This is a genomic window from Ramlibacter lithotrophicus, from assembly GCF_012184415.1.
GTDB classification, from domain to species: Bacteria; Pseudomonadota; Gammaproteobacteria; order Burkholderiales; family Burkholderiaceae_C; genus Ramlibacter; species Ramlibacter lithotrophicus.
Map to the genome: position 1 here is coordinate 389645 of NZ_VTOX01000001.1, position 55669 is coordinate 445313.

Below are 55669 nucleotides of genomic sequence, written 5' to 3' on the forward strand. Positions count from 1 at the left end.
CGTCGGTGTCTGGGGACGCAAGTCGGGGCTGGATACGGTCCTGCGCGAGGGTGATCGCGTCGAGATCTACCGGCCGCTGCAGGTCGATCCCAAGCTGGCGCGGCGCGAGCGTTTCGCGCGTCAGGGCGCGCGCGCGGCCGGACTGTTCGCGAAAACGCAGGTGCGCGGGCCGCGCCGGTAGGGCGGGGCCAACCGCCGGTCAGCCCCCGCCGGGCTTGCAGTCGCGGGCGATCAGGGCCTCGAGGCGCTTGACTTCGGCGGCACGCTGGGCGTCGTCGAGCACTTCGCGCTCGCCCTTGTCGTTCATTCGGGTGATCCGCACGCCGGAATCGAAGGAAGCCTTCGAGCGCTTGGCGCGCGTGCAGTTGTCGGCGCGCAGCCTTGCCGTCTCTTCTTCCTGCGCTTTCCTCTTCTCTTCCTCGGCGGCTTCGGCCTGCTTCTTTTTCTCCAGCAGGTCCTTGTCCTTGCCGATCGGCTTCGCCGCGCTGGCGCCGACCCGCAAGGGCACGGCCGCCCGCGATGCCGGCTGCGCCGGGGCGGCCGCCGCGTCGGCCTGCGGTCTGGCCTTGGCGCCGGGTTGCGCCAGGATCCTGGCGGCCGGCGTGTCCGGCGGCGGCGGCTGGTCGCTGAAAACCGTTTGCCCGTTCCTGTCGATCCAGCGCCACTGGGCCTGGCACACGGCCGGAACCGCAAGGGCAAGGGCGAGCACGAGCGGGCGGGAGACATTCATTGCTCCAGTGTAGCTCTGCCTTGGGCGCCCGCGCCATGCGTGGTTGCCGCAGTGGCATCCATTCGCAACGTGGTGCCGCGCGCCGGGGCGCGCGAGCCCCGCGGAGGGCGCGGGTACAATCCCTCTTTTGGAGCTTTCACCAGATGCAGAGCCCCCGCGCCGCTGTCCAGCGTCGTCCAGTGCCCGGTCCCCGGACCCCCTCATCCCCCCAGCGTTTCCAAGGAAACTGAGCATGCGACTGCTCGGAAAAGCACTCACTTTCGACGATGTGTTGCTGGTGCCGGCCTTTTCGCCGGTGCTGCCCAAGGACACGTCGCTCGCCACGCGGCTGTCGCGCAACATCAGCCTCAACCTGCCACTGGTGTCGGCGGCGATGGACACCGTCACCGAGGCCCGGCTGGCGATCGCGATCGCCCAGGAAGGCGGCATCGGCATCGTCCACAAGAATCTCACCGCGAAGCAGCAGGCGGCGGAAGTGGCCCGCGTCAAGCGCTACGAGTCGGGCGTGCTGCGCGACCCGGTCATCATCACGCCGGCCCACACGGTGCGCGAAGTCCTGGCGATGCAGGAGCAACTGGGGATATCCGGCTTCCCGGTACTGGACGCGGGCAAGGTCGTCGGCATCGTGACCGGGCGCGACCTGCGATTCGAGACACGGTTCGACGTCCCCGTGAGCCAGATCATGACGCCGCGCGACAAGCTGATCACCGTGCGCGAAGGCACCACGCCCGCCGAGGCCAAGGCCCTGCTGAACAAGTACAAGCTCGAGCGGCTGCTGGTGATCAACGACGACTTCGAGCTCAAGGGCCTGATCACCGTCAAGGACATCACCAAGCAGACCAGCTTCCCCAACGCGGCGCGGGATCCTTCCGGGCGCTTGCGCGTCGGCGCGGCCGTCGGCGTGGGAGAGGGGACCGAGGAGCGGGTCGAGGCGCTGGTGAAGGCCGGCGTGGACGTCATCGTGGTCGACACCGCCCACGGCCACAGCAAGGGCGTCATCGAGCGCGTGCGCTGGGTCAAGCAGAACTACCCCCAGGTGGACGTGGTCGGCGGCAACATCGCCACCGGGGCCGCGGCGCGCGCGCTGGCGGAGGTCGGTGCCGACGCCGTGAAGGTGGGCATCGGACCAGGCTCGATCTGCACCACCCGGATCGTGGCCGGGGTCGGCGTGCCGCAGATCACCGCCATCGACAACGTGGCCACCGCCCTGCGCGGCAGCGGCGTGCCCCTGATCGCCGACGGCGGCATCCGGTACTCGGGCGACATCGCCAAGGCGCTCGCGGCCGGTGCCAGCACCGTCATGATGGGCAGCATGTTCGCCGGCACCGAGGAAGCGCCCGGCGAGATCGTGCTGTACCAGGGCCGCAGCTACAAGAGCTATCGCGGCATGGGATCGATCGGCGCCATGCAGCAGGGCAGCGCCGACCGCTACTTCCAGGAGGCGACCACCGGCAATCCCAACGCCGACAAGCTCGTGCCCGAAGGCATCGAGGGCCGCGTGCCTTACAAGGGATCGATGGTTTCGATCGTCTTCCAGATGGGCGGCGGCGTGCGTGCGGCGATGGGCTACTGCGGCTGCGCCACGGTCGATGAGCTGCACGAACGCGCCGAGTTCGTGCAGATCACGGCCGCCGGGATGCGCGAGAGCCACGTCCACGACGTGCAGATCACCAAGGAAGCCCCCAATTACCGTGCGGAGTGACGCCAGCTTGGCCCACCAGAAGATCCTCATTCTCGATTTCGGCTCCCAGGTCACCCAGCTGATCGCGCGTCGCGTGCGCGAGGCCCATGTGTTCTGCGAGGTTCATCCCTGCGACGTGGGCGACGACTGGGTGCGCCAGTACGCCGCCGACGGCACGCTGAAGGGCGTCATCCTCTCGGGCAGCCATGCGAGCGTCTACGAGGAAACCACGGACAAGGCGCCGCAGGCCGTGTTCGAGCTCGGCGTGCCGGTGCTCGGCATCTGCTACGGCATGCAGACGATGGCGCACCAGCTGGGCGGCAAGGTCGAGGGCGGCCACCTGCGCGAATTCGGCTTCGCCAGCGTGCGCGCCCGCGGGCACACCCGCCTGCTGGCGGACATCGCCGACTTCACCACGCCTGAAGGCCACGGCATGCTCAACGTCTGGATGAGCCATGGCGACAAGGTGACCGAGCTGCCGGCAGGCTTTCGCCTGATGGCCTCGACCGAGAGCTGTCCGATCGCGGGCATGGCCGACGACGACCGGCGCTTCTATGGCGTGCAGTTCCACCCCGAGGTGACCCACACCCAGCAGGGCCGTGCCATCCTGGAGCGGTTCGTCCTGGAGATCTGCGGGGCCCGGCCGGACTGGATCATGCGCGACCACATCGCGGAAGCCGTCGCGGCGATCCGGCGCCAGGTCGGCGACGAGGAGGTGATCCTCGGGCTGTCAGGGGGCGTCGATTCGTCGGTTGCCGCGGCGCTGATCCACCGCGCGATCGGCGACCAGCTGACCTGCGTCTTCGTCGACCACGGGCTGCTGCGCCTGAACGAAGGCGACATGGTCATGGACATGTTCGCAGGCAAGCTGCACGCGAAGGTGATCCGCGTCGACGCGAGCGAGGCCTTCCTCGGCCAACTGGCTGGCGTCGGCGATCCCGAGGCCAAGCGCAAGATCATTGGGCGCGAATTCGTCGAGGTGTTCAAGGCCGAGGCGGCGCGCCTGAAGGCGGGGCTCGATGGCGCCCACCAGGGCGCGAAGTGGCTGGCCCAGGGCACGATCTACCCGGACGTCATCGAATCGGGCGGTGCCAAGAGCAAGAAGGCGGTCTCGATCAAGAGCCACCACAACGTCGGCGGACTGCCCGAGCAACTGGGACTCAAGCTGCTCGAGCCGCTGCGCGACCTGTTCAAGGACGAGGTGCGCGAACTCGGCGTGGCCCTGGGGTTGCCGCCGGAGATGGTGTACCGCCATCCGTTCCCCGGGCCGGGCCTGGGCGTGCGGATCCTGGGCGAGGTGAAGAAGGAATACGCGGACCTGCTGCGGCGCGCGGATGCCATCTTCATCGAGGAACTGCGCAACTTCATCGACCCCGCCACCGGCAAGAGCTGGTATGACCTCACCAGCCAGGCCTTTGCCGTGTTCCTGCCGGTCAAGAGCGTCGGCGTGATGGGCGACGGCCGCACCTACGACTACGTCGTGGCGCTGCGGGCGGTGCAGACCAGCGACTTCATGACGGCGGACTGGGCGGAACTGCCGTACGCGCTGCTCAAGAAGGTCTCGGGGCGCATCATCAACGAGGTGCGCGGCATCAACCGGGTCACCTACGACGTGAGCAGCAAGCCGCCGGCCACGATCGAGTGGGAGTGAGGCGCCCGCCGGCGGTCACTCCTTCTGCCCGCCCAGCGGGCTCGGCCTTGACCGCAGGCCCTGCGGCAGCATCGCCCGGAACATGTCGCTGACCGGATCCAGCAGCTCGCGGGCTCCGGCTTCGCCGTGGCGGCTCGCCAGCACCGCCATCAGGTCGCCGCGCAGGTACCACAGGGCGAGCACGTCGACGGCATAGCGGATGCGCCGTTCGACGAGCACGACCTGGCGGTCGTCCATCCCCTCGATCAGGGCCAGCATCGCGACCCGGATGTCGTCGATCCCGAGGTCCAGGAGCGTGGTTTCGTCTTCCGGGTGAGGGTGGCCGCCGAAGAGGGCATGGATGCTCTTGAGGTTGGGCTTGAACCAGCGCATGGTTGTCTCTTTCCTGGATCAGATCGGTTGCTGATCGATCGTTCGCTCGCGACGGCCTTCTGTGCCCGCGATGTCGACGATCTCGGTGATGGGGAGGCCGGCGAGGTCGCGCCACTGGTCGGCCACGGCATCGGGCGCGGCAAGGCGCTCGATGGTGGAAAAGACGGCGGGCACGAACACGTCGTGCCCCTGCTGGTCGCGCCGGTGGACGCCCCACTTCAGCCGCTGCCGCTCCTGCGGTGCCAGTCTGGCCAGCACGTTCTTGGTGGCCCAGATGGCGCCACCGCGGGCAAAGCCGGAAATGCCTGTGGCGCGGGCGAGCGTCTCCCCGTACATCGTGAATTCCGCTCCCGCGCCGGACTGCAGCGTCCCGACCCACTGCTGCCCTTCGTCGACGCCAGTGTCCATGCACAGCTCGGTGGTCCAGCCCTTGCGCAACTGCCATTCCTTGCTCAGCCGGCGCATCGCCTCGCGCATTTCATGGGCGGCGAGCAGGGCATTCCAGGCATGGCTGCCGTCGCGCTGGCGCAGGAAGTAGCAGGCCAGGCCGTCGCGGGGATGCTTGCCCTGGGTGCCACGGTGCCGCCGCACGATCGGGTCCGCGGCCAGCCAGATCTGGTTGATCAGCTCGAAATACTCTTCGGCCGGCAGGGCCGACCAGATGCGCGGCGCGTGCTGCAGGTCCATCACCACCACCGCCACGTCGCTGAGCACCGGCAGGCGCCTGCGACGCGGATCCCCGACCACGACCTCCCGCGCTTCGAGCAGCGACGCGAGCTCGTCGGCCGCCGGCCCGCGCGGCACGTGCGCGAACAGGATGCCCTCGCGGAATCGGATCGCGTAGACGCACGCGCTGGCGCCGGACCCCAGATGCGAAACGAAGCCGGCGGCGGGCGCCGTCGCATCCCGCGCCAGGCGATCGAGCTCCGCGTGCTGCTCCGCCGGCAGGTCATGTGCAAGCCGGTCCACCGTCGCCCCGTGCTGCAGCGCGACGGCGAGGTGGAACCGGAGGATCTCGTCACGCGACGGCGTGGCCGGGGCGCGCAGCAGGTGCTTGAGCACGTTCTCGCCGCCAGGCGTGGGGCCCAGCACCTGCGCACTGGCGGCGTTGAACCACAGGACGCCGAAGTCCGCCCCCACGAGATAGGCCGGGTGGGCGATTTCGTCGATCGACAGGCGAGGCATGTCCCGGCGCGGGGGCGCCAGCGCTGCGCTGTCGCGCAAGGCCGTTGCGCGGCTGTCCGCCGCCGGCCGGGTCTCGGGCAACGGCAGGGGCAGGGCGGCGCCGAAGTGCGCCGCGATCCGGCTCATGCTCCAGCCCTCGTGCTTCAGGCGCTGGATTTCGGCGATGCGCTGAGCGGTCTCCTCGGGGAAGTAGCCGATCCGCGGCGCCGCCCCGTCCTGCGGCTCCGGCGGCAGCACCTCGGGGCGCGGGACGATCCCGAGGGCGATGTAGTTGTTGAGCGTCGCCCGCGAGATGCCCGTCTTTTCCAGGAGCTCTTTGCTGTTCAACAAGGAAAGAACCTCGAATCTGTCCAATACAGATACGCAATGTAGTTGTACTGTCAAGCTTTGTCCACGGTGTTGATTTGTACCGTGAACTAATTGGCGAAAAAGCAACGACAGCCTCTGAATCAGAGCGACCGCATGGAGGTTCAGGGATTCGGAGCGCCCAGGGCGCACTGTCTAAGTGTCTAGACAGTCTTTGTTAACTTAGACAGTTACATAGACAGACTGCCTCGTCTAATTGGACAGTGTGACGCGATCGGAGTCGACCTCGGGGTCCGGTGCGCGACCCGGCTCGAGAAAGGTCGAGCTGCGCTCATAATGGACACGCTCCTGCGGCCGATGGCGCGGCCATCCGGGCCGGGAGCACGTCCAGGCGTTGCCATGGCCGGCTTCGGCGGCGGGCGGCGGGATAAAGGAATGAGCTCGAGTACGACGGTCGTTTTTGCGGACCTGGCGGGCAGCACCGGCCTCTACGAGGCGCTGGGCAATGCCCGTGCGGCCGAAGCCATCACCCAGCTCACGCAGTGGGTCGGCCGGGTGTGCGAGTCGCATGGCGGCCGGGTGGTCAAGATGCTCGGCGACGGCGTGCTGTGCGTGTTCCCCGAGGGCCGGAGGGCGCTGGCGGCCGTTCTCGAACTGCAGCGGTCGCACCAGGACCGCACCGCCGACTGGCCCGCCGAGGCGCCGATGCGCCTGCAGATAGGGATCGCCGCGGGCGAGGTGATCGAGGTCGACGGCGACTGCTACGGCGATGCCGTCAACGTGGCGTCGCGCCTGTCCGACCTGTCGGGGCCGGACCAGATCTGGGCGACCAGGACGGTGGTGTCACAGCTGCGTTCCACGGACCGCGAACTGCGCTATCGCAGCCTGGGCAACTTCCCGCTGCGCGGGCGGCAGCAGCCTACCGAGATCTTCCAGGTCGACTGGGAAGACGAAGACGCGAGCGGCCGCCTGACGCGGCCGGCATTGCTGTCGGGGCGGGCCGCACCGCGGCCGCCCAGCGGCGGCGGCGTCAGGCTGGCCTGGTTCGACCAGCAGCGGCGGTTCCGGATCGCGGACCTGCCGCTGCACGTGGGCCGCTCGGCCGAGGCGGAGTTTCCGGTCGACGACCAGCGGGTCTCGCGCCTGCATGCGCGGATCGAATGGCGCAACGGCAGCCTGATGCTGACGGACATCAGCAGTTACGGCACCTGGGTACGCTTTGCCGGCGGCGACGCGGAACTGGCGCTGCGGCGGCAGGACTGCATCCTCATCGGCTCGGGGGAGATCGCGCTCGGGGCGCCGTTCGACGACTTCAGCGTGCCGGTGGTGTCCTTCGAGGTCCTGACTGCCGGCCAGTAGCACAATCGCCGCATGTACCTGCCACCGCAGTTCCAGTCCGATGACCCACGGATCGCCGCCGACCTGATGCGCGAGCATCCGTTGGCCAGCCTCATTTCCGTCGACGCCGACGGCCTGCCGTTCGTGACGCACCTCCCCCTGCACCTGGAGCAGCGCGAGGGACGACTCTGGCTGCTCGGCCACTGCGCCAAGCCCAATCCGCACTGGCGCTACCTGCAGGAGCGGCCGACGGCGCTGGTCACGTTCCTGGGGCCGCACGCGTACCTGTCGCCGTCGGTGTACCCGGACGTCGCGCGCGTGCCGAGCTGGAACTACCTGGCCGTCCATTGCACGGTCCGGGCCGTCCTGGTCGACGATCCGGCGGCCAAGGATGCGCTGCTGAAGAAACTGATCTCCGATCACGAGCCCGCTTACGCGGCGCAGTGGCGCGGCCTGGGCGAGGACTTCGCCCGCAAGATGCTGGCCGGCGTCGTCGGCTTCGAACTGGAAGTACTCCAGTTCCAGTGCAAATTGAAGGTCAACCAGCACCGGCCGGAGTCGCACGGCGCCTTGCGGGCGCGCTATGCCGCGGGCAGCGAGCGCGAACGCGAACTGGCGCGCTGGATGGAACGGCTGGGACTGGGAGGATAGGCCGATGCGTGGAATCTTCAGTGTGGTGGGACTGCTGCTGGTGGTCGCCGTCGTGGCGCTGCTGGCCAGGAAGCAGCTGACGTCGGTCGCCGCACCGCCGGCCAGCGCCGGGTCGTCCGAAGCTGCGGCGGTCGCGCCGGCCGGCACGCCCCGGCAGCAGGTGCAGCAGTTCCAGCAGGCGGTGCAGGAAAGCATGCAGGCTCCGCGTCCGGAGCCCGACACCAAGTGAGCGATGCCCGCTTCATGGGCCTGGCCCTGGAGCAGGCCCGGCTCGCGTGCGCGGCCGGCGAAGTGCCCGTGGGAGCCGTCGTGGTGCACGACGGCGAAGTGGTCGGCACCGGGCGCAACGCACCGGTGGGCAGTGCCGACCCGACTGCGCATGCCGAGATCGTGGCGTTGCGCGACGCGGCCCAGACCCTGGGCAATTACCGGCTGGAGGGCTGCGACCTGTACGTCACGCTGGAGCCCTGCGCCATGTGCAGCGGGGCCATGCTGCACGCCCGGCTGCGGCGGGTCGTCTATGGCGCTGCCGACCCGAAGACCGGCGCGGCCGGCTCGGTCGTCGACCTGTTCGCGCAGCGGCGGTTGAACCATCACACGCAGGTCGTTCCCGGCGTCCTGGCGGAGGAATGCGGCAGCCTGCTCGGCGAATTCTTTCGTGGCCGCCGCCTCCAGGCGCGCGCCGTCGCCCAGCCGCTGCGCGAGGACGCGCTGCGCACCCCGGACGAGCGCTTCGCCACGCTGCCAGGCTATCCCTGGCAGCCCCGCTACCTGGCCGACCTGCCGTCGCTGGCCGGCCTGCGGCTGCACTACCTCGACGAAGGGCCGCCCGGTGCGCCGCGGACCTGGCTGTGCCTGCACGGAAATCCCAGCTGGAGCTACCTGTACCGGAAGATGATTCCGCTGTTCCTCGCCGCCGGGGACCGGGTGGTCGCGCCCGACCTGATCGGGTTCGGCCGCAGCGACAAGCCCAAGCGCGAGGCGGCGCACGGTTTCCGTTGGCACCGCGAGGTGCTGCTGGAGCTGGTCGAGCGGCTGGACCTGCGCGAGGTGGTCCTGGTGGTGCAGGACTGGGGCGGGCTGCTGGGGCTGACGCTGCCCATGGCCGACGAACATCGCTATGCCGGGCTGCTGGTGATGAACACGATGCTGGGCACCGGCGACCAGCCGCTTGGCGCAGGCTTTCTCGCCTGGCGCGAGATGTGCGCGAGGAACCCCGACTTCAGCGTGGGCCGGCTGTTCGCCCGCGGCGACCCGGGCCTGAGCGCGGGCGAGTGCGCCGCTTACGATGCGCCGTTTCCCGATCGCGGCCATCGCGCGGCGCTGCGCGCCTTCCCGGTGATGGTGCCGGATCATCCCGACGCCGACGGCGCCGCCGTGTCGCGCCAGGCACGCGACTTCTGGACTCACCGCTGGAGCGGCCAGACCATGATGGCCGTCGGCGCGCAGGATCCGGTGCTCGGACCGCGCGTGATGCAGGGCCTGCGAGCAGCGATCCGCGGCTGCCCGCAACCCATCGTCCTGGAACAGGCGGGGCATTTCGTGCCGGAGCACGGTGCGCCGGTCGCGCAAGTGGCGGTGGGATACTTCCGCCGGTGAAGAAACACATCTACATCTTTTCCCCCTCCAGCGCGATCCGCGACCGGTCCGTGGTCCGCCGCGGCGTCGCGAGGCTCAAGGCCTTGGGGCACGAGGTCGAACTGGACGAAGCGGTGTTCGCGAGGCACATGCGTTTTGCCGGCGACGACGAGACCCGGCTCGCGGCCATAGCCCGGGCCGCCGCGAGCGGCGCCGACGTCGCGCTGATCACCCGCGGCGGCTACGGCCTGACGCGCCTGCTGCCGGCCATCCGGTACAAGGCGGTGGCCAAGGCCGTGGAACGAGGGACGAGGTTCGTCGGGTTGAGCGACTTCACCGCGTTCCAGTCAGCCGTGCTCGCCGAGACCGGCGCCGTCACGTGGTCGGGCCCGGCCCTTGGCGAGGACTTCGGTGTCGAGGGCGAGCCCGACGAGATCATGCAGGCGTGCTTCGAGGACCTGGTGAGCGGGCAGGGCGAGGGGACCGGCTGGCAGTTGCCCAAGGCGGAGGCTGCGGCCGCGCCGCTGCAGGTGAAGGGAACGCTGTGGGGCGGCAATCTCTCGGTGCTCGCGAGCATGGTGGGGACGCCCTGGCTGCCGCCGGTGAAAGGCGGGATCCTGTTCCTGGAAGACGTGCACGAACACCCGTATCGCGTCGAGCGGATGCTGACGCAGCTGCTGCATGCGGGCATCCTCGGACGGCAGAAGGCCGTGCTGCTGGGGCACTTCACGAATTACAAGCCGGTGCCGCACGACCGCGGGTTCCGGCTCGAGACGGTCGTCGACTGGCTGCGCCGCCAGATCAAGGCGCCGGTGTTCACGGGCTTGCCGTTCGGCCACGTGCCCACCAAGGTGGCCCTGCCGGTCGGCGCGAAAGTGGACCTGGCCGTCGAGGGCCGCGATGCGTTCGTGCTCTGGGGACACCGCCACTAGGGCGGCAGGAAGGGCGCGGCCGTTCAGCCGACCAGGGGGCTCGGGCGGGAGTGCAGGCTGCCGGGAACCAGGCCCTTGAACATCTCGGTCACGCCGGCGAGTTGCTCGCGGGCGGTGCGCTCACCGTGCATGGCCGCCAGTGCGCCCATCAGGTCGCCGCGCAGGTACCACAGCGCCTGGATGTCGGCCGCATAGCGCAAGCGCCGCGTGAGGGCCGGGAATTTCTTGAGGCCCGCCTCGCCGAGCAGGGCCAGCATGGTTTCGCGCACGTCCTCGACACCGTTCTCCATCGCCGAATCGGACGGTGGCACCGAAGCGCCGAGCAGCCCGTAGATGCTGCTTCTGAGATTCGGTTTGAGCCAACGCATGGTGTGGGGGGACTTACGGACAACATTCCAAAGGTAGTCCCGGCGCCGCGCCGTGGCTCGTACATATTTCACGAAAGCCGCAGTCCCGAGCCGACCCGATGTAACAAACCGTGAAGATGCGGGGTCGCGGGGCCCCGCATCCGGACAAACCCTTACTCCGCGCCGGCCGGGACAACTTTCCGGGCCGTCGGTGCCGCTGCCTGTGCGGCGCGCCGGTCGCGCCGGATCTCCCACTGCTTGACGAGGGCGTACAGCGCCGGAATGACCGCGAGGGTGAGCACCGTCGAGGAAATCATGCCGCCGACCATCGGCGCCGCGATGCGGCTCATGACTTCCGAGCCGGTCCCGCTGCCCCACATGATTGGCAGCAGGCCGGCCATGATGGCCACCACGGTCATCATCTTGGGACGCACGCGCTCCACGGCGCCCTCCATCACGGCGCCGTAGAGGTCGGCCACGCCGGCCGCCCGCCGCTCGAGATGGCACCGTTCCTTCGCTTCCCGCCATGCCTGGTCCAGGTAGATCAGCATCACGACGCCGGTCTCCGCCGCCACGCCCGCCAGCGCGATGAAACCGACCGCCACGGCCACCGACAGGTTGTAGCCGAGCCACCACATCAGCCAGATCCCGCCGATGAGCGCGAACGGCACCGACAGCATGACGATGACCGTCTCCGCGATCCGCCGGAAGTTGAGGTACAGCAGCAGGAAGATCGTCAGCAGGGTGACGGGAATCACGATCTTCATCTTCCCGATCGCGCGCTCCATGTACTCGAACTGGCCGCTCCAGGTGATGTAGTAGCCGGGCGGGAACTTGACCTGGTCGACGACCGCCTGGCGGGCGGCCTTGACGTAGGAGCCGATGTCGCGGTCGCGGATGTCGACGAAGATGTACGCCGAGAGCAGTGCGTTCTCGGTCCGGATGCCGGGCGTGCCGCGCACGATCTTCACGCGGGCCAGCTGCCCGAGCGGGATGTGGGCGCCGCCCATGGTGGGCACCAGCACCTCGCGCTCGATCTGCGCCGGGTTGCTGCGCAGTTCGCGCGGATAGCGCACCGTGACGCCGAACCGCTCGCGCCCTTCCACGGTGGTGGTGACCATCTCGCCGCCGAGCGCGGTGCCGATCACCTCCTGCAGTTCCCCGACCGACAGGCCGTAGCGGGCGAGTTGCTCCCGGTCGGGTTCGATGTCGAAGTAGCTGCCGCCGGTGATGCGCTCGGCGAAGGCCGACGTGGTGCCGGGAACGGCCTTGACCACGCCTTCGATCTCCTTGGCCAGCCGCTCCATCTCGGCCAGGTCCTTGCCGAAGACCTTGATGCCGATGGGCGTGCGGATGCCGGTGGACAGCATGTCGGTGCGGGCCTTGATCGGCATGGTCCAGGCATTCGAGATGCCAGGGAACTGCAGCGCCTGGTCCATCTCGCCGATGAGCTTGTCCATCGTCATTCCGGGCCGCCACTGGTCGCGCGGCTTCAGGTTGATCACGGTCTCGAACATCTCCACCGGCGCCGGGTCGGTGGCGGTGTTGGCCCGTCCCGCCTTGCCGAAGACCGATTCGACCTCGGGGAAGCTCCTGATGATCTTGTCCTGGGTCTGCATCACCTCGGCCGCCTTGGTGATCGACATGCCAGGCAGCGAGGCCGGCATGTACAGCAGCGTGCCCTCGTCGAGGGTCGGCATGAACTCGGTGCCGAGCTTGGACGCCGGATAGATCGACGCGGCCATGGCGACCACCGCCAGCGCGATCGTCAGTTTCTTCCAGCGCATGACCCACGCGATGATCGGCCGGTAGGTCCAGATCAGGAACCGGTTCACCGGGTTCTTCGCCTCGGGCATGACGCGGCCGCGGATGAACAGCATCATCAGCACCGGCACCAGCGTGACGGACAGCAGCGCGGCGCCCGCCATCGAAAAGGTCTTGGTGTACGCGAGCGGGGAGAAGAGGCGCCCCTCCTGCGACTCCAGCGTGAACACCGGCAGGAACGAGACGGTGATGATCAGCAGCGAGAAGAAGAGGGCAGGACCCACCTCCTTGCACGCGGCGATCATGGCGTCGGCCCGCTCCTTGAGCGAGTGGCTTGGCGGCAGCCGCTCCAGGTGCTTGTGCGCGTTCTCGATCATCACGATCGCCGCGTCCACCATGGCCCCGATGGCGATGGCGATGCCTCCGAGGCTCATGATGTTCGAGTTCATCCCCAGCAGCCGCATGGCGATGAAGGCGATCAGGACACCAACCGGGAGCATCAGGATGGCCACCAGCGCCGAGCGGACGTGCATCAGGAAGACCACGCAGACCGCCGCGACGATCAGGCTCTCCTCGATGAGGGTCCGGGTGAGGGTGTCGATCGCGCGCTTGATCAGCTCCGACCGGTCGTACACCGCCTGGATCGTCACGCCTTCGGGCAACCCGCCGGAGATCTCGGCGACCTTGGCCTTGAGGTTCCCGATCACCTCGAGCGCGTTCTGGCCATACCGCGCCATCGCGATGCCCGAGACCACTTCGCCTTCGCCGTTCAGCTCGGTGAGACCGCGCCGCTCGTCCGGGGCCAGCTCGACGCGGGCCACGTCCCGGATCAGCACCGGCGTGCCGCCCTCGCTCTTGACGACCAGCAGCTCGATGTCGCTGCGGCCCCGCAGGTAGCCCTTGCCCCGGACCATGTACTCGGTTTCGGCCATCTCCACGACCCGGCCGCCGACGTCGCGGTTGGAGTCGCGAATCACCTGCGCAACTTTCATGAGCGAAATGCCGTAACTGCGCAGCTTCACCGGATCCACGGTCACCTGGTAGGTCTGCACGAAGCCGCCGACCGAGGCCACCTCGGCCACCCCGTGCGCCTTCGTCAGCTGGTAGCGCACGTACCAGTCCTGGATCGCCCGCAGCTCGGCCAGCGTCCTGTCCTTGGCCAGCAGCACGTACTGGTAGACCCAGCCCACGCCGGTGGCATCCGGGCCCAGGGTCGGCGTCACGCCCTTGGGCAGCCGCCCCGACGCGAAATTCAGGTACTCCAGCACGCGGGTGCGAGCCCAGTAGATGTCGGTGCCGTCTTCGAAGATGACGTAGACGAAGGAGGCGCCGAAGAAGGAGAAGCCGCGCACGACCTTGGACTTGGGCACCGCGAGCATCGCCGTCGTCAGCGGATAGGTCACCTGGTCTTCGACCACCTGAGGTGCCTGGCCGGGGTACTCGGTGTAGACGATCACCTGGACGTCCGACAGGTCGGGCAGGGCGTCCAGGGGCGTCCTCGCGACGGCGACGACGCCGGCGATCACGATGAACAGCGTGGCCAGCAGAACCAGGAACGGGTTCCGGCCCGACCACTCGATGATTTTGGTCAGCATGTTCGCCTTCGCTTTACTGGGCGGGACGGCTCTTCGCGGCCGCGGGCGCGATCGAGGTGACGACCCATTCGCCCGGCTGGCGCTCGACGAATTCGAACGACACCGACGTGCCCGGCCTGAGGTCCTTCAGCAGCGACGGGTTGGCCGCCTTGAATTCCATGGTCATCGCGGGCCACTTCAGCGACGCGATGGCACCATGGTTCAGGCTGACCGTGCCGCTCCTGAGGTCGACGCTGTCCACCGAGCCTTCACCCCGGTGGCCAACGGGGCCCTGGGCGGAAGGTGCCGGGGACGCCACGGCCGGCGCGGCGCTCGCCAGTCCGCCGATGGCGGCCTTCAGGTTGCTTTCGGCATCGATCAGGAAGTTGGCGGCGACCACCACGCGCTCGCCTTCCTTCACGCCTTTGCGTACTTCGACGTAGTTCTCGCTGCGCGCGCCGAGCTTGATTTCTCGCGGCTCGAACCGGCCTTCGCCGGCCTGCACCAGCACGATCTGCCGCGTCCCGCTGTCGATGACGGCCGAATCCGGGACCGCGATCACCGGGGTCTTGCCGCCGACCTGCACTTCCACCTGGGTGAACATCGCCGGCTTGAGCAGGTGGCCGGGATTCGCCAGTTCGACCCGCACCGGCACCGTCCGCGTGTCCGCCTTCATCGTCGGATAGACGTAGGTGATGCGGCCGCGGAACGTCCTGTCCGGATAGGCGTTGATCTGGACCGTGGCCTGCGACCCGTTTCGCACCAGGCCGATGTCCTGCTCGAACACGTCGGCGATCACCCAGACCGAGGACAGGTCCGTGACCTGGTACAGCATCTCCCCGGGCATGAAGCGCATGCCTTGCACGGCCTTCTTTTCGGTGACGATGCCCGACACCGGCGAGCGGAACGTCACCGTGCGCCGCGCTTCGCCGGTCTTGACCAGCGCGGCCACCTGCTCGGCGGACAGGTCCCAGTTGCGCAGCCGCGCCAGGCTGGACTCGGCCAGCTGCTTCATGCCTGACTGCGCCTCGCTGGCGGCCGAGGCCATGGCCTGCACGCCTTGCGCGGCGATGGCGTACTCGCGTTGCGCGGACACCAGTTCGGGGCTGTAGACCTCGAACAGCGGCTGTCCCTTGGCCACCGGCTGGCCGGTGACGTTGACGTGCAGCCGCTCGACATAGCCTTCGAACTTCGGCGAAATGACGTGGATGCGGCGTTCGTCGGGCTCGACCCGGCCGGCCGCCCGTACGGTGCGGCCCAGCGCGCGCAGGGTGGCGGCCTCGGTGCGCACGCCCAGCTTCTGGATCTTCTCGGTGCTGATGCGAATCTGGCCGGCCGCGCCCGCGTTGCCGGCACCCTCGTCCTCACCCTCGTAGACCGGGATGTAGTCCATCCCCATCTGGTCCTTCTTCGGCGTTGGGGAGGTGTCCGGCAGGCCCATCGGGTTGCGGTAATAGAGGACCTTGCGCGCCTTCGGCGGCACGGCGGCCGCGGCACTGCCGGCCGGGGCCGTCGCCGCCACCGTGCCCGCGCTCCCGCCATGCTTCTGGCCACCCAGCCAGTACCCGCCGGCGCCGGCGGCGCCCAGGACCACGAGGGTCACGATCACATTGCTTGCTTTCACAGCGGTTCTCCGACGATTCGTTCGATTTCAGCCAGGCGCACCCGCGCGTCGGCCTGTGCCTTCAGTTGCTCCTGGCGAGCCTTCCTGATCTGCCGCTGGGCTTCGAGGAGCGCGGTGAAGTCCAGCCGTCCGTTCTCGTAGGCGGCGATGGCCGAGCGCAGGCTCAGGTCGCTCTGTGGCAGGGTCTGGTTGCTGGCGAGCGCCTCGCTCTGGCGGGCGGCGTCGAGCATGGCCACGGTTTCGCCCAGTTCGCCGACCAGCTGGTTGACCAGGTTCTGCGAGCGGGCACGTGCCGCGGCGACCATCGCTTCCGCCTCGGCCTCCTGCGCGCGGCGGGTGCCTTGCTGCAGCGGGATGTTCACCTCCAGCATGACGCCCCAGCTGGTGATCCGCGATCCCATCTGGGTCGGTTGCAGGCCGACGGAAAAATCCGGGTAGCGGTTGCGGCGGGTGAGCTCCCGGCTCTTCTCGGCGCTCGCCAGGCGCGCGTCTTCGGCCATCAGCTGTGGGTTGGCGGCGCGCACGCGCTCGGCCAGCGCGCCGGCATCGAGTGCGCCGGGCGGCGGCAGCGGCCGCAGCGCCAGGGGCTCGGCCAGCGGCGCATCTGCCGCGCGCGCGAGCAGGGCGTTCAGGCGCGCGCGCTGCTGCCGCTTTTCGCTTTCCAGCATGATCAGCTCGGCCCGCATGGTGGTCTGTTCGAGCTGGGCGCGGATCGCATCCTGCTGGACGACCAGGCCGCCCGCGTAACGCGCCTGGGCGATCTGCTCGACCCGCTTCATCAGGTCGAGGATCTCGCGCGTCAGGCGCTCGTTGCCCGCGGCCAGGTAGTAGCGGGCATACGCGGCCTGGATGCGCATCGACAGTTCGGTCCACGCGGCGGCGGTGCGGGCCTGTGCCTGCCGGACGTCGGCGGTCGCGATGTCGCGCCGCAGGTCGCGCTTGCCCCACCAGGGCAGCATCTGCATCAGGGTGTACCGGGTCTCGCCCACCTTGTTGGGCAGCAGGTTGAACCCGGCATCGTTGCCGTAGTTGTTCACGTTCATGAGCTCGACGCGCAGCAGCGGGTCGGGCAGGGCGGCGGCGGGCTCGACCCGCCTGGCGGCCGCCTCGGCCTCGGCGCGCATCAGGGCGAGCTCGGGGTTCTGCGTGCGGGCGTGGTCGAGGAGGCCTTGAACGTCGGCGCCGAGCTCGGCGGCCGCGGCCGACAAGGTGCCGACGCCGATCAGGGCCGCCGCCAACAGGCCGCGGGCCTGCCGGCGGGCTGCCGGCGGGAACGGCCGGCCAGAGAAAGTCTTTTTCATCGTCTTTCCAGAAACAAACGGGGCGGTTTGCTGCTGGCATGCGGACGCGGGGGCACGCGTCGCAAACCAGCGCGTGGCGCAGCCGCACGACGGTGCGGCCTGCTGCAACGCTGTCTGGCTACAAGGCGAGTCGCAGGTAAGCGATCGGGATCGGGATCGCCGTGCGCGAAGCCGGCTCGGTGCGCGGGAGCGGTGCCCGCCTGGTGTCGGCTTGCCACTGCGGTGGCGTCGCCAATGGCGTCGCTGCCAGCCAGAAGCCCGTCAAGGGCGAGGACTGCTGCTTGTCGGCCTGGGCCGGAGCCACCGGCTCGTCGCACAGGCGTTCGCACGGCGGCTGCTCATCGTGGCCCTCGTGACCCGACAGCGCCCCTGCGGCAGCCGCACCGTGCGCGGCATGGTCCCGTGCCGCCTCGACCGCGGCCGCGTGGGCCGCATGCCGCAGCCCGGACGCGACCACGCACGCATTGACCACGCCGCTGGCGAGGCCGAAGAGCCACAGCAGCAGCACGCAGGCTGCAAAGCGGCGGAGTCGGGCCCGGGTCGGCATGGTCAGGAACTTCAGCGGGAGATCGAAGGGATGTGGAGAGGATACGTTCCAGCGCCAGGCTTCGGTTGACTTTCATCAACGCGTTTTTGCTCCGAGGCCAAGGAGGCACGACTTCGCTCGCCGCCGCGGCGGGGTTTTATTTATTGATTTGAACGAACAGTCAATCTCAACTTTTCATTTGTTCGAAACAATGTCTCCCCCTATTCTGGCTCCCTCAACGGCAGCGCCGCAGGGACACACACAGGAGGCGCCCGCTGCCGACCTGGAGCCGGTATGAAGAAGGGATTTTCGTGACAGCCTGGGCCATAGGAATCGACATTGGCGGCACGTTCACCGACGTGGTGGCGCTGGATTACGCCGCCGGCCGGCTGCACAGCCTCAAGGTGCTGACGACCCACGGCGATCCGGCGGAGGGAGTCGCCCATGGGTTGGAGCGGCTGATCCAGCAGTGCGGCATCCTGCCGCGCGAGGTGCGCCGCGTGGTGCACGCAACGACGCTCTTCACCAATGCACTGATCGAACGCCGCGGCGCCTGCACCGGACTGCTGGTGAACCAGGGGTTCAAGGACGTGATCGAGATCGGCCACGAGCGCAAGTACGACCTCTACGACCTGGCCCTGGAACGGGCACCGGCGCTGGTCCCGCGGAACCTGCGTGGCGAGATCGCCGGCCGCCTGGACGCACGCGGCGAGGAACTCGAGCCGGTCGCGCGCGAGGACGTGCGCGCGGCCGTCGCCGCGCTGGTGGAACGGGGCGTGGAGTCGCTGGCCGTCTGTCTCTTGCATTCATACACCTGCGGGCGGCACGAACGCCAGGTGGCCGACTGGATCCGCGCCGATTACCCGGCGCTGGAGATCACGTTGTCGTGCGAAGTGGCACCGGTGATTCGCGAGTTCGAGCGGATCTCCACCACCTCGGCGAACGCCTACATCAAGCCGCTTGCCAACCGCTATCTCAGCGCGCTGGAAGCGCGGCTGGCTGCCCTGGGCCTGCAGAGCGGCGTCCTGATGATGCTTTCCAACGGCGGCCTGTGCCATATCTCGGAGGCGCGGCGCACGCCGATCGAACTGCTCGAATCGGGCCCTGCGGCCGGCGCCATCTCGGCTGCGCACTACGGCCTGCGCGACGACAATGCCGACCTGCTGGCGTTCGACATGGGCGGCACGACGGCCAAGCTGAGCCTCATCGAGGAGGGGCAGCCCGCGATCGCGTTCGGCTTCGAGGCTGCGCGCCGCAAGCGCTTTGCCGAGGGCAGCGGCCTGCCGATCCGCATCACGACCGTCGACCTGATCGAGATCGGCGCCGGCGGCGGCAGCATCGCCCATCAGGACCAGCTGGGGTTGCTCAAGGTGGGCCCCCGCAGCGCCGGTTCCGAGCCGGGTCCCGCGTGCTACGGGCTTGGCGGGCGCGAGCCGACGGTGACCGATGCCAACCTGGTGCTCGGCTACCTCAACCCGGGTTACTTCGCCGGCGGCACCATGTCGATCGACGTCGGCAAGGCCAGTGAAGCGATCGGCGGCATCGCCCGACCGCTCGGCCGGGAGATCGTCGACGTGGCCTGGGGCATGCACGACATCGTCGCGGAAAACATGGCCGGCGCCGCGCGGGTGCACGTGGCCGAGCGCGGGCGCGATCCGCGCGACTTCGTCCTGCTGTGCACCGGCGGCGGCGGCCCGGTCCATTCGTATTACGTGGCGCAGAAGATCGGCGTGAAGACCATCGTGTGCCCGCCGGCCGCGGGGGTGGCGTCCGCCTACGGGCTGCTGGTGGCCCCGGCGCGGGCCGACCGGTCGCGCACCATGAGCTTCCGCCCGGCTGCCGATTCGCTGGAGACGCTGGAGCAGGCGTTCTCAGAACTCGAACGCGAGGCACGCGGATCCCTGGAGCAACTGGAGGAGACCTTCGGTCCCATCGTCCTCGCACGCCAGGCGGACGGCCGTTTCGTCGGCCAGGGGTTCAACCTTTCGGTGCGGCTGCCGGACGGGCCGTATGCCGGCGCGAGGGCCGCGTCCGGGCCGGACGTTCGCGCGGCGCTGGCGAGCGCGTTCGAATCGGTCTACCGGGAGAAGTTCGGGCGCACGCCGCCCGACGTGCCGGTGGAACTGGTGAACCTGCGGGTGGCCGGGGAAGCGCCGCCGCGCCGGCAGTTCGTCGCGCAAGCCCTGCCGGCCGGGGCGCAGGCAAGGCCGAAGGAAGTCCGCCGCGTGTATTTCCGGGAGGCGGAGGACTTCCTGCCGACGCCGGTATACGAGCGCTCGGCGGTTGGCGCCGGCTTCGCGCAAGCGGGGCCGCTGCTGATCGAGGACCCGGGTTCCACCCTGGTCGTCGGACCGAAGGGGCACGTGAGGCAACTGGCCAGCGGCAATTTGGTGATCGAGATCGAGGACTGACATGAGCAGCACCCCCCAAGACGGCGCGCGCCTGGCCGCCGATCCCATCTTCCTGGAAGTGTTCTGGACGCGCGTGCGTTCCATCGCCGACGAGGCCGCCAAGCTGATCGTGCGCACCTCGTTCTCGACGCTGTCGACCGAGGCGAACGACTTCGCCGTGGTGGTCACCGACACGGCCGGCCGCGCCCTCGCCGAAAACAGCGGCAGCATCCCGTCCTTCATCGGCACCCTGCCGCGCACCGTGCGGCACGCACTGGCGCAGATCGGCGCCGACCGGATGCGACCGGGCGACGTGTTCATCACCAACAACCCCTGGATCGGCACTGGCCATCTCAACGACATCTGCCTCGTCAAGCCGGTCTTCGCGGGCGCGCGCCTGGTCGGATTCGCGGCGACGGCGGCCCATGTCCCCGACATCGGCGGCAAGATCCGCTCGGTCGATGCGCGCGAGCTGTTCGAGGAGGGCTTCCACATCCCGCTGATGTACCTGCTGCGCGAGGGCCGCGCCGACGAAACGCTGCTGTCGCTGATCCGCACCAACGTTCGCACCCCGGAGCAGACCGTGGGCGACATCTGGTCGCAGGTGGGGGCGGTGGAACTCATCGCCAGCCGGCTCGGCGACGTGCTGCGCGAGTACGCCCTTGACGGCATCGATCACCTGGCGCATGCCTTGTTCGAGCGCGGCGAGCGCGCGATGCGGCAGGCGATCGACCGGCTGCCGGACGGCGTGTACCACTACGAAATGCAGACCGACGGCTTCGAGGAGCGCTTCCGGTTCGCCGTGGCCGTGACGATCCGCGGCAGCGAGATCGAGTGCGACTTTGCCGGCACCTCGCCGCAGCAGCCGCGCGCCATCAACTGTGTGATGGCCTACACGTACGCGATGACCTCGTACGCGATCAAGTGCCTGCTGCTGCCGGACCTGCCGAACAACGACGGCCTGTTCCGTCCGATCCGCGTCGTCGCGCCCGAAGGCACGATCGTCAATCCGACGCAGCCGGCGCCGGTCGGCGGGCGCGCCTGCACCGGCCACTACGTGCCCGTGGTGATCTTCGGCGCGCTGCAGTCGGTGCTGCCGGACCGCGTGATGGCCGGGGCCGGCTCGCCGCTGTGGATCGCCAACCTGAGCGGCATGCGGGCGGATGGCAAGCCATTCACCACGGTGCTGTTCTACAACGGCGGCATGGGCGCGACCGCGGGCAAGGATGGCTCCTCGGCGATGTCCTGGCCCAGCAACATTTCCCCGACCCCCGTCGAAGTGGCCGAGCGCGACTCGCCGTTGTTCTTCCGCTTCAAGCGGCTTCGCCCCGGCTCCGGCGGCCGAGGCCGCTTGCGCGGCGGGCTGGGCGAGGAAATCTGCTTCGTGAGCCGCCACACCGGCCCGCTGTCGATCGTCTTCCTGACCGAGCGCCTGCGGGTTCCCGCCCCGGGCCTGGCGGGCGGCGAGGCGGGTGCCTGCGGCGAGGTGCTGATCAACGGCGTCGCCATCGACAGCCGGCGGCCGCAGGTGCTGGCCGCCGGCGACGAGGTGATCCTGCGCACGCCCGGCGGCGGCGGCTACGGCCCCGCGGCGCAACGCTCGGAATCCCTGCGTGAACAGGATCGGGTGCAGGGCTACATTGGCTGACCAGATGTCGAGTGGGCGAGGGAAGACGGCAATCCCTCGCTGCGCTCTGTTCGTTCACCGTCGCAGTTGATTGAGGAGACAGGCATGAGGAAAACGGGTTGGATGCTGGCGGCGCCGGCCGTGATGATGATGGCCGTCGGCGTCGCGAGCGCGCAGACGGCCGACACTGCCGCGGATTTCCCGCAGAAGCCGATCAAGATCGTGGTGCCGTACCCGCCGGGCGGCTCGACCGACGTGCTCGGGCGGATGATGGCGCAGAAGATTTCCGCCAGGCTGGGCCAGCCGGTCGTGGTGGAGAACCGCGCTGGCGCGAGCGGCAATCTGGGCGCCCATTACGCGGCCAAGTCGCCGCCGGACGGTTACACGCTGTTCCTCGGCACCTCCACGGCACTGGCCGTGAATCCGCACCTGTACCCGAACCTCACCTACGACCCGCAAAAGGACTTCGCGCCGCTGATCCTGGCGACGACGCTGCCCAGCCTGGTGGTGGTCAACAGCTCGGTCCCGGTGAAGACGTTGAAGGAACTCAACGAATACGCCAAGGCCAAGGACGGCGCCCTGAACTACGCTTCGTCCGGCAACGGCACGCCGGCGCATCTGGGCGCGGAGATGTACAAGAAGATGGCCGGCATCAAGATGACGCATGTGCCGTACAAGGGCGGGGCGCCGGCGTTGACCGACCTCGCCGGCGGCCAGACTTCGGTGATGTTCGCGATCCTGCCGGAGTCCTGGCCCCTGGTGAAGGACGGGCGGCTGCGCGCCCTGGCGATCACCACGCCGCAGCGTTCGCCGCTGATGCCGGAACTGCCCACCGTGGCGGAAGCCGCCGTGCCGGGCTACGAGCTGGTCGGCTGGTACGGCTTCCTGGCGCCTGCCGGTACGCCGAAACCGGTCGTCGCCAAGCTGAACAAGGCATTGGACGAGGCGCTGCAGGACAAGGAGGTGCGCGCCAAGCTGACCACGATGGGCTTCGAGGTCACAGGCGGCGCGCCCGAGCGCCTGGGCGACCTGATGCGCTCCGAGTCGAGGAAGTGGGGCCAGGTCGTCCGCGAAGGCAACATCAAGGTCGACTGACCACAAGCGCGGTGCCGCCACGGCGGCGCCGCGCCGTCACTCGCGAGTGAGGGCAACACCCGGCGGCAACGGCGTGCTGTGGAACGTCTCCAGCAGGATGTCCATGATCCGGCGGGCGCTCGGGGAAAGCGAGCGCAGCCGACGGGTGATCAGGCAGATCTTGCGTGTGAGCACTGGGCCGGTGAGTTCGCGGAACCTGAGCTGCGGGAAGTCCTCGGCGCGCGCCGCGAGCGCCGGCACGATCGAGTAACGGTCGCCCAGGCCCAGCACCGGGTAGAGCGAGGTGGTGCTCGACACCTCGTCGTGGGGCGCCGCGAACAATGGCGAGAACGACGCATTGGCCGCCAGGAAGCTGCCGATGCCGGTGTCCGCGCTGAACGCGACGTAGTCCTGCGGCGGCAGGTCCGCCCAGCGCAGCGGCGTTGCCGACTGCCCCAGGCGGTATTGCGGCATGCACAGCACCCCGTAGCGGTCCTCGATGAGCGGCGTGTAGTCGAGGTCGGGGTATCCCTTGTGCCGGCTGGTGATGGCGAAATCCAGGTCGCCATTGAGCAGCATGCGCTCCACCTGCTCCGATCCCGCGTCGCGCAGCGAGATCGTGACGTTGGGGTAGGACTCGCGAAAGACCGGGATCGCCCGCGTGAGGAACTGGTAGATGATGGACGCGGCGGCCGCGATGCGGATGTGACCTTGCTGGCTTTGCGCGAGGGCCTTCAGGTCGCCGATGGCCGCGTCGAATTCCTTGATGATCTTCTCGGCCTCGGCGTGGAAGCGGCGCGCGTCCTCGGTCATGACCACGCGGCGCGTCGTGCGGTCGAACAGCTTCAGGCCGATCGCCTCCTCGAACTGCTGGATCGTCGCGGTGAGCGATGACTGCGTGAGGAACATGCGGTTGGAGGCCACGGTGAACGACCCGGAATCGGCGACCGCCAGGAAGCAGCGCAGGTGGCGGATCGTGACGGTCCTGTCCATGGATTTCCTCCGAAAGCGACGCGCCGATCTTATCGCTTGATGCGAATAATCGACCCTATTTATTTGTTTGTGCAGGCCGCAACCGCTCCCTACACTGTCGAGTCGCCACTTCGACGAGCGCCGCGTCGGCGCCGGGTGCACACCACTTTTTGAGGTTCTTCTATGAAGGTCTGGAAGCAAGCCATCTCCACCGCTGTCGCGTGCCTGACGGTCGTCGGCGGCAGCGTTGCCCATGCGCAGGACGACTATCCGAACAAGCCCGTGCGCATCGTCGTGCCGTTCGCGCCCGGCGGCTCCACCGACGTGGTCGCGCGGATCCTCGCCGAGAAGCTGGCGATCGAGCTGAAGCAGCCCTTCGTGGTCGACAACAAGGCCGGCGCCGGCGGCAACATCGGCGCCGACTCCGTGGCGAAGGCGCCCGCGGACGGCTACACGCTGCTGATGGGAACGACCGGCGTCCTGGCCATCAATTCCTACCTGTACAAGAACATGAGCTACGACGCGGCGAAGGACTTCGCGCCGGTCAGCTACACCTCGCTCATCACCAACATCCTGGTGGTCAACCAGCAGCAGCCGTACAAGAACGTCGGTGAGTTGCTGGCGGCCGCCAAGTCCAAGCCCGGCATCCTGAGTTTCGCCTCGTCCGGTGCCGGCAGTTCCACCCACCTCTCCGGCGAACTGTTCAAGGTGCTGTCGGGTGCCGACATCATGCACGTTCCGTACAAGGGCAGTTCGCAGGCCCTGACCGACGTGGTCTCGGGCCAGGTGACCATGCTGTTCGACAACGCGCCTTCCTCGATGGGCTTCATCCAGGGCGGCAAGCTGCGCGCCCTGGCGGTGACGAGCACGAAGCGGATGCCGGGCCTGCCCGACGTGCCGACCGTGGACGAAGCCGGCGTCAAGGGCTACGAGTCGCTCTCCTGGAGCGGCATCGTCGCTCCGGCCGCCACGCCCAAGCCGGTCATCGCCAAGCTCAACGCCGCCATCGACCGGGTCCTCAAGATGGACGATGTGAAGAAGAAGTTCGCCGGCCTCGGCGTCGAGCCGGTGGGCGGCGCGCCGGAGGTGTTCTCGAAGCACATCCGGACCGAGAGCGACAAGTGGGGCAAGGTCGTCAAGGCCGCCAACATCACGCTGAACTGAACCGACGCGGCCCGCAACGGGCCGCTCGCCTGATGAAGGGGAGTCGTTCGGTGCAACGGCCAGGAAAGACAATTGCCGAAAAGCTGCTGTCGCGGGCGTCCGGCGCCGACCTGCGCGCCGGTGACCTCGCCATCTGCATGCCGGGGATGGCGATGGGCACCGACGGCTCCATTCCGATGGCGCTCGACTACCTGCGGCAGATGCAGCCCGATGACGCTGCCTTGCCGCCGCCCGCCCAACCCGGGCAGGTGGTCTTCGCCCTCGACCATTACGGCGCCACGTCAGGCGCGCGTTCGCTGGCCCTGCAGGACCGCGCCCGCGCGTATGCCCGCGAGCACGGTGTGCGGGTGTTCGAGGTGGAAGAGGGCATCGGCCACCAGCTGATGATCGAACGCGGGCTGGTCCGGCCCGGCGCCCTGGTGGTCGGCGCGGATTCCCATGCCGTCTCGTACGGCGCGCTGAACGCCTTCGGCACCGGCATCGGATCTTCCGATTTTGCCGGGGTGCTGCAGTGCGGCCAGGTCTGGCTGAAAGTGCCCGCTACGCTGAGGATCATGCTCCACGGCCGTCTCGCACCCGGTGTCTCGGCCAAGGATGTCGCGCTGGCCCTGGCGCGCCGCATCGGCGCCGACGGGGCGAGCTACATGGCGCTGGAGTTCGCCGGACCCGGGGTGGCCGCGCTCGACATGGACGACCGCATCGTGCTGGCCAACATGTCGGTGGAGATGGGCGCGAAGGCGGGCCTGTTTCCGTTCGACGAGTGCACCGCGGCGTACCTGGCGGCGCGTGACGCCGGCACGGGGGAACCGATGGCTGCCGACTCCGACGCCGACTACGCCGGCGTCGTCGACCTCGATCTGGCCGCCGTGGTCCCGCAGGTGGCGCTGCCGCACCGCGTCGACCAGGTGGTGGATCTGACCGCGGCGCCCGAAACCCGGGTGGACATGGTCTACCTCGGGACCTGCACGGGCGGCCGCACCAAGGACTTCCGGGAGGCACTCGAAGTGTTGCGCGAGGGCGGCGGCGTCGCGGCCGGCGTGCGGCTGGTCGTGACGCCGGCGTCCGACACCGTGCGCGACCAACTCGCGGCAACCGGCCTCCTCGCCGAGTTCGAGGCGCTGGGCGCGCAGATCCAACCACCGGGCTGCGGTTCGTGCTGCGGCACCTGCGGGACCATTCCCGCGGCGGGAACGAACGTGGTGTCCACCGCCAACCGCAATTTCAAGGGGCGCATGGGCAACCGCGAAGCGCAGATCTTCCTCGCGTCGCCGCGCGCCTGCGCCAGCGCCGCCGTGCACGGCCGCCTCGTGGATCCCAGGAGGCGATGATGAGCACATTGGTGCTGGCCGGCCGCGCGCGGGTTCTCGGCGACGACGTCAACACGGACTACCTGATTTCCTCCTCCCGCAAGAAGGAGAGCCTGGATCCGCAGGTGCTGCGGCGGTACCTGCTGGAAGACGTCGATCCGGGTTTTGCCGCGAGCGTCGTCGAGGGCGACATCCTGGTCGCCGGCAGCAACTTCGGCTGCGGCTCGGCGATGGAGGTGGCCGTGACCGTGGTGCTCGGCGCGGGAATTCGCGCCGTCATCGCGAAGAGTTTCTCGCGAACGTACTGGCGCAATGCGATCAACAACGGCCTGCTGGCGATCGTTGCCGACACGAGCGGCATCGTCGAAGGCCAGCGTCTGGAACTCCACCTCGCCGGCGCGCAACCGCAACTGCGGGTGACGGGCGAGCCTGCCCGCAGCGTGCTGTGCGACCCGCTGCCGCCATTCATGCTGGCCATGCGCGAAGCGGGTGGCCTGGTTCCCTACCTGCGCCGGCATCGCACGCTGGCGTGATCACCTGACTTTCGAAAGACCCTGCCATGAGCCTGATTGCCGCCCGCCTGAACCGCATCAAACCCTCGCCGAGTTCCATGGCGGGCCAGCGTGCCCGCGAGCTGCGCGCCGCCGGCCGCGACATCGTGGGCCTCACGTCGGGCGAGCCCGACTTCGACACGCCGCCGAACGTCTGCGAGGCGGTCGTGCGGGCGATGGCGGCATCGAAGACGAAGTACACCGATGTCGGCGGCACCCCGGAGCTCAAGGCCGCGATCGCCGCCAAGTTCAGGCGCGACAACGGCCTGGACTACGGCAGCGGCGAGATCATCGTCGGCACCGGCGGCAAGCAGGTCATCTTCAATGCCTTCATGTGCACGCTGGAGGCGGGCGACGAGGTGATCGTGCCGGCGCCGTACTGGGTGTCCTATCCCGACATCGCGCTGCTGGCCGACGGCAAGCCGGTGATCGTCACCTGCCGCCCCGAGGACGGATTCAAGTTGCGCCCGCAGGACCTGGAGCGCGCCATCACGCCGCGCACGCGCTGGCTGGTGCTGAACGCCCCCAACAATCCCAGCGGCGCCACCTACACCCGGGACGAGCTGCGCGGGCTGGCCGACGTGCTGCTGCGCCACCCGCAGGTATGGGTGATGAGCGACGACATGTACGAGCACATCCTGTACGACGGCCGCGAATTTGCGACGATCGCGCAGGTGGAGCCGGCGCTGAAGGAGCGCACGCTGACGATCAACGGGGTGTCCAAGGCGTACGCGATGACTGGCTGGCGCATCGGCTACGGCGGGGCCCCCGCAGCGCTGGTCAAGGCGATGACCAAGCTGCAGTCGCAGAGCACGTCCAACCCGAGCTCGATCAGCCAGGCTGCGGCGCAGGAAGCCCTGAACGGGCCGCAGGATTTCATCGCCGAGCGCACGCGCATCTTCCAGGAGCGCCGGGACAAGGTGGTCGCGGAACTCAACCGGATCCCCGGCGTCAGCTGTCACCTGCCGGAAGGCGCCTTCTACGTCTATCCCTCCTGCGCCGGCGTGATCGGCAGGAAGACGCCCGACGGGCAGGTGATCGGCACCGACAACGAGTTCGTGCTGTACCTGCTCGAAGCCCAGAACCTCGCGCTGCTGCAAGGCGAGGCGTACGGGGCTTCGCCCTTTTTCCGGATCTCGTTCGCCACCTCGATGGAGCGGCTGGACGAGGGGCTGCGGCGCCTGCGGCTCGCCTGCGAAGCGCTCGGCTAAGGGCGGAATTCGAGCGCTTCGCGCTCGCGCGTGAACAGCACCAGGTCCCGCGTCGTCTTGCAGACCCAGGTTTGCTGCGCGTTCGGCGCGGCCAGGGTCAGGTTCACCGCGCTGAACACCACTTCGCAGGCGGCAAACTCCCGGCGCGCCGACTCGTAGCGCAGGGCCGCGATCGAGAGCCGCGCATCCCCCCGCACGCGGTGGGCGAGGCGATGGCACGCCGTGTAGTCCTGCGGGTCGCGCCAGAGGTGGCGGCGCGACGCCCACGGCGGCATGGTCAGGTCGAGTTCCCGGCCGGCGAAGCGGGCCTGCAAGAACGTGTACTCCGTCACCAGCTGTTCCTGCACCAGGCCGTCCGAATCGAGCAGGAAGCGCCAGCGCCAATACGCCAGCTCCGCAGCCACGGTGCGGGGCTCGTCGGCGCCGTACCAGGCGCCGGACTCATGGGGCCACCGGAACCTGGAAGGCCAGGGCGCGGCGTAGCGGAACGGCGTCGCCAGCAGGTAGTGCAGGCCGCGCGACTCCCGCGGTAGCGGCGGCTTGCTGGATTCGAGGAGCTGTTCCAGCAGTTCCAGGTCCTGCAGGCTGTCCACCAGGCGCATCGTGGCCACCCGGTGCTGCGCCTCGACACCGCGCCAGAGCTCGCGCCCGGCGTGCGCCGCCGTGCCGAACCAGTCCTCGCCCCAGGGCGGCGATCCGGTCATGACAACGCGCGGGCGCCGTCCAGGTAGGCGACGATTCGCGCCAGGCCTTCGGCCGTGGCAATCGCCTCGCGCGGCGCCGCATTGAAGGCACGGTTGTAGGAGTCCATCCACAGGCGGCGATGCCGGTCGCTGTTTCCCACCAGGGCGTCGAGCGACCGGTAGACCCGGATCACCAGTGCGGCGAGTTCGGCAGGCTTGCTGCCGACGTCCAGCTGCCTCGTGCCCGAGGCCATGCGCGACACGGTGGACTCGCTCAGGCCCACGGCGCGGGCCAGGGCGGCATTCGTCAACCCCAGCGCGGCGGCGGACCGCAGCATCGCCTTGGTCAGCACCGCAGCGGCGGCCTGGGGGTGGGGTGGCGAGAGCGTCGGGCTTTCCACGGCTTTTTAGGCTTGCTGTGGAAAGAATAGACCGAAATTGTTTCTTGCGCAAGCGCCGCGAAGGGTAAAGGCTGCAGTCCAGAGCGCGGGTAGCGGCCGAGGCGCCACCGCACGCCTGGTCCCCCGCGGACGCTATGAAGGTTGATAGCTAGCGCGTCATCTGCGACCAGGCGCAGACTGCATCCATGCGCGGTTCAATGAATCAGTCCCAATGCGACGGCGCGGGCCACTCCCTGCAGGCGGGACGCCACCCCGAGCTTGCGCAATGCATTCTTGACGTGGAACTCGATCGTCGGCTTGGACAGGCCGAGGATGTCGCCGATCACCTCGGAGCCCTTGCCGCGGGCCACGTACTGCATGATTTCGCTCTCGCGCGGGGTCAGCTTCGGACGTTCCTCCGCGAGCAGGGCGGGAATGACCAGCTTGGAAGTCGCGACGTGCGCACAGCTCGCCAGCACGTTGCCGCCGGCAAGCAACAGTTCGGTCTCGCGGCGGTCGATGTCGACCCGCCGGTCGCGCGCGAGGCTGATCATGCTCTTGACGCGCGCGCTTTCGTGGACCGGAACGCTGATCCCGGAATTGAGTCCGAACCGGCGCGCTTCCTCCATGACTTCGTAGGAGCGCTCGGAATAGATGTCGGGAGACCACACGATCGGCGTGCTGTGTGTCTGGCAGTGCACGACCGTCGGATCCCTGAAGACGAAATTGCGCTCCGCGTACAACTGCTGGTACTCGTCGGGCCAGCCGCTCATGACATGCTGGATCGGCTCCATCGTGGGCAGCTGGATCTGCACGCCCACCAGGACGCGCTCGAAGCCCAGGCTCACGGCCGCCTTCTGGACGCGGCGGAACAGCTCGTCGCCGTCGGGCGCCTCGACGATTGATGCGATCAGTGTCAGCGAAGCAGCGTCACGCACGTGTCACCACCTGAGCGCCTGCGCTCCGAAAGGGTCCCCGAACCATGAGCCCACCGGCCTGTCCTCACGCAGCGTACCTTCCGCAGATGTATTCACGTGATTATTACTGCCGCGTTCCACAGCGCAAGGTCGCCGAACTGCGGCTGCAACATTCCGCCACCATCGCGGAGGCTTCGGTGCTCAACGAGGTGAGACACCTCCGTCTGCCGGGACGCGTGGCGGGGATCACGGAATGGCAGGGCGTGGAGCAGGGGTATCCCATCTCCCTCGGCTGGGACTGGATGGAACTGCAGGACGGCGACATCCGTCCCGTGATGGTGATTCCGCCGCGCACCAACATCCGGCTGATCGATGCCAAGGGGTATGACGTCCCGGAAGCGTCGGCCGCGCCGTTCCTGTGGGCGCTGATCGCCAGCCTGCCATGGCCGGGGTTCGTGTCGCGCATGATCCTGGATGAAAAGCCACTGCCTCGCCGCGCCTAGCTTCGTCCGTCCGCCGCCCCGGGTGCTCGACCCTATCAAGGTTGATAGCTGGGCAGGCAGTGTCGTGCCGGGTCCAATTCCCGCAAGGACCCGACTTGGACGTTGCCATGAATCATATTGTCGCCACCCACCAGCTCAGGGAAATGTCCGACAGCGCTCGGATCGGGATGTTCAGGCTGCGCTACGACACGTTCTTCACCCGCCTGCGGTGGGACGTGCAGACGCACGACGGGCTCGAGACCGACGATTTCGACGGCATCGACAGCGCCCGCTACATCGTCGCGCAGTCGGCGCAGGAGGAGGTGGATGCCTGCTGGCGGCTGCTGCCGACGCTCGGCCCCAACATGCTGCGCGACGTCTTCCCGGAACTGCTGCACGGCCTGCCGGCGCCCGCCGCCGGCGACGTCTGGGAGCTGAGCCGTTTCGCGATCGACTCCGGCCGGGTGAGCGGGGCGGACAACGCGGGCAACCACCAGATCGGCTTCGGCCAGCTGTCGGTCGCGCTCATGACGGAAGCGGCGCGGTTCGCGCAAGAGAACGGCATTGCCAGGTACGTCACCGTCACCACCGCGGCCATCGAGCGGATGATGAAAGGGCTTGGACTGCACATCCACCGTCTGGGCGCGCCGGTGCGCATCGGCTCCGTCCTCACCGTGGCGTGTTTCATCGAAGTCGACGAGATCACCCTGAAAGCCATCGGAATGTAGCCGGATGACTGCCCGCGCCGCTGCCGCCATCGCGCGGCCGACCTTCCAGTCGCTCATGCGGTGGGCCGGAGAACAGTTGCACGCCTCCCGCGTGCCGGACGTCGGCGCCGACGCATCGCGCGCGAAACCCTCGCGGCATCGGGATGACGGTACGTTGCCGCCGGTCCGCGACGGGTCGGGACCGCAGCGCCTGTCGCTGTACCACCGGCCGGGCTCGGTCGCCCTGCTGGACGACGCCCCCGACTATCTGGAGATGCTGGTCGCGTCCCTGCCGCGGCACTGGAACCTCGAGCCGTTCCTCAGCCCCCAGTCCTTCGTGAACTACCTGCAGCAGGAGCCGCCGCGCTGGGAGGCGGATTTCTGGAACCAGCAGAAGATCGTCGAGGCGTGGCACCGCGGGAGCCCGCTGGTGCCGCAGATCCTCGAGTACTGGGCCACCACGCCGGAGCGTTTTTCGCTGACCAAGGTTTGCGTCGTCGACCAGTTGATGCCCGGAATGACCGGCCTGCAGGCGCTCGACGAACTGGTGGACTGGCCCGGGCACCGGATCCTGCTGACAGGCGCCTTCGACGAAGGCCTGGCCACGCAGGCCTTCAATCGCGGCCTCATCGACCAGTTCATCGCCAAGCAGACGGACAGGCTCGCCGGCCACCTGGCCGCCACGATCCAGATGCTCATGGCTCGCCCCAATGCGCGCTTCCACCAGATCTGGGCCGCGACGCTGACGCCGCGCCAGTCGGCGATCCTGCGCGATCCGCGGGTCGCGGACGACCTCGCGCGGTTCGCGGCCAGCACCTTCGTGGAGTGGTTCGTCATCGGCGATCCATTCGGCATTCTCGGCATCAGCGAGACCGGGGTGCCGACCTGGCTGCAGCTCGAGCCGACCTCCGGGCTGGCCGAACTCGCCGAGTGGGCCGCCGACCGGGGGGTTGGCGCCGAAGACGTCCGGCACATCCAGGCCGGGCGCTGCGTGTACGACCGCGACCTGGGCCTGGCAATGGCGGACGCGAAGCCGCTTTCGGTCACGCCGGCCTTTGCCATCGGCGACGCAGGCACGCTCTGGGCCGCGATTCACCGGATCGACGCGGCAATCGCCGCGCCGGCCGCGCTCAGTTATCGCGAGTGGCTGGCCGGCAAGGTGCGCCGGCGCTCCAGCCGCAAGAGCATCTGGGCTTGACGGCCCAGGGCGGGGCGGGTGCGCCAAGTGTCTGATTGGCTGGAGCGTTCAACCTCTGGTTGGCTCGTGATAATTGCTAGTTGACATAATATACATCGTATCAAGTAGAACTACGGATTCTGGACCCCGGGCGTGAGCCCCAGCCGTCAAAGCTGCTGCACGCCGAACTGATGCGAGAACGCCGCCGGCGCCCGGCGGTGCCGTCTTGCCACATGAGATTTCGGCTTCAAGCCGTTGTCACCATTTGCCTTTTGGCTGCGCGCGCCGCACGGTTTCGGCGATCAGCTCGGCGGCGTCGGCGCGGTTGACGCGGTGGGCAAAGTCGATGGCGCTCAGCCCCAGCTGGTTCTTCAGGCGCGGGTCCGCGCCGGCCGCCAGCAGGAGCTTGACCGCATCGATCGACCCATACTGTGCCGCCATCATGAGCGGTGTCGTTCCGTTGGGCGATTCCGCGTCGATATACGCATGGTGCTCCAGGAGCAACTCCATGACCGCCAAGTGGCCGCCGGTCGCGGCGTAATGCAGCGGGGTCCAGCCGGTCTTGTTGACGTCCGCGCCGCGCCCGATCAGCTGGCGGGCCAGTTCAAGGTGTCCCTTGAGCGCCGCCATCATGAGCGGACTCTCGTCGTCGCGGGTCCGGATCTCGACATTCGTTTTCGGCCACTCGATCAACGCGGCGGCCACCTTGGGCGACGGCTCGCGCATCGCCAGGTACAGGCCGCTCAGCCCCTTGGGATCGAGTGTGTCCGGATCGAAACCGCGCGCCAGCAGCGTGCGCACGGCGTTCGCGTCGTCGCGCTTGACGGCCACGAAGAAATCGTCATACGACCCGGCAAAACTGACGGAAAACGCCAACGTGACAATGAGATAAACGATTTTCTTGATGTGATCTGTCATGTTGCTCGCAGCCCGAACAGGCGTTCGAAATTGGCGCTGGTATGGCGGGCAATGGCCGCGACGTCCATGCCGCGCAGCTGCGCCAGTTGCTGCGCTACGAACGGCACGTAGGCGGGCGTGTTGATCTTGCCGCGGTACGGCACCGGCGCGAGGTAGGGGCTGTCGGTTTCGATCAGCAAGCGGTCCAGCGGCACGAAGGCGGCGACGTCGCGCAGTTCCTGCGCGCTCTTGAAGGTCAGGATGCCGGAAAACGAGATCGAATACCCGAGGTCGAGGGCCGCCCGCGCCACCTCGGCGGTTTCAGTAAAGCAGTGGAACACGCCGCCGGCACAACCGGGGCCGCCGTCCTCGCCCTCCTCCTTCAGGATCGCAATGGTGTCCGCCGAAGAAGCCCTCGTGTGGATGACCAGCGGCTTGCGTACCTGGCGCGCCGCGCGGATGTGGGTGCGGAAGCGCTCGCGCTGCCACTCCAGGTCCGCCACCGAGCGGCCGCCCTTGCGCTCGTCCATCTGGTAGTAGTCGAGGCCGGTCTCGCCGATCGCCACCACCTTCGGCAGCGAAGACAGGCCGACCAGGTCCTGCACGCTCGGCTCGGTGAGTCCCTCGGTGTCCGGGTGGACGCCGACCGTCGCCCAGAAGTTGTCGTACGCCAGCGCCAGGGCGTGGACCGACTCGAACTCCTCGATCGTGGTGCAGATGCACAGGGCGCGGTCGACCTGGGCCTGCGCCATGGCCTGCCGGATCTCGGGCAGCCGCGGCAGCAGTTCAGGGAAGGTGAGGTGGCAATGCGAATCGACGAACATGGGACGCGACGGCGCGCCGCCCGTGCACGAGGCCGGACAGGCGGATCAGATGGTTTGGGTGGGCCGCTCGGAAGCGAGGAGCGTGCCCAGGATCTGCTCGATCTTGATCTTGAGCACGCGCGACTTCTCGTCGGCCGGGAAACGTACGCCGACGCCTTGCGTGCGGTTGGCGGCGGCCCGCGCCGGCGTCACCCACGCCACCTTGCCGGCGACCGGATAGCGCTGGGGGTCCTCGGGCAGCGACAGCAGCACGTACACGTCGTCGCCCAGCTTGTACTCCTTGGTCGTCGGGATGAACACGCCGCCGTCCGCGAACATGGGAATGTACGCGGCATACAGCGCCGCCTTCTCCTTGATGGCGAGCTGGATGACGCTGGGACGCGGGCTGTGGTGTGCAGTGCTCATGGCGAAGGCTCAGGCCTCGAGTGTAGGGCCCGGCGGGCCCGGCTCACAAGCGCTTCCAGCATCAGCCCCGCGTTGAACGGGTGCTCGGCGGTCCGTGCCGTGCGCAGCAGCTCGCGCGACCAGTCGCCCAGCGCGGCCAGCGCAGCCTCCGGCGGCAGGTCCGCCGGCTCGAAGAAGCGCGGCGGCGCGCCGGCGGCCCGCGCCATCAGGTCGTGGCAGAGCTTCTGCAGCGCGTCGACGGCCCGCGCCGGTGCCCAGTCCGCCAGCACGCCGGCCTCGCCTGCGGCCAGGGCCTTGGGCAGTTGCGACCAGGAACGCCGGTCCAGCCCGGCCTGGGCGAGCAGCAGCGCCTCCTGCGGCCGGCCGCCCGCGGCGCGCAGGAGCACGGGCACGTCGGCAGCATCCAGGCCTTGTCCAGCCAGCCAGCGGCCGGCTTCGTCCGGGGTTGGCCAGGCCATCGCGTGCCCGAGGCAGCGGCTGCGGATGGTCGGGAGCAGCTGGTGCGCCGCCTCCGTGGCCAGCGCGAAGCGCACGTCGCCGGGCGGCTCCTCCAGCGTCTTGAGCAAGGCATTGGCCGACGCGACGTTCATCCGCTGCGCCGGGTAGACGAGGACCACCTTGCCGCGCCCTCGCCCGCTGGTGCGCTGGGCGAATTCGACCGAGTCCCGCACCGATTCGATCCTGATGTCCTTGCTGGGCTTGCGCTTCTTGTCGTCGATGTCGGCCTGGGCCTTCTCGTCGAGGGGCCAGCCCAGCTCCAGCATCACCGTTTCCGGCATCAGCACGAACAGGTCGGTATGGGCATGCACTTCGATCGCGTGGCAGCTCTGGCACTGGCCGCAGGCGCCGTCCGCCCCAGGGGCGTCGCACAGCCAGGCGCGCGCGAGCGCGAGCGCCAGCTCGTACTGGCCGAGCCCGGAAGGGCCATGCAGCAGCCAGGCGTGGCCCCGCTGGGCCAGCAGCCGGCGCACCTGGCCGGCGATCCAGGGTGCGACGCCGCTCACTGCAGCCACCCTCGCCCGCGCAGCGCCTGCAGCAGGTCGTGCCAGACCGCCTCGCGGGCCTGGTCGGCGCGGATCCGGGCAAAGCGGCCGCGATCCGCCTCCAGGCGCGCCGCATATCCCGCGGCCACCCGACGGAAGAATTCGACCGGCTGCGCCTCGAACTTGTCGGGCACGCGCGCGCCCGCCAGCCGCTGCGCCGCGATCTCGGGAGCGAGGTCGAACCACAACGTCAGGTCGGGCTGCCGCAGGCCACCGGGGAGCGCCGGGACCGCCTGCGCCCACCGCTCGAGTTGCGCCAGGACCTCCAGGTCGAAACCGCGGCCATGGCCCTGGTAGGCGAACGTCGCGTCAGTGAAGCGGTCGCACAGCACGACCTCGCCCCGCGCCAGCGCCGGCTCGATCACCTGCAGCAGGTGGTCGCGGCGGGCCGCGAACATCAGGAGGGCTTCGGTGAGCGCGTCCATCGGCTCGTGCAGGGCCAGGGCGCGCAAGCGCTCCGCGAGCGGCGTGCCGCCGGGCTCGCGGGTGAGGGTCACGACGCGGCCGGCGCGCCGGAATTCCTCCGCCAGCGCCTCGATGTGGCTCGACTTGCCGGCGCCGTCGATGCCTTCGAACGTGATGAACAGGCCCCGTGTCACTGCGCGTGTTTCCTTCATTGCCCGCGCTGGTACTTGTTCACCGCGCGGTTGTGCTCGTCCAGGCTGCTGCTGAACTGGCTGGTGCCGTCGCCGCGCGCGACGAAGTAGAGCGCCTTGCTCGGCGGCGGCTGCACGGCCGCGAGCAGCGAATCCTTGCCCGGCATCGCGATCGGCGTCGGCGGCAGGCCGGTGCGGGTATAGGTGTTCCACGGCGTGTCGGCCTGCAGGTCCTTCTTTCGCAGGTTGCCATCGAACGACGCACCCATGCCGTAGATCACCGTGGGATCGGTCTGCAGCGGCATCCCGGTGCGCAGCCGGTTGTTGAAGACCGCCGAGATCAGCGGCCGGTCGGCCGGCTTGCCGGTCTCCTTCTCGACGATGCTGGCCAGGATCAGCGCCTCGTCGGGCGTCTTCACCGCCGCCTGCGGCGAGCGCTGCTCCCAGGCCTGGGCGAGCCGCCGGTCCATGGCGCGCATCGCGCGGCGCAGCACCGCGACGTCGGTCGATCCCCTGGCATAGGTGTAGGTGTCGGGAAAGAACCGGCCTTCCGGATGGACGCCGGGCCGCCCGAGCAAGGCCATCACGGCGGCGTCGGACAGGTCCCTGGTCTCCGGCTTGACTTCGGCCTTCTGCAGCGCCGCGCGGAACTGGCGGAAGGTCCAGCCTTCCACGAGCGTCAGCGCACGCAGCGTCTCCTCGCCGCGGGCCAGCTTGTCCAGCAGGCTGCGCGGGGTGACGCCGCGTTCGAGCTCGTAGCTGCCCGCCTTGATGTCGCGCCCCTGCCCCGACAAGCGGAACCATGCGAACAGCAGTTGCGGGTCGACGTCGACGCCGGCGTCCGCCACCGACTGCGCCACAGCGCGCGGCAACGTGCCCGGTTCGATCGAGAGTTCCACCGTGGGCGCCGGCAGCCGCAGCGGCTGATGCAGCCACCACAGGGCCCAGCCGCCGGCGCCGAGCGCCAGCAGGGCGGCCAGCATGAAGACCAACGTCACCAATCGCCGCACTGCCGCCCTTCGTCCGTCGTGTGAATCCGGGGGACATGATAATTCACCTCCTGGAAGCGGACGGCGCGGCCGCCGCCCACCCGGAGAACCCATGACCCACGTGCTGAATGGTGTATCGCCCCTGCCCCACCTGGGCGTCCTGCGAGTCGACGGCGAGGATGCCGCGCGTTTCCTGCAGGGCCAGCTGACGCAGGACTTCGCGCTGCTGCGCCCTGACGAGGCGCGGCTGGCCGCCTACTGCACGCCGAAGGGCCGGATGCAGGCCAGCTTCATCGGCTTCAAGCTGGCCGAGGACGCCGTCGTGCTCGTCATGAGCCGCGACATCCTGGAAGCCACCCGCAAGCGCCTGTCGATGTTCGTGCTGCGGGCCAAGGCGAAGTTGACGGATGCGACCGCCCAATTCGCGCTCTGCGGCCTGGCCGGCGAATCCGCCCTGGCCGCGGCCCCGGCGGGGACGCCCTGGAGCCGCGTCGCCTGCGGCGCGGCCACCGTGGTTCGGCTCTACCCGGCGGACGGCCAGCCGCGCTGCCTGTGGGTGGCACCGGCCGGCGAGGCGCCGCCGCCCGGCCCCGCGCTGGACCCGGCCGTGTGGCAGTGGGGCGAGGTGCGCAGCGGCGTCGCCACGGTCACGGCGCCACTGGTCGAGGCGTTGGTGCCGCAGATGCTCAATTACGAATCGGTCGGCGGCGTGAACTTCAAGAAGGGCTGCTACCCTGGGCAGGAGGTAGTGGCCCGCAGCCAGTTTCGCGGCACGCTCAAGCGCCGCGGCTACCTGGCGCACGCGGCGGAAACCCTGCAGGCCGGCCAGGAAGTGTTCCACGAATCCGACCCGCAGCAGCCGTGCGGCCTGGTGGCCCAGGCGGCGCCCGCGCCCGGCGGTGGCTGGGACGCGATCGTCTCGCTGCAGATCACGGCCACCGAGGGGGGCCGGCTCGGCGTGGGCAGCGCCGCCGGCATTCCGTTGACCGTGACGGCCGCGCCTTATCCCTTGCTCGCCGACGTCTGAGGAGCCCGGCCGGCGATGCCCAGCTTCCCGGCATAAGCGGCCGGAATGCGCGCGGCCAGCGCGTCGCGTTCGGCGCCCGTCGTCAGTGCGAGCGCCTGCCGGTAGGCGGACAGCGCCTGTTCCTCGTCGCGCAGGCCCTGGTCGTACATGGTGGCCAGCTGGAGGTAGCCTTCGGCCCGTGTCGCCGGCCAGCCGACCATCCGCAGCCGCATCGCCTCGCGCGCCAGGTCCCAGTCGCCGGCCCGCCACGCCAGCACGAACGTCGCGTTCGCCATGTCGTAGTCGTACAGCCGGTCGCGGATCGCCGTCCGGCCGAGTTCCAGCGCGCGCTCCGTCTGGCCGCCGCGCGCGAGCAGGATCACCTCCAGCGACCGGACGGCGGGCGCCCGCGGCTGGATTGCCTTTGCCCGCTCGAGGTAGGCCATGGCACGCGGGCCGTCGCCCATGTTGGAGTGCCCGCGCGCCACGTTGGTGAGGATGGCCACGACGTTCGGCCGTGACGTGAGCACGCTCTCCCAGATCCAGGTCGCGTTCTTCCAGTCGCCCCAGCGCGCCAGTTCGTCGGCGACCATCGGTGTGATCTTGCGGTAGTGCGGGTTGATCGCGATGCCTTCCCGGAGCAGCTGCAGCATCTCGCCTTTCGCCGGGTTCCAGCGCGGGTCGCCCGGATTGCCCGACGCCGAGATCGACAGCGCGAGTCGCGTCGCCCGCACGATCTTGTGTTCCGCCTCCGCAGCCTGCCACGTGATGTAGGCGGTCAGCCCCAGCGCGGCCACCACCGCCGCGGCGGCGGCCCGGGACCATCCGCCGCGCCATGGCAGGCGGCTCGTCGCCCAGCCGCCGGCGAGCCCGAGCCGTGCATCGGACGCCGCCAAGGCGGCCAGGCAGATCGCGAACAGCGCGCCTGTCGTCGCCATTCGCCAGGGGAATCCCACGTTGCTCACGATCAGGAGCGCCAGCAGGCTGCACAGAAGGATGGCCCGCCAGGGGGCTTCCGCCTGGGTCTCGGCGCCGGCCGCCTTCAGCGTGCGCCAGGCGCTGGCCAGGAGCCAGGCGGCCAGCGCGAGCAGGACGAGCCAGCCGGCGAGGCCGTATTCGGCCAGCAGTTGCAGGTACTCGTTGTGCGCGTAGTAGTCGGTTTCGAGCTGGGCGCCCTCCTCCTGGTACAGGGGGATCTGGTTCTCCCAGGCCCCGGCGCCGACACCGGCCAGCGGATTGGCCGCGATCACCCGCAGCGTGGCCCGCCACATCACCTGGCGCAGGCCCAGCGACGGATCGGAGGGCGAGATCGACGCCGTGCGCTTGAAGCCGCGCTCCAGGGCCGTCGAACCGCGCTGCTCCTCGACGATCTTCGGATTGCCGGTGGGGATCACGCCCATCGCAAGCACGCCGCCAACCAGGGTGGCGACCACCAGCGCCTGCATGCCGCGGCTCCAGCCGGCGAATGCGAACTGCCGCCGGTAGCGCCACGCCAGCCAGGGCAGCAGCACCAGCAGTTGCAGCCACAGCGCGGCCAGCGCCGCCCGGGTACCGGTCATGAGGATCGCCACGATCACCAGTGCGCTGCTCGCCGCGACCACCACCGCGCCGGCGCTGGAACGGGCGCGGGCCAGCAGCACGGCGGCGAACGGCAGCGTGCACGCCGCGAACTCCGCGAAGAAGTTGCGGTTGACGAAGGTCGATGCAGGGTGCGGTCCCTGCGGAAACAGGCGCAGGTCGACCCAGAACTGCAGCGCGGCCCACAGCGAGGCCACGACGGCCCCGGCGTGGATGCCCGCAGCCAGGAGGGGCAGGCTGCCGCGCGACAGCGTGTTCAGGCCGAGCCACAGCAGCACGCCGAACACGAACCAGCGGATTGCCTCGACGGCGGCCAGGTAGGTGTGCGACCAGGCCATGCTGCCCAGCGCGTGGGCAAGCAGGAGCAGCGGCAACCACAGGACCGCATGCCAGCGCAGCGCGGGGCGCTCCGGTGCGATGCGGGAGAAGAACAGCAGGGCGGCGCCCAGCGTGGCGGCGGCCACGATGATCGACTTGAGCGTGTCCTGCAGCATCTCCTCGCGCGGGACGCCAAGCGCGGGTGCGAGGAACATCATCAGCGCCAGCACCGGGACGATCGTGCGGCTGCCCGCCTCCGGGGGCAGCGCCGGCGCTGCGCCGGCGCCGGCCATCCGGCTGTCGGCCGCCACCACCGCGTCGCGCGGCTGGGCCGCGGCCGGTGCGCTCTTCCTGCGGCGGCCCATCAGGCAGGCACCAGCGCGCGCGCCATCTCGATGTGGGGAATGCCGGCCTCCTGGAATTCCCTGCCGCGCGGTTCGAACCCCAGTCCCAGGTAGAACGCGGCGGCGCTGCGCTGCGCGTGCAGCACGGCTTCGCGATCGCCGCGGGCGGCTGCGGCCGCCAGCAATGCTTCGAGCACCTGCCGTCCGACGCCGGAGCCGCGCAATGCCCGGTCGACCGCCATGCGGCCGATGCGCGCCACGCCGGGCGACTGCTGCAACAGGCGGCCCGTGGCCACCGCCTGGCCCAGCCGGTTGAAGGCCACCGCATGGATCGCCGTGTGGTCCGCTTCGTCCCACTCCAGTTCGGCCGGGATGCGCTGCTCCTGCACGAACACCTCGGTGCGGATGCGCTGCGCGTCGGCGCCCAGTTCGGCCCAGGTGCCGGTGCGCAATCGCACCACGGGCTCGCCCGATTCATAGCCGGAAAGCAGGTCGCGCAAGGCCGGCGGCACCGGCCTGGAGGTCTGCGTCGCCGGATCGGCGAACACGTAGACCAGCTCGCACGTGATCAGCAGTTCGTCGCCGCGGAAGATCGCGCCGGTGAACAGGATCGAGGAGTTGCCGATGCGGCCGCAGCGCAGCGCCACGTCCAGCCGGTCGTCCATGCGGGCCGACGCATGGAACTCCACCGTCGCCTTCTTGACGTACAGGTCGCCGCCCAGCAGCTGCATCGCCCCCTCGTACGGCATGGCGAGCGCGCGCCAGTAATCGGCGACGGCGGTGTCGAAGTACATCAGGTAGTGCGCGTTGAACACGATCTTCTGCATGTCCACTTCGGCCCAGCGCACCCGCAGGCGGTGAAAGAAACGGAAGTCCTGGCGGTTCATGGGTCGGGGGTCTCGAGGGCTCGTGCAATGGCGCGGGCGGCGTCGGCGTGCGCTTGCCGCGCCTCGCGCACCGCCCGTCCCATCTTGATGAATTCGTGGGTGACGCCGCGGTAGATCTCCAGGTCCACCGTGACGCCGGACGCCCGGAGTTTATCCGCGTAGGCGAGCCCGTCGTCCACGACCGGGTCGTACTCCGCCAGGCCGATCCACGCCGGCGCGACGCCTTCGAGCTCGTCGGCCAGCAGCGGCGCGAAACGCCAGTCGGTGCGCTGCTTAAGGGGGATGTACTGGTCGAAGAACCAGTCGATGTGGTCCTGGTCCAGCACCAGGCCGCGGCCATGGCGTTCGTGCGACGGCGCCTCGCGCGCGGGCGCCGTGCCGGGATAGAACAGTACCTGCAGCGCGAGCGGCAGGCCGGCGTCGCGGGCCATGATCGCGCACACGGCCGCCAGGGTGCCGCCGGCGCTGTCGCCGCCGACCGCCAGCCGGCGCCCGTCAAGCCCCACCTCGCCCGCATGCCGCGCCAGCCACCAGGTCGCGTCCCAGGCGTCGTGCACGGCCGCCGGAAACGGGTGCTCGGGCGCGAGCCGGTAATCGACGGAGACGACCGCGCAGCCGCTCAGCCGGCTGAGCTCGCGGCAGACCACGTCGTGCGTTGCGATGCTGCCGACCGTGTAGCCGCCGCCATGGAAGTACAGCAGCACCGGCAAGGGGGCGCCGGCAGGCGCATACAGGCGAGCCGGCAGCGCGCCGCCATCGCGTGCGGGAATGGTGAAGTCCTCGACGCGAGCGAGGCGCGCCTTCGGCAGTTCCAGCACGTTCGCGCCGCGCTCGTAGGCCGCCCTCGCCTCCCCCGCGGTCAGCGAATGGATGGGCGGGTAGGTGGCGCGGGCCATGCCTTGCAGCACGGAGCGCATGGCCGGCGTCAGGTGGACGTGCTGCGGCAGGAACATGGCGCGTGTCCGCTGTGGGACAGCGGGCAGGACAAATGCGGATTCATCGGGCACGGCGGGGCCGCTACAGTCGGGAGCTTCGATGCTACCGCGGGGAATGCCATGGCCTTCATGAACTACGTCACCCAGATCCAGCTCGACTTCGGCGCCGTGAAGCTGCTGCCGCAGGAATGCGAGCGGGTCGGGATCAAGCGGCCGCTGATCGTCACCGACAGCGGCGTGCGTGCGGCCGGCGTGCTGCAGAAGGCGCTGGACGCGATGCCCGGCCTGAAGGTGGCCGTGTTCGACCAGGTTCCGTCCAACCCGACGGAAGCCGCCGTGCGCGCGGCCGTCGAGGTCTACCGGGCCAACGAGTGCGACGGCCTGATCGCCGTCGGCGGCGGCTCGCCGATCGACTGCGCCAAAGGGGTCGCCATCGCCGCCACGCACGAGGGCCCGCTCACCCGTTACGCCACCATCGAGGGCGGTTCAACCCGCATCACCGAAAAGGTGGCGCCCGTGATCGCGGTGCCCACGACCAGCGGCACCGGCAGCGAGGTGGCGCGCGGCGCGATCATCATCGTCGACGACCACCGCAAGCTCGGCTTCCACAGCTGGCACCTGGTGCCCAGGGCCGCGATCTGCGACCCGGAACTGACGCTGGGGCTGCCGCCGCGGCTCACCGCGGCCACCGGCATGGACGCGATCGCGCACTGCATGGAGACCTTCATGTCGGCGGCCGTGAATCCGCCGGCCGACGGCATCGCGCTGGACGGGCTGGAACGCGGCTGGGCCAGTATCGAGCGCGCGACGAAGAATGGACAGGACCGCGAGGCGCGGTTCAACCTGATGAGCGCGTCGATCGAAGGCTCGCTCGCCTTCCAGAAGGGCCTCGGCTGCGTGCATTCCCTCAGCCACAGCCTGGGCGGGGTCGATCCGCGCCAGCACCACGGCACCTTGAACGCCGTGTTCCTGCCGGCCGTGATCCGGTTCAACGCCTCGGCCGAGTCGATGCGCAAGGAGCGGCGCCTGGAGCGCATGGCCCACGCCATGGGACTGAAGTCGGCCAACGACGTGGCGGACGCCGTGAAGGACATGAATGCCCGGCTGGGCCTGCCCTCGGGCCTGGCCGAGATGGGCGTGCAGCGCGAGTGGTTCGCCCGCGTCATCGCGGGCGCCATGGCGGACCACTGCCACAAGACCAACCCGCGGCTGGCCACCGAGCAGGACTACGAGGAAATGCTCGCCGCGTCGATGTGAACTGCGGGCGCGGGCGCCTGTCGCCGCGCCAGCCGACGCGCGCCCCAGCGCCGCACCGGCTGCTCGAACCAGCGCTCGCTCGCGGCGGCTGCGGCGCAGCTGGCCGCGAGCACGCCGACCAGCACCGCCGCGTGAGTGGCCCGGCCCGCCGCGGCGAGCTCTCCGCCCGACAGCGCCGGCCACACCAGCCAGGCGAAGCCGAAGAAGAACAGCGGATGCAGCAGGTAGCAGCCGTAGGTGATGTCGCCCAGCCAGCGGGCCGCCGCCGCGACAGCGCCGGCGAGCCTCACGTGGCCGCTGGCGTAGACCGTGGCAAAGCACGCCGCGAACAGCACGGCGCCGCGCAGGCCGAGCAGTTCGTCGCCGGCCGAGTGCGGATTCAGGGCCACCAGCAGCCCCGTCGCGCCGAGCCAGCTGGCCGCGCCGGCCCATGCCGGCCAGCGCAGGTCGCGCGCCCGACGCGCCGCGCCGATGACGCAGCCGCCGAAGAAGTACGCGCCGAACGCCGGCACCTGGTGATAGGCCACCGTGTTCGCCGCGTAACCGGCGCCCGAACCGGCGGTGCGGTAGATCCAGGCCCACTGCAATGCCGTCAGTGCGGCCAGCGCCGCCATCCACCAGGGCCACCGAGCAAGCACCAGCAAGGCCAGCGGAACGGCGAGGTAGAACACGAACTCGATGCCCAGCGACCAGCCGCCGATGGCCAGCGCCGAGACGGCGGGGTCGAACAGGCCGAACGCGAACGAGAGGTTGAGGGCCAGCCGCTGCGCCGCATCGGGCAGCAGCCGTCCGTCGCGGAAGGCCAGCAGCGCGAGGAAAGCGACGCAGGCGACGAGATACAGCGGCGCGAGCCGCAGCCAGCGGGTCGCCAGGAAGCGCCAGATGGACTGCGGCCCGTCCAGCCGGCCGAGGTAGTTGTAGGCGAGGCTGGCGCCCGAGAGCACGAAGAACAGGTACACGCCGTAGCTGCCGAGCGTATGCAGTGCCGCGATGTCCTGCCAGTACAGCAGGTGGTACATGGCGACGCCGAGCGCGCACAGGCCGCGGAGCACGTCCCATCCGAGCACCCGTTCGGTGACGGCCGGCGTCACAGCGGCTCCACCCGCGCCGGGTCCGGTCGTTCCAGCCATTCGGCGAACTCGTCGGCCAGCTGCCGGCTGGCGGTCGCGGCGGCGGTCCAGGCCTCGATGCGCGCCTGCAGGTCGGTGCCGTAGCGCGCGAAGTCCGTGCGGTCCGGCAACTTGCCGTTCGGCAATCGGCGCACCCAGTCGCCGTCCGGCGCCAGGACCACCGTGTTGTCCAGGAACCGGGTCGCTCCGTGCCGCCAGCGCAGGCCCTTGTCCAGCCACCCCGGGACGATCGCCTTCTGGAAGTGCGGATACAGCACGATGCCCTGCCCGCCCGGGGCGTGGTAGTCCAGGTGCAGGTGGTAGTCGGTGATGCCGCCATCCCAGTACGCGCCACGCGGCGCCCCCTCGATGTCGTGGACGGCGCGCAGCACGAACGGGATCGAGCAGCTTGCCTGCAGCGCGGCGCCGAAGTTGCGCGGAGTCAGCGGCACTTGCCGCGTGCGGTAGTCGGAAATCGCGAACGGCAGCGGCGCGGCGCCGTCGCCTTCCGGGCACGAGAACACCACCCGTTCCAGCCAGGCGCCCAGCGCCTTGCGATGCACGACGTTCGACAGGAACGCGCCGGCGTACCCCAGCGGTGTCGCCAGGCGATGCTCGCGTCCCAGCACGTGCAGCCCGCGCGAGGTGACGATGTGCAGCCGGAAGCGCGGATGCGTCAGCACCTCGACCACGCGCTCGGCGTAGAACGCCCGCAGGCTGGCGCCGAAACGCTCGCTGACGTGGTCGGCGGTCGGTGTCCTGCGGCCGGGAGGCAGTTCGTAGTCCTGCGCGATGTAGTCGCGCTCCAGCCGCTGCAGCGACCCGACCGGATCCGCGAGGCACGCCGCCGCCATGCGCCACGCGCCGATCGAAGCGCCGACCAGGTGAACGCGCTGGCCGGCCCGGGGCAGCCACTCGCCGAAGACGAACCGGTCCAGTGGTCCCAGGATCAGGCCCTTGGGACCGCCGGCGGCGCCCGGAATGACGGTGATGTCCTGCGGCTGCAGGCCGTTGGCGGCGATGTGGCGGCGAGCGCCCGGCCCGGCGTAGATGCGCAGGGCTGTCATGCCCTCATTTTCGCAGGCTCTGCAGCTTGGCGAAGGCACCCGCCATGGCGGTCGCGCCCGCCGGCTCGTCGCGCCGCGGCGGGCGCTGTCCGCGCGACGCTCCCTCGAACCGGTTCTGGCCGGCCTTCGCGTTGCGGCCCGGCCCCTCGCCCAGTTTCATCGTGAGGCTGATGCGCTTGCGGGCGACGTCCACCTCCAGCACCTTCACCTTGACGATGTCGCCGGTCTTCACGACTTCGCGCGCGTCGTTGACGAACTTGTGCGACAGCTGGCTGACGTGCACCAGCCCGTCCTGGTGCACGCCCAGGTCGACGAAGGCGCCGAAAGCGGCGACGTTGCTCACGGTGCCTTCCAGCTCCATGCCTTCACGCAGGTCCGCGATGTCTTCCACGCCGTCGTTGAAGCGTGCCACCTTGAAGTCGGGGCGCGGGTCGCGGCCGGGCTTTTCCAGCTCGCCCAGGATGTCCTTGACGGTAATGACGCCGAACTGCTCGTTGGCGAACAGCTCGGGGCGCAGCGTCTTGAGCATCTCGGCGCGGCCCATCAGCTCGGCCACGGGCTTGCCGGTGGTCGCGATCATCCTTTCGACGACCGGGTAGGTCTCGGGATGGACGCCGGTCATGTCCAGCGGGTTGTCGCCGCCGCGAATGCGCAGGAACCCGGCGCTCTGCTCGAAGGTCTTGGCGCCCAGGCCGCTGACTTCCAGCAACTGCCGGCGACTGCGGAATGCGCCGTGCGCCTCGCGCCACCGCACCACCGCCTTGGCGACGCCGGCGGACAGGCCGGAAACGCGCGACAGCAGCGGCACGCTGGCCGTGTTGAGGTCGACGCCGACCGAGTTCACGCAGTCCTCCACCACGGCATCGAGGGTGCGTGCCAGCTCGCCCTGGTTCACGTCGTGCTGGTACTGGCCGACGCCGATCGACTTGGGATCGATCTTCACCAGTTCGGCCAGCGGATCCTGCAGCCGCCGCGCGATGCTGGCGGCGCCGCGCAGGCTCACGTCGACGTCCGGCATCTCCTCCGAGGCGAACGCGCTGGCGGAATAGACCGAGGCGCCGGCTTCGCTGACCACGATGCGCTGCATGCCGTCGACACGTTTCATCAGGTCGGCCGCCAGCTTGTCGGTCTCGCGGCTGGCGGTGCCGTTGCCGATCGCGATCAGGTTGACGCCATGCTTGCGGCACAGCTGTTCCAGCTGGTGCAGCGAGCCGTCCCAGTCGCGGCGCGGCTCGTGCGGATAGACGGTGGCCGTGGCGACCAGCTTGCCGGTGGCGTCGACCACCGCCACCTTGACGCCGGTGCGGATGCCTGGATCCAGGCCCATCACCACGCGCGGACCAGCCGGAGCCGCGAGCAGCAGGTCGCGCAGGTTGTCGGCGAACACCTTGATCGCCACCTTCTCGGCTTCCTCGCGCAGGCGCGTGAACAGGTCACGTTCGGTCGAGAGCGACAGCTTCACGCGCCAGGTCCACGCGACGCACTTGCGCAGCAGGTCGTCGGCGGCGCGGCCCTGGTGGCTCCAGCGCAGGTGCAACGCGATCCTGCCTTCGGCGATGGACGGCTGGCCCGGCTCAGGCTGCACCCGCAGCACCAGCTTGGCGTCGAGGATGTCCTGTTGCCGGCCGCGAAAGACCGCCAGCGCCCGGTGCGACGGCACCCGCGACATCGGCTCCGAGTAATCGAAGTAGTCGCGGAACTTTGCCACGTCGGCGTTGTTTTCGTCCTTGCCCGCCATCAGCCGCGACTGCAGCAGCCCTTCGGTCCAGAGCCACTCGCGCAGTTGCTGCACCAGCGCCGGATCCTCGGCCCAGCGCTCGGACAGGATGTCGCGCACCCCGTCGAGCACCGCCGCCACCGTGGTGAAGTCCTCCCCGCCCTCGCCTTTCTCGGCCTTCACGTAGGCCGCGGCCGCCGCAGCGGGTTCGAGTGTCGGATCGGCGAACAGCTGGTCGGCCAGCGGCTCCAGGCCCGCCTCGCGCGCGATCTGGCCCTTGGTGCGGCGCTTCGGCTTGTACGGCAGGTACAGGTCCTCGACTTCCTGCTTGGTCGCGGCGCCCTCGATCGCGAAGCGCAGCTCGGGCGTGAGCTTGCCCTGCTCGTCGATGCTTTTCAGGACCGCCGTCCGACGGTCCTCGAGTTCGCGCAGATAGGCCAGCCGCGCCTCCAGCTCGCGCAACTGGATGTCGTCCAGCCCGCCCGTGGCCTCCTTGCGGTAACGGGCGACGAACGGCACGGTGGCACCGCCATCGAGCAGGTCGACGGCGGCCTGCACCTGCTGCTCGCGGACCCGGATTTCGGCGGCGATCTGCCGGATGATTTTCTGCATGCTGTCGATGGCAAAGCTGAACAAGAGGCGCGGAAGTTTGCCACAGCACTCGGACACCGATACGGCATCTCCTCCGACAGCAGCGCGGCCTTGACGGTTCGCAGAATCACGGCTAGTCACAAGGAGAAACTGCCATGCGCGCCCGATTGCTGTTCATCGTTCTCGCCGGCGTCGTCGTTGCCGGCCTCGCGGCCCTCAACTGGGGCGAGGTGACGCGGACCTCGCGCCTGAACTTCGGCCTGGTCCTCACCGACGCGCCGCTGGCCGGCATCCTGCTGGCGATCCTGGCCGCCACGCTGGTCGTGTTCCTGGTCAGCAGCGCCATCCAGGAGTCGCGCAACCTGATCGCGTGGAACCGCCACTCGAAGGAACTGCAAGCCCAGCGGGACCTCGCCGACAAGGCCGAGGCATCCCGCTTCACCGACCTGCGCCAACACATCGACGCCACCTTGCGCGAGAGCCGCCAGCGCGACGCGCTCGCCGGCGGCGAATTCGAGAAGTCGATGCTGCAGAGCCACCGCGACCTGCGCGCGCAGCTCGACGCGATGAACCGCACGCTGCTGGCCCGGCTGGCCGAGCTCGAATCCCGTGTCGACCACCGCACGACGGTCGTCGAGCCGGCCCCGGTTCGCGACCGGGCGCTTGGTGAGGTGCGTCCCGGCGACGTGCAGCCCGCGGACGTGCAGCGCAACCGGATGAACGTCTGAGTCCTGGTTGCCGCTACTCGAACAGGCCCGGTTCGGCCCCGAACCGGGCCTTCTCCATTTCGAGCAGGCGCAGCTTGGTGACCACGCCGCCCTCGGCCGAGAAACCGCCGGCCCCCGACCGGGCCGCGAGTACACGATGGCACGGCACGATGGGCGCGAAGGGGTTGTGGCCCAGCGCCTGGCCCACCGCACGCGCGGCGCCCGGCTCGCCGATGGCCGCTGCGACTTCGCCGTAGGTCAGGGTGCGACCCGGCGCGATGGCACGCGTCACCTCGTAGACGCGCTGCTGGAACGGCGCGATGCCGCCCAGGTCCAGCGGCACGTCCAGCATGGGATCCGGCTCGCCTTCGAGCGAGCGCCGCATGCGGCTGACGATCGCTGTCACCTCGGGCGGCGGCGGCGCCTCGGCTGTATGGGGAAAGCGCCGCCGCATGCGAGCCCGAGTGCGGGCCTCGTCGCCTTCCGGCAACTGCACGCCGGCGACCAGTCCTTCGCGCCATGCGATCCCGCATGGGCCGATCGCCGTGGCGAAGACGCAGAAGCCGTCCATGCCGCTCAGGCGCCCTCGGCCTTGCGCAGCACGTAACCGATGCGCGGAAAGTGCACGTGCACGGTGCCCGCGCGCGGGTCCTCGCGCCGCAGCGAATAGTGCGTGCGGGTGGCGGCCATCAGCAGGCCCTGCGTGGCTTCGGCGCCGAACGACTCGGCGGTGACGGTCACCTGCGTGCCCAGCGGGATGCCGTGGTCGTCCTGGAACGCGCTGTCGACAAGGAGATTGCTGCCCGGCGGCATCGGCTGCGCGTCGGCCGCCACGCGCACCGCATCGGCGGCCTCCAGGCTGTCGAGGGCGCCCGGACCGATGGCCATGCCTTCGAGGCGGTCCATCCATTCGGCGACGGCCGGGGTGGCGTTCAGGATGTCGGCCAGCGGGCTCACCTGGGTGCGGGTGAACCAGAGCGGGTGGTAGGCGGCGAAATCGGCCACGCACGGCTGGGCCCCGAACAGGAACTCGTGCTCCTCCACCATGTGCGCGATGCGCCGCAGGTAGGAGCGGTATGCGGACGTCGCGTCGCCCGGGCGCAGCCGCACCATGTTGCTGCTCATCGCCTTGCGGTCCTCGCCGAACGCCTTTGCCACTTCGGGCGGCGCCTTGGCGAAGAGATGCGCGGCACCGCGCGGCTGCAGGCTGTAGGCCATGGAAGCCCAGAACAGCGTGCTGTCGGCCCACTGGGCGAACACCCGCGCGACCCCGCGCAGCGCCGGCGGATAGAGCATCGGCTCGGGCTGCACGTGTTCCAGCACGTCGCAGATGAGGGCCGTGTCGCAGTAGATGTCCGCGCCGACCTGCAGCACCGGCGTGCGCCGGTAGCCGCCGGTCATGGCCACCAGGTCCGGCTTCGGCATCACCGCCGGGATGGTCACCGACCGCCAGGCCAGCCGCTTGAAGCCGAGGGCCAGGCGGATCTTCTCCGCGAACGGTGACATGGGATAGTGATGCAGGATGAGCTCGGTCATGGCGGTGCGTGGCGATGGGTCAGCGCGGCATGGCGCGGTCAATGATGGCATCGAAGTCGGCGCCGGACGGCAATGTCCCGAAAACCTGGCCCCAATCCCCGGCGATGCGCGAGGCGCAGAAGGCGTCGAAGACGGCGCCAGGCGCGCTCTGGTACAGCAGGGCGGCTTGCACCGCCAGCGCGACCTCCTGGGCCAGCCGCCGCGCCTCGCGCTCCGTGGCCATCTGCTCCATGCGGGCCGGCAAGGCGGCGGCCATGCGGTCCAGCGCCGGGTGCGCGCCATTCGCCGGTGCGAGTTCCCGCGCGATCGCCGCGCCGGCGTCGGCCTGTCGCGTGGCGCGCAGCAGGTCCAGCGCCATGATGTTGCCGGCGCCCTCCCAGATCGAATTGACGGGCATCTCGCGATAGATGCGCGCCATCACGCCTTCGCCGTCTTCCTCGACGTAGCCGTTGCCGCCGAGGCATTCCATGGCTTCCTGTCCGAAGTGGCTGCCGCGCTTGCACACCCAGAATTTCGCGATCGGGGTCAGCACGCGCGCGATGACACGCTCCTGCTCGTCGCCCGCCCGGTCGAATGCCCGAGCCACCCGCAGCGCCAGCGCCGTCGCCGCCTCGCTCTCCAGCGCCAGGTCGGCCAGCACGTTGCGCATGGCCGGCTGCTCGATCAGGCGCTTGCCGAAGGCCTCGCGCTGCGCCGTGTGGTCTAGCGCGATCGACAGTGCCTGCCGCATCAGGCCGCTGGTGCCCAGGGCGCAGTCCATGCGCGTCATCGTGCCCATTTCGAGGATCTGCGGCACGCCGCGCCCGGGCTCGCCGACGAGCCAGCCGATGGCCCCGTGGAACTCCACTTCCGAACTGGCGTTGGCCTTGTTTCCCAGCTTGTCTTTCAGGCGCAGGATGTGCAAGGCGTTGCGCGTGCCGTCGGGAAGGATGCGTGGCAGGAAGAAGCAGCTCAGCCCGGCGGGGGCACGGGCCAGGACCAGGAAGGCATCGCACATCGGCGCCGAGAGGAACCACTTGTGGCCGGTGATGCGAAAGCGCGGCCCCCAGTTGTCCTCGCCATCGGGCACGGCGTCGGTGGTGTTGCTGCGCACGTCGGAGCCGCCCTGCTTCTCGGTCATGCCCATGCCCATGGTGAACGCGCCCTTGTCGCGCCAGGGCTTGAGCGCCGGGTCGTAGCCGCGGCTGGCCAGGCCCGGCCCCCAGTCGGCATGGACGGCCTCGTTGCGGCGCAGGGCCGGCGTCACCGCGTAGCTCATCGAGATCGGGCACAGGATCGACGGCTCGAGTTCGGTGAACAGCATGAAGCCCGCGGCGCGCAGCACGTGCGGCGACGGGCCCTGCTGCGTCCAGGGAGTGCCGTGCAGCCCGGCGTTGGTGGCTGCGGCCATCAGTGCGTGGTAGCTCGGATGGAACTCGACCTCGTCGATGCGGTGGCCGTAGCGGTCGTGCGTGCGCAATTGCGGCGTATGCACGTTGGCAAGCCGCGCGTGCACCTGCATCTCCCGCGTGCCGAGCAAGGCACCGAGGGCGCAGAGCTCGCCCGTGTCCAGCTGCGGCGCGTTGAGCTTCAGCGCCGCCTGCAGCGGGCGGTTGTTCTCGAACAGGTTGTAGTCCGCCAGCGGCCGCGGCTGGTTGAACACTTCATGCGTAGCCACGGACATGGGGCCTCCAGGGCGCGAAGCCGAACGGCCAGGTGCGTCGGCTTCGCGCGGACCGGCGCCCTGGAGTCGGCCCGTCCCGACAGGCAGCCGGGGCAGGCGCGGCAAACCGATAGTGTCGCATCGCCGGATGCCGGGCTGTAACTGCCGTGCGGCAGTTCGCAGCGGCGCCCCGGCTCAGACTAGCTTGACCAGCTGTTTGCCGAAGTTGCGCCCCTTCAGCAGGCCCAGGAACGCCTCCGGCGCGGACTCGATGCCCTGGGCGACGGATTCGCGCGGCCGCAGCTTGCCGGCCGCGACGAGCCCGGCCAGTTCCTGCAGCGCCTGCGGCCACACTTCCATGTGCTCGCTGACGATGAAGCCTTCCACGGTGAGGCGGCTCCTCAGGATGATCTGCGGATAGGTCATCGGCACCGGCTTGCCGTTGTAGCCGGCGATCATCCCGCATACGGCGATGCGGCCGAAGTCGTTCATGCGCAGCATCACCGCGTCCATGACCATCCCGCCCACGTTCTCGAAGTAGCCGTGCACGCCGTCGGGGCAGGCCTCCCGCAGCGCCTTGCTCAGCGACCCGGCATCGGCGTGCTGCTTGTAGTCGATGCAGGCATCGAAGCCGAGGTCCCTCACGACGTAGTCGCACTTCTCGGCCCCGCCGGCGATTCCGACCGCGCGGCAGCCTCGCGCCCTGGCCAGCACCCCAAAGGCACTGCCCACGGCCCCCGCCGCCGCGCTGACCACCAGCGTCTGCCCCGCCTTGGGCTTCAGGATTCCGTTCAGCCCGTACCATGCGGTAACGCCAGGCATGCCCACGGCGCCCAGGTAGTACGACAGCGGGACCTGGGACGTGTCCACCTTGCGCAGCGCGCCGGGCTGGGCCGCGTCGACCACGCTGTATTCCTGCCAGCCGCCCATGCCGACCACCTTGTCGCCGGGCTTGAAGCCGGCCGCGCGGCTCTCGACCACCTCGCCCACCGTGCCGCCCTGCATCACCTGTCCGAGCGGCTGTGGCTTGGCGTAGCTCTTCGCGTCGTCCATGCGCCCGCGCATGTACGGGTCGAGACTGAGGTAGTGGTGCCGCACCAGCACCTGGCCGTCCTGCAGCGGCGGCGTCTCGCCGGTGACCAGCTTGAAGTTGGACGCGCTCGCCTCGCCCTGCGGGCGGCTGTCGAGGAGGAACTGTCGATTCTGTGGCATGGGTGGCTCCCTTCGGATCAATCGGTGGAGATGACGCCCTGGCCGCCCGCGCCGGCGGCGCCGGGCTGCTGGCGCCTGACGTACTTGAAGGTGCCGGTGCTGTGCGCGCAGGCCCGGCCCTCGCTGTCGTGGATCGTGGCTTCGGTGAACGCCATCGAGGCCGTGCGGTGCATCAGCCGGCCGCGGCCGGTGAGCACGCCGCGGCACGGCTGCATGAAGGTGGTCTTCATCTCGATCGTGACCACGCCCATATCCTGCTGGATGCTGCGCGCCGCGGTCGCCATGGTCACGTCCAGGAGGGTCATCAAGGCGCCGCCGTGGACCACGTGGAACGAGTTGTCGTGTTCCGGCTTCGGCGCGTAGCGGATCTCGGAATGCCCGCCCTCGAACAGCGTGAGCTCGAAGCCCAGGTGCTGCACGAACGGAATGTCGACGCCAAACTGCATGGTGTTCCTCTTCTTGACTGCGCGGCCGTTCAGCCGCCGGTGACGACGCTCACGCCGCCGTCCACCGCCAGCCACTGGCCGGTGATGTGCTTGCCCGCGTCGGAGGCAAACAGCAGCGTGACGCCCTTCAGATCCTCGTCGTCGCCCAGGCGGCGCAGCGGCGAATGCGCGGCAAGCTGATCCTCGCCCAGCCGGTCGAGGGTCGCCTGCGTCATCTTGCTCGGGAAGAAGCCCGGGCACACGGCGTTGACGGTGATGTTGTACTGCCCCCATTCGCACCCGAGGGCGCGGGTGAAATTGATCACAGCCCCCTTGGACGTGTTGTAGGCCAGCGTCTTGAGCTCGGGCGGATTGCCACCCAGGCCGGCGATGGAGGCGATATTGATGATCCGGCCGTATTTACGCGGGATCATGCTGCGCTTGCCGATCTGCTGCGACAGGATGAAATAGCCGCGCACGTTCAGGTTCATCAGCTTGTCCCAGGCCTCGACCGGATGGTCCTCGGCCGGGGCGCCCCAGGCCGCGCCGGCGTTGTTGACGAGGATGTCGACGTCGCCCATGCGCTGCAGCGTCTCGTCCGCCAGCCGCCGGATGTCCTCCTCCTTGCCGCAGTCGGCGGCGATCCAGCGGGCGTCGATGCCGGCGGCCTGCAGCTGCGCCGCAGCCTCCTCCAGGTCGCCGGCCTTGCGTGACGTCAGCATGATGCGCGCGCCGGCCTCGCCGAGGGCGTGGGCCATCTGCAGGCCGAGCCCCCGCGAGCCCCCCGTGACGAGGGCGGTCCTGCCCTTGAGGTCGAACAGCTGGGATACGGTGCGGGTCATGGTGGTCTCCTGGATGCAGCGGCTGATTGTGCCGTTCGGGGCGAGTCCGCGCCTGTCGCGGCAGCGATATCGCTCAGTCACCGGGCTCGAGCCGGGAACGCACCCAGATCAGCGCGGTGCCGGCGGCCGCGAGCACCGCGCCGGCCACGATCAGCGTCCAGGCGGAGGGCGCGTGTGCCGAGCGGGTCGCCAGGCCGAGCACGATCGCCAGCAGGCCCGCATACAGCAGGATCCACGCCAGCCGCTCGACCCGGGCGATCGTGCGGCGCGAGGCGATCAGAAGGCGGCCTCCGGCATCTGCGCGCAGGTCGGGTCGCGGCTGGCGGCCACCTGCAGCCAGGCGCCGATCTTCGGCAGCTCGTAGCGGTAGAAATAGCGCGCCGCATACAGCCGGCCTTGCGAGGCCGGATCGTCCTGGCCCGCCACGAGCACCGCGGCCGCAACGTCCAGCCACAGCCAGGCGACCACCGCGTGGCCGAAGGCCTGCATGTATGGCACCGCGTTGGCGAGGGCCTCGCCCGGGTTGGCCGTCGACCAGGCAGCTCGCGTCGCCGCCTGCACCTGTTGCAGCGCCTCACCGAGCGCGTGTGCCTGTTCGGCGAGGGACGGATGGTGTTGCGCCCTGGCGATCGTGGCCTGCATGCGCTGCGCCAGCAGGTCAAGGCCCTTGCCGCCTTCCATCAGCACCTTGCGCCCCAGCAGGTCGGCGGCCTGGATCCCGTGCGTGCCCTCGTGGATCATGTTCAGCCGGTTGTCGCGCCAGTACTGTTCCACCGGGAAATCGCGCGTGTAGCCGTAGCCGCCGTGGACCTGGATCGCGAGCGAATTGGCTTCCAGGCACCACTCGCTCGGCCAGCTCTTGGCGATCGGCGTGAGCACTTCCAGCAGCAGCCGCGCGTCGTCCGCCTCCTGCGCGTTGCCGGTGTGCTGCTCGTCGACCAGCCGCGCACAGTACAGCTCCAGCGCCAGTCCGCCTTCGCACAGCGACTTCTGCGCCAGGAGCATTCGCTTGACGTCGGCGTGCTCGATGATCCGCACCTGCGGCTGCGACGGGTCCTTCCCGGCGGGACCCACCGGGCGCCCTTGTGGCCGGTTTCGCGCGTAGTCGAGCGAAGCTTCGTATCCGGCCATGCCCAGCATCACCGCGGCCGTGCCGACACCGATTCGTGCCTCGTTCATCATGTGGAACATGCAGTGCAGGCCTTCGTGCGGCCGGCCCACGAGGTAGCCGATCGCACCGGCACCGCCGCGCACCGGGTAGCGGCCTTCGCCGAAGTTCAGAAGCGTGTTGGTCGTGCCGCGCCAGCCGAGCTTGTGGTTCAGGCCCGCGAGGGCAACGTCATTCCTGGCTCCGAGCGTGACTGTCACAGGCACGCTCCCGTTCTCACCCTCTCCCCCCGGGAGAGGGCCGGGGTGAGGGCTTTCCACCTCCACCAGCCACTTCGGCACGATGAACAGCGAGATGCCTTTCGTCCCCGGGATCAACCTGCCGTCGGGGCCCGGAATCTTGGCGAGCACCAGGTGGACGATGTTCTCGGCC

At 69.5% G+C, this 55669-nt stretch carries 53 protein-coding genes (2 of these 53 cut by a window edge); 21 read left to right on the forward strand and 32 right to left on the reverse strand.

The features are described 5' to 3' along the window. A protein-coding gene (locus tag RAMLITH_RS01875; RefSeq protein WP_168105630.1) for an RnfH family protein crosses the window boundary here: on the forward strand, positions 1–181 show its 3' portion. It extends 146 nt beyond the left edge of the window; only the last 181 of its 327 coding nucleotides appear in the window; its start codon lies beyond the left edge, outside the window; the stop codon is at positions 179–181. An 18-nt stretch (positions 182–199) separates the two neighbouring features. Here the strand turns inward: RAMLITH_RS01875 and RAMLITH_RS01880 are convergent, their stop codons facing one another. Further along, entirely contained in the window at positions 200–730 is a 531-nt protein-coding gene (locus RAMLITH_RS01880) for a DUF4124 domain-containing protein (protein ID WP_168105631.1), read from the reverse strand. A 232-nt stretch (positions 731–962) separates the two neighbouring features. Here RAMLITH_RS01880 and guaB point away from each other — a divergent pair, with 232 nt between their 5' ends. Together guaB and guaA are read left to right on the forward strand one after the other, a co-directional pair. Continuing rightward, complete coding sequence (gene guaB / locus RAMLITH_RS01885; RefSeq protein WP_168105632.1) at positions 963–2432, forward strand: IMP dehydrogenase; 1470 nt, start codon at positions 963–965, stop codon at positions 2430–2432. A gap of 7 nt (positions 2433–2439) precedes the next feature. Beyond that, entirely contained in the window at positions 2440–4062 is a 1623-nt protein-coding gene (gene guaA, locus RAMLITH_RS01890) for a glutamine-hydrolyzing GMP synthase (protein ID WP_168105633.1), read from the forward strand. Between the two features lie 15 nt (positions 4063–4077). Here the strand turns inward: guaA and RAMLITH_RS01895 are convergent, their stop codons facing one another. After that, positions 4078–4434, reverse strand: a complete 357-nt coding sequence (locus RAMLITH_RS01895; RefSeq protein WP_168105634.1) for a hypothetical protein — start codon at positions 4432–4434, stop codon at positions 4078–4080. 18 nt (positions 4435–4452) lie between these two features. Further along, the gene (locus RAMLITH_RS01900) at positions 4453–5949 is read right to left on the reverse strand and encodes an adenylate/guanylate cyclase domain-containing protein (protein ID WP_168105635.1); all 1497 of its coding nucleotides are present in this window, start codon (positions 5947–5949) and stop codon (positions 4453–4455) included. Positions 5950–6360: 411 nt separating this feature from the next. On the opposite strand from RAMLITH_RS01900, the gene RAMLITH_RS01905 reads away from it, so the two are divergent. From RAMLITH_RS01905 to RAMLITH_RS01925, 5 genes are read left to right on the forward strand one after another with little or no spacing between them, the layout of a single operon-like run. Next, a complete protein-coding gene (locus tag RAMLITH_RS01905) occupies positions 6361–7284 on the forward strand; it encodes an adenylate/guanylate cyclase domain-containing protein (protein ID WP_168105636.1) in 924 nt (307 codons plus the stop codon). A gap of 12 nt (positions 7285–7296) precedes the next feature. Next, a complete protein-coding gene (locus RAMLITH_RS01910; RefSeq protein WP_168105637.1) occupies positions 7297–7914 on the forward strand; it encodes an FMN-binding negative transcriptional regulator in 618 nt (205 codons plus the stop codon). A 4-nt stretch (positions 7915–7918) separates the two neighbouring features. Beyond that, positions 7919–8143 (forward strand): hypothetical protein, encoded by a 225-nt coding sequence (locus RAMLITH_RS01915; RefSeq protein WP_168105638.1) that lies wholly within the window; start codon positions 7919–7921, stop codon positions 8141–8143. Positions 8144–8157: 14 nt separating this feature from the next. Further along, positions 8158–9513: a tRNA adenosine(34) deaminase TadA gene (gene tadA / locus RAMLITH_RS01920; RefSeq protein WP_181956267.1), complete on the forward strand. Its 1356-nt coding sequence runs from the start codon at positions 8158–8160 to the stop codon at positions 9511–9513. Continuing rightward, positions 9510–10424: an LD-carboxypeptidase gene (locus RAMLITH_RS01925; protein WP_168105640.1), complete on the forward strand. Its 915-nt coding sequence runs from the start codon at positions 9510–9512 to the stop codon at positions 10422–10424. Before tadA ends, RAMLITH_RS01925 begins: the two co-directional genes overlap by 4 nt. A 23-nt stretch (positions 10425–10447) precedes the next feature. Here RAMLITH_RS01925 and RAMLITH_RS01930 read toward each other — a convergent pair whose 3' ends face one another. The 5 genes from RAMLITH_RS01930 to RAMLITH_RS01950 all read right to left on the reverse strand — a co-directional run bounded on the left by RAMLITH_RS01930 (position 10448) and on the right by RAMLITH_RS01950 (position 17581). Beyond that, a complete protein-coding gene (locus tag RAMLITH_RS01930) occupies positions 10448–10792 on the reverse strand; it encodes a hypothetical protein (protein ID WP_168105641.1) in 345 nt (114 codons plus the stop codon). A 152-nt stretch (positions 10793–10944) separates the two neighbouring features. Beyond that, complete coding sequence (locus tag RAMLITH_RS01935; RefSeq protein WP_168105642.1) at positions 10945–14130, reverse strand: efflux RND transporter permease subunit; 3186 nt, start codon at positions 14128–14130, stop codon at positions 10945–10947. A gap of 13 nt (positions 14131–14143) precedes the next feature. Further along, complete coding sequence (locus RAMLITH_RS01940; protein WP_168105643.1) at positions 14144–15733, reverse strand: efflux RND transporter periplasmic adaptor subunit; 1590 nt, start codon at positions 15731–15733, stop codon at positions 14144–14146. Then, positions 15730–17034: a TolC family protein gene (locus RAMLITH_RS01945; protein WP_168105644.1), complete on the reverse strand. Its 1305-nt coding sequence runs from the start codon at positions 17032–17034 to the stop codon at positions 15730–15732. Before RAMLITH_RS01945 ends, RAMLITH_RS01940 begins: the two co-directional genes overlap by 4 nt. A gap of 118 nt (positions 17035–17152) precedes the next feature. Continuing rightward, positions 17153–17581, reverse strand: a complete 429-nt coding sequence (locus tag RAMLITH_RS01950) for a hypothetical protein (protein ID WP_168105645.1) — start codon at positions 17579–17581, stop codon at positions 17153–17155. A 290-nt stretch (positions 17582–17871) separates the two neighbouring features. Here RAMLITH_RS01950 and RAMLITH_RS01955 point away from each other — a divergent pair, with 290 nt between their 5' ends. The 3 genes from RAMLITH_RS01955 to RAMLITH_RS01965 all read left to right on the forward strand — a co-directional run bounded on the left by RAMLITH_RS01955 (position 17872) and on the right by RAMLITH_RS01965 (position 22672). Continuing rightward, positions 17872–19971: a hydantoinase/oxoprolinase family protein gene (locus tag RAMLITH_RS01955; protein WP_168105646.1), complete on the forward strand. Its 2100-nt coding sequence runs from the start codon at positions 17872–17874 to the stop codon at positions 19969–19971. 1 nt (position 19972) lies between these two features. Further along, entirely contained in the window at positions 19973–21598 is a 1626-nt protein-coding gene (locus RAMLITH_RS01960) for a hydantoinase B/oxoprolinase family protein (protein ID WP_168105647.1), read from the forward strand. 84 nt (positions 21599–21682) lie between these two features. Next, positions 21683–22672 (forward strand): Bug family tripartite tricarboxylate transporter substrate binding protein, encoded by a 990-nt coding sequence (locus RAMLITH_RS01965; RefSeq protein ID WP_168105648.1) that lies wholly within the window; start codon positions 21683–21685, stop codon positions 22670–22672. Positions 22673–22708: 36 nt separating this feature from the next. Here RAMLITH_RS01965 and RAMLITH_RS01970 read toward each other — a convergent pair whose 3' ends face one another. Further along, a complete protein-coding gene (locus RAMLITH_RS01970; RefSeq protein ID WP_168105649.1) occupies positions 22709–23644 on the reverse strand; it encodes a LysR family transcriptional regulator in 936 nt (311 codons plus the stop codon). A 162-nt stretch (positions 23645–23806) separates the two neighbouring features. Here RAMLITH_RS01970 and RAMLITH_RS01975 point away from each other — a divergent pair, with 162 nt between their 5' ends. Genes RAMLITH_RS01975 through RAMLITH_RS01990 form a run of 4 tightly spaced genes read left to right on the forward strand, consistent with a single transcriptional unit; the run spans position 23807 to position 27856 of the window. Beyond that, complete coding sequence (locus RAMLITH_RS01975) at positions 23807–24787, forward strand: Bug family tripartite tricarboxylate transporter substrate binding protein (protein ID WP_168105650.1); 981 nt, start codon at positions 23807–23809, stop codon at positions 24785–24787. Between the two features lie 50 nt (positions 24788–24837). After that, positions 24838–26115 carry a 3-isopropylmalate dehydratase large subunit gene (locus RAMLITH_RS01980; protein ID WP_337786092.1) on the forward strand — a complete coding sequence of 426 codons (1278 nt, stop codon included), beginning with the start codon at positions 24838–24840 and terminating at the stop codon, positions 26113–26115. Then, positions 26115–26627 carry a LeuD/DmdB family oxidoreductase small subunit gene (locus tag RAMLITH_RS01985; RefSeq protein ID WP_168105652.1) on the forward strand — a complete coding sequence of 171 codons (513 nt, stop codon included), beginning with the start codon at positions 26115–26117 and terminating at the stop codon, positions 26625–26627. The genes RAMLITH_RS01980 and RAMLITH_RS01985 overlap by 1 nt, the downstream gene beginning before the upstream one ends. A 26-nt stretch (positions 26628–26653) precedes the next feature. Continuing rightward, on the forward strand, positions 26654–27856 hold the full coding sequence (locus RAMLITH_RS01990) for a pyridoxal phosphate-dependent aminotransferase (RefSeq protein ID WP_168105653.1): 1203 nt from the start codon (positions 26654–26656) through the stop codon (positions 27854–27856). Here RAMLITH_RS01990 and RAMLITH_RS01995 read toward each other — a convergent pair. The 3 genes from RAMLITH_RS01995 to RAMLITH_RS02005 all read right to left on the reverse strand — a co-directional run bounded on the left by RAMLITH_RS01995 (position 27853) and on the right by RAMLITH_RS02005 (position 29857). Further along, complete coding sequence (locus RAMLITH_RS01995; protein WP_168105654.1) at positions 27853–28560, reverse strand: RES family NAD+ phosphorylase; 708 nt, start codon at positions 28558–28560, stop codon at positions 27853–27855. The two genes, RAMLITH_RS01990 and RAMLITH_RS01995, sit on opposite strands and share 4 nt — an antisense overlap. Continuing rightward, positions 28557–28940, reverse strand: coding sequence for an antitoxin Xre-like helix-turn-helix domain-containing protein (locus tag RAMLITH_RS02000; RefSeq protein ID WP_337786093.1), 384 nt, complete (start codon positions 28938–28940; stop codon positions 28557–28559). The genes RAMLITH_RS01995 and RAMLITH_RS02000 overlap by 4 nt, the downstream gene beginning before the upstream one ends. A gap of 194 nt (positions 28941–29134) precedes the next feature. After that, positions 29135–29857, reverse strand: coding sequence for an autoinducer binding domain-containing protein (locus tag RAMLITH_RS02005; protein ID WP_168105655.1), 723 nt, complete (start codon positions 29855–29857; stop codon positions 29135–29137). A gap of 86 nt (positions 29858–29943) precedes the next feature. On the opposite strand from RAMLITH_RS02005, the gene RAMLITH_RS02010 reads away from it, so the two are divergent. From RAMLITH_RS02010 to RAMLITH_RS02020, 3 genes are all read left to right on the forward strand, one after another. Next, positions 29944–30339, forward strand: coding sequence for a DUF4902 domain-containing protein (locus RAMLITH_RS02010; protein WP_168105656.1), 396 nt, complete (start codon positions 29944–29946; stop codon positions 30337–30339). 107 nt (positions 30340–30446) lie between these two features. Continuing rightward, positions 30447–31046, forward strand: a complete 600-nt coding sequence (locus RAMLITH_RS02015) for an acyl-homoserine-lactone synthase (RefSeq protein WP_168105657.1) — start codon at positions 30447–30449, stop codon at positions 31044–31046. A gap of 4 nt (positions 31047–31050) precedes the next feature. Beyond that, on the forward strand, positions 31051–32223 hold the full coding sequence (locus RAMLITH_RS02020; protein WP_168105658.1) for a response regulator: 1173 nt from the start codon (positions 31051–31053) through the stop codon (positions 32221–32223). 237 nt (positions 32224–32460) lie between these two features. Here the strand turns inward: RAMLITH_RS02020 and RAMLITH_RS02025 are convergent, their stop codons facing one another. Genes RAMLITH_RS02025 through mltG form a run of 6 tightly spaced genes read right to left on the reverse strand, consistent with a single transcriptional unit; the run spans position 32461 to position 36950 of the window. Further along, positions 32461–33120, reverse strand: coding sequence for an ankyrin repeat domain-containing protein (locus tag RAMLITH_RS02025; protein ID WP_168105659.1), 660 nt, complete (start codon positions 33118–33120; stop codon positions 32461–32463). Beyond that, positions 33117–33923 (reverse strand): TatD family hydrolase, encoded by an 807-nt coding sequence (locus RAMLITH_RS02030; protein ID WP_168105660.1) that lies wholly within the window; start codon positions 33921–33923, stop codon positions 33117–33119. Before RAMLITH_RS02030 ends, RAMLITH_RS02025 begins: the two co-directional genes overlap by 4 nt. Before the next feature lie 45 nt (positions 33924–33968). Then, complete coding sequence (locus RAMLITH_RS02035; protein ID WP_168105661.1) at positions 33969–34328, reverse strand: PilZ domain-containing protein; 360 nt, start codon at positions 34326–34328, stop codon at positions 33969–33971. Then, entirely contained in the window at positions 34325–35332 is a 1008-nt protein-coding gene (locus tag RAMLITH_RS02040) for a DNA polymerase III subunit delta' (protein WP_168105662.1), read from the reverse strand. Before RAMLITH_RS02040 ends, RAMLITH_RS02035 begins: the two co-directional genes overlap by 4 nt. Continuing rightward, positions 35329–35988: a dTMP kinase gene (gene tmk, locus RAMLITH_RS02045; protein ID WP_168105663.1), complete on the reverse strand. Its 660-nt coding sequence runs from the start codon at positions 35986–35988 to the stop codon at positions 35329–35331. The genes RAMLITH_RS02040 and tmk overlap by 4 nt, the downstream gene beginning before the upstream one ends. Beyond that, positions 35985–36950 (reverse strand): endolytic transglycosylase MltG, encoded by a 966-nt coding sequence (gene mltG, locus RAMLITH_RS02050; protein WP_168106412.1) that lies wholly within the window; start codon positions 36948–36950, stop codon positions 35985–35987. The genes tmk and mltG overlap by 4 nt, the downstream gene beginning before the upstream one ends. 118 nt (positions 36951–37068) lie before the next feature. Here mltG and ygfZ point away from each other — a divergent pair, with 118 nt between their 5' ends. Continuing rightward, entirely contained in the window at positions 37069–37983 is a 915-nt protein-coding gene (gene ygfZ, locus RAMLITH_RS02055; protein WP_168105664.1) for a CAF17-like 4Fe-4S cluster assembly/insertion protein YgfZ, read from the forward strand. Here ygfZ and RAMLITH_RS02060 read toward each other — a convergent pair. The 3 genes from RAMLITH_RS02060 to RAMLITH_RS02070 are packed head-to-tail and all read right to left on the reverse strand — an operon-like array spanning position 37959 to position 42042. Next, on the reverse strand, positions 37959–40223 hold the full coding sequence (locus tag RAMLITH_RS02060; RefSeq protein WP_168105665.1) for an O-antigen ligase family protein: 2265 nt from the start codon (positions 40221–40223) through the stop codon (positions 37959–37961). The genes ygfZ and RAMLITH_RS02060 overlap by 25 nt on opposite strands. Continuing rightward, positions 40223–41089, reverse strand: coding sequence for a YbgC/FadM family acyl-CoA thioesterase (locus tag RAMLITH_RS02065; protein WP_168105666.1), 867 nt, complete (start codon positions 41087–41089; stop codon positions 40223–40225). Before RAMLITH_RS02065 ends, RAMLITH_RS02060 begins: the two co-directional genes overlap by 1 nt. Then, entirely contained in the window at positions 41086–42042 is a 957-nt protein-coding gene (locus RAMLITH_RS02070) for an alpha/beta hydrolase (RefSeq protein ID WP_238343976.1), read from the reverse strand. Before RAMLITH_RS02070 ends, RAMLITH_RS02065 begins: the two co-directional genes overlap by 4 nt. Positions 42043–42144: 102 nt before the next feature. Here RAMLITH_RS02070 and RAMLITH_RS02075 point away from each other — a divergent pair, with 102 nt between their 5' ends. Next, on the forward strand, positions 42145–43281 hold the full coding sequence (locus tag RAMLITH_RS02075) for an iron-containing alcohol dehydrogenase (protein ID WP_168105667.1): 1137 nt from the start codon (positions 42145–42147) through the stop codon (positions 43279–43281). On the opposite strand, the gene RAMLITH_RS02080 is transcribed toward RAMLITH_RS02075, so the two are convergent. The 3 genes from RAMLITH_RS02080 to RAMLITH_RS02090 are packed head-to-tail and all read right to left on the reverse strand — an operon-like array spanning position 43251 to position 47786. Then, positions 43251–44372 carry an acyltransferase family protein gene (locus RAMLITH_RS02080; RefSeq protein ID WP_168105668.1) on the reverse strand — a complete coding sequence of 374 codons (1122 nt, stop codon included), beginning with the start codon at positions 44370–44372 and terminating at the stop codon, positions 43251–43253. The two genes, RAMLITH_RS02075 and RAMLITH_RS02080, sit on opposite strands and share 31 nt — an antisense overlap. After that, a complete protein-coding gene (locus RAMLITH_RS02085; RefSeq protein WP_168105669.1) occupies positions 44369–45457 on the reverse strand; it encodes a patatin-like phospholipase family protein in 1089 nt (362 codons plus the stop codon). The genes RAMLITH_RS02080 and RAMLITH_RS02085 overlap by 4 nt, the downstream gene beginning before the upstream one ends. 4 nt (positions 45458–45461) lie before the next feature. Continuing rightward, a complete protein-coding gene (locus RAMLITH_RS02090; RefSeq protein ID WP_168105670.1) occupies positions 45462–47786 on the reverse strand; it encodes a Tex family protein in 2325 nt (774 codons plus the stop codon). Positions 47787–47920: 134 nt separating this feature from the next. Between RAMLITH_RS02090 and RAMLITH_RS02095 the strand changes: the two genes are divergently transcribed. Beyond that, positions 47921–48493 carry a hypothetical protein gene (locus tag RAMLITH_RS02095; RefSeq protein ID WP_168105671.1) on the forward strand — a complete coding sequence of 191 codons (573 nt, stop codon included), beginning with the start codon at positions 47921–47923 and terminating at the stop codon, positions 48491–48493. Between the two features lie 13 nt (positions 48494–48506). Here the strand turns inward: RAMLITH_RS02095 and RAMLITH_RS02100 are convergent, their stop codons facing one another. From RAMLITH_RS02100 to RAMLITH_RS02135, 8 genes are all read right to left on the reverse strand, one after another. Further along, positions 48507–49043, reverse strand: coding sequence for a methylated-DNA--[protein]-cysteine S-methyltransferase (locus tag RAMLITH_RS02100; RefSeq protein WP_168105672.1), 537 nt, complete (start codon positions 49041–49043; stop codon positions 48507–48509). Positions 49044–49048: 5 nt separating this feature from the next. Next, positions 49049–50008 carry a glutathione S-transferase family protein gene (locus RAMLITH_RS02105; protein ID WP_168105673.1) on the reverse strand — a complete coding sequence of 320 codons (960 nt, stop codon included), beginning with the start codon at positions 50006–50008 and terminating at the stop codon, positions 49049–49051. Between the two features lie 19 nt (positions 50009–50027). Then, positions 50028–51671 carry an isovaleryl-CoA dehydrogenase gene (locus RAMLITH_RS02110; protein WP_168105674.1) on the reverse strand — a complete coding sequence of 548 codons (1644 nt, stop codon included), beginning with the start codon at positions 51669–51671 and terminating at the stop codon, positions 50028–50030. 174 nt (positions 51672–51845) lie between these two features. Then, positions 51846–52862 carry an NADP-dependent oxidoreductase gene (locus RAMLITH_RS02115; protein WP_168105675.1) on the reverse strand — a complete coding sequence of 339 codons (1017 nt, stop codon included), beginning with the start codon at positions 52860–52862 and terminating at the stop codon, positions 51846–51848. Positions 52863–52879: 17 nt separating this feature from the next. Beyond that, a complete protein-coding gene (locus RAMLITH_RS02120) occupies positions 52880–53308 on the reverse strand; it encodes a PaaI family thioesterase (RefSeq protein WP_168105676.1) in 429 nt (142 codons plus the stop codon). A 29-nt stretch (positions 53309–53337) separates the two neighbouring features. Next, complete coding sequence (locus tag RAMLITH_RS02125; RefSeq protein ID WP_168105677.1) at positions 53338–54129, reverse strand: SDR family oxidoreductase; 792 nt, start codon at positions 54127–54129, stop codon at positions 53338–53340. Positions 54130–54202: 73 nt separating this feature from the next. Beyond that, positions 54203–54331 carry a hypothetical protein gene (locus tag RAMLITH_RS25995; protein WP_272954143.1) on the reverse strand — a complete coding sequence of 43 codons (129 nt, stop codon included), beginning with the start codon at positions 54329–54331 and terminating at the stop codon, positions 54203–54205. A gap of 74 nt (positions 54332–54405) precedes the next feature. Continuing rightward, a protein-coding gene (locus RAMLITH_RS02135; RefSeq protein WP_168105678.1) for an acyl-CoA dehydrogenase crosses the window boundary here: on the reverse strand, positions 54406–55669 show its 3' portion. It continues 620 nt past the right edge of the window; only the last 1264 of its 1884 coding nucleotides appear in the window; its start codon lies off the right edge, out of view; the stop codon is at positions 54406–54408.

Bases quoted from the DNA above. Each gene is read 5' to 3' on its own strand.
- RAMLITH_RS01905 (WP_168105636.1), top strand. From the start codon at position 6,361: ATGAGCTCGAGTACGACGGTCGTTTTTGCGGACCTGGCGGGCAGCACC.
- RAMLITH_RS01895 (WP_168105634.1), bottom strand. From the start codon at position 4,434: ATGCGCTGGTTCAAGCCCAACCTCAAGAGCATCCATGCCCTCTTCGGC.
- RAMLITH_RS02090 (WP_168105670.1), bottom strand. From the start codon at position 47,786: ATGCAGAAAATCATCCGGCAGATCGCCGCCGAAATCCGGGTCCGCGAG.
- ygfZ (WP_168105664.1), top strand. From the start codon at position 37,069: ATGACCCACGTGCTGAATGGTGTATCGCCCCTGCCCCACCTGGGCGTC.
- RAMLITH_RS02125 (WP_168105677.1), bottom strand. From the start codon at position 54,129: ATGACCCGCACCGTATCCCAGCTGTTCGACCTCAAGGGCAGGACCGCC.
- RAMLITH_RS02025 (WP_168105659.1), bottom strand. From the start codon at position 33,120: ATGACAGATCACATCAAGAAAATCGTTTATCTCATTGTCACGTTGGCG.
- RAMLITH_RS01985 (WP_168105652.1), top strand. From the start codon at position 26,115: ATGAGCACATTGGTGCTGGCCGGCCGCGCGCGGGTTCTCGGCGACGAC.
- RAMLITH_RS01880 (WP_168105631.1), bottom strand. From the start codon at position 730: ATGAATGTCTCCCGCCCGCTCGTGCTCGCCCTTGCCCTTGCGGTTCCG.
- RAMLITH_RS01965 (WP_168105648.1), top strand. From the start codon at position 21,683: ATGAGGAAAACGGGTTGGATGCTGGCGGCGCCGGCCGTGATGATGATG.
- tadA (WP_181956267.1), top strand. From the start codon at position 8,158: ATGGGCCTGGCCCTGGAGCAGGCCCGGCTCGCGTGCGCGGCCGGCGAA.
- RAMLITH_RS02060 (WP_168105665.1), bottom strand. From the start codon at position 40,223: ATGGGCCGCCGCAGGAAGAGCGCACCGGCCGCGGCCCAGCCGCGCGAC.
- RAMLITH_RS02110 (WP_168105674.1), bottom strand. From the start codon at position 51,671: ATGTCCGTGGCTACGCATGAAGTGTTCAACCAGCCGCGGCCGCTGGCG.
- RAMLITH_RS01950 (WP_168105645.1), bottom strand. From the start codon at position 17,581: ATGCCGACCCGGGCCCGACTCCGCCGCTTTGCAGCCTGCGTGCTGCTG.
- RAMLITH_RS02035 (WP_168105661.1), bottom strand. From the start codon at position 34,328: ATGAGCACTGCACACCACAGCCCGCGTCCCAGCGTCATCCAGCTCGCC.
- RAMLITH_RS01935 (WP_168105642.1), bottom strand. From the start codon at position 14,130: ATGCTGACCAAAATCATCGAGTGGTCGGGCCGGAACCCGTTCCTGGTT.
- RAMLITH_RS02100 (WP_168105672.1), bottom strand. From the start codon at position 49,043: ATGGACGGCTTCTGCGTCTTCGCCACGGCGATCGGCCCATGCGGGATC.
- RAMLITH_RS01910 (WP_168105637.1), top strand. From the start codon at position 7,297: ATGTACCTGCCACCGCAGTTCCAGTCCGATGACCCACGGATCGCCGCC.
- RAMLITH_RS02120 (WP_168105676.1), bottom strand. From the start codon at position 53,308: ATGCAGTTTGGCGTCGACATTCCGTTCGTGCAGCACCTGGGCTTCGAG.
- RAMLITH_RS02070 (WP_238343976.1), bottom strand. From the start codon at position 42,042: ATGTTCCTGCCGCAGCACGTCCACCTGACGCCGGCCATGCGCTCCGTG.
- RAMLITH_RS02115 (WP_168105675.1), bottom strand. From the start codon at position 52,862: ATGCCACAGAATCGACAGTTCCTCCTCGACAGCCGCCCGCAGGGCGAG.
- RAMLITH_RS01995 (WP_168105654.1), bottom strand. From the start codon at position 28,560: ATGACCGGATCGCCGCCCTGGGGCGAGGACTGGTTCGGCACGGCGGCG.
- RAMLITH_RS01915 (WP_168105638.1), top strand. From the start codon at position 7,919: ATGCGTGGAATCTTCAGTGTGGTGGGACTGCTGCTGGTGGTCGCCGTC.
- RAMLITH_RS02065 (WP_168105666.1), bottom strand. From the start codon at position 41,089: ATGAACCGCCAGGACTTCCGTTTCTTTCACCGCCTGCGGGTGCGCTGG.
- tmk (WP_168105663.1), bottom strand. From the start codon at position 35,988: ATGAAGGAAACACGCGCAGTGACACGGGGCCTGTTCATCACGTTCGAA.
- RAMLITH_RS01990 (WP_168105653.1), top strand. From the start codon at position 26,654: ATGAGCCTGATTGCCGCCCGCCTGAACCGCATCAAACCCTCGCCGAGT.
- RAMLITH_RS01970 (WP_168105649.1), bottom strand. From the start codon at position 23,644: ATGGACAGGACCGTCACGATCCGCCACCTGCGCTGCTTCCTGGCGGTC.
- RAMLITH_RS01930 (WP_168105641.1), bottom strand. From the start codon at position 10,792: ATGCGTTGGCTCAAACCGAATCTCAGAAGCAGCATCTACGGGCTGCTC.
- RAMLITH_RS02015 (WP_168105657.1), top strand. From the start codon at position 30,447: ATGAATCATATTGTCGCCACCCACCAGCTCAGGGAAATGTCCGACAGC.
- RAMLITH_RS01975 (WP_168105650.1), top strand. From the start codon at position 23,807: ATGAAGGTCTGGAAGCAAGCCATCTCCACCGCTGTCGCGTGCCTGACG.
- RAMLITH_RS02020 (WP_168105658.1), top strand. From the start codon at position 31,051: ATGACTGCCCGCGCCGCTGCCGCCATCGCGCGGCCGACCTTCCAGTCG.
- RAMLITH_RS02085 (WP_168105669.1), bottom strand. From the start codon at position 45,457: ATGACAGCCCTGCGCATCTACGCCGGGCCGGGCGCTCGCCGCCACATC.
- RAMLITH_RS01945 (WP_168105644.1), bottom strand. From the start codon at position 17,034: ATGAAAAAGACTTTCTCTGGCCGGCCGTTCCCGCCGGCAGCCCGCCGG.
- RAMLITH_RS02030 (WP_168105660.1), bottom strand. From the start codon at position 33,923: ATGTTCGTCGATTCGCATTGCCACCTCACCTTCCCTGAACTGCTGCCG.
- RAMLITH_RS02095 (WP_168105671.1), top strand. From the start codon at position 47,921: ATGCGCGCCCGATTGCTGTTCATCGTTCTCGCCGGCGTCGTCGTTGCC.
- guaB (WP_168105632.1), top strand. From the start codon at position 963: ATGCGACTGCTCGGAAAAGCACTCACTTTCGACGATGTGTTGCTGGTG.
- RAMLITH_RS02010 (WP_168105656.1), top strand. From the start codon at position 29,944: ATGTATTCACGTGATTATTACTGCCGCGTTCCACAGCGCAAGGTCGCC.
- RAMLITH_RS02105 (WP_168105673.1), bottom strand. From the start codon at position 50,008: ATGACCGAGCTCATCCTGCATCACTATCCCATGTCACCGTTCGCGGAG.
- mltG (WP_168106412.1), bottom strand. From the start codon at position 36,950: ATGCTGGCCGCCCTGCTGGCGCTCGGCGCCGGCGGCTGGGCCCTGTGG.
- RAMLITH_RS01960 (WP_168105647.1), top strand. From the start codon at position 19,973: ATGAGCAGCACCCCCCAAGACGGCGCGCGCCTGGCCGCCGATCCCATC.
- RAMLITH_RS02075 (WP_168105667.1), top strand. From the start codon at position 42,145: ATGGCCTTCATGAACTACGTCACCCAGATCCAGCTCGACTTCGGCGCC.